Origin of the sequence: Wolbachia endosymbiont of Ctenocephalides felis wCfeT (assembly GCF_012277295.1) — a bacterium.
Lineage (GTDB): Bacteria > Pseudomonadota > Alphaproteobacteria > Rickettsiales > Anaplasmataceae > Wolbachia.
On the sequence record NZ_CP051156.1, the window covers coordinates 172419 to 230089 of the forward strand.

37 protein-coding genes, 1 tRNA gene and 6 pseudogenes (2 of these 44 cut by a window edge) are annotated in these 57671 nt (G+C 35.5%); 17 read left to right on the forward strand and 27 right to left on the reverse strand.

The features are described 5' to 3' along the window. The 5 genes and pseudogenes from lepB to tnpC (HF197_RS00935) form a co-directional block, all read left to right on the forward strand. Window positions 1–643, forward strand: the 3' portion of a protein-coding gene (gene lepB, locus HF197_RS00915) for a signal peptidase I (RefSeq protein WP_369800012.1). It extends 110 nt beyond the left edge of the window; only the last 643 of its 753 coding nucleotides appear in the window; its start codon lies beyond the left edge, outside the window; it ends in the stop codon at window positions 641–643. Between the two features lie 47 nt (window positions 644–690). Further along, on the forward strand, window positions 691–1332 hold the full coding sequence (locus HF197_RS00920) for a protocatechuate 3,4-dioxygenase (RefSeq protein WP_174855529.1): 642 nt from the start codon (window positions 691–693) through the stop codon (window positions 1330–1332). A 63-nt stretch (window positions 1333–1395) separates the two neighbouring features. Further along, window positions 1396–2859: a leucyl aminopeptidase gene (locus HF197_RS00925; RefSeq protein WP_168463913.1), complete on the forward strand. Its 1464-nt coding sequence runs from the start codon at window positions 1396–1398 to the stop codon at window positions 2857–2859. A gap of 78 nt (window positions 2860–2937) precedes the next feature. Next, on the forward strand, window positions 2938–4401 hold the full coding sequence (gatA, locus tag HF197_RS00930) for an Asp-tRNA(Asn)/Glu-tRNA(Gln) amidotransferase subunit GatA (protein ID WP_168463914.1): 1464 nt from the start codon (window positions 2938–2940) through the stop codon (window positions 4399–4401). Between the two features lie 166 nt (window positions 4402–4567). Then, window positions 4568–5928: pseudogene (gene tnpC / locus HF197_RS00935) on the forward strand (IS66 family transposase). Here the strand turns inward: tnpC (HF197_RS00935) and HF197_RS00940 are convergent. From HF197_RS00940 to htpG, 6 genes are all read right to left on the reverse strand, one after another. Then, window positions 5925–6737: an ankyrin repeat domain-containing protein gene (locus HF197_RS00940; protein WP_168463915.1), complete on the reverse strand. Its 813-nt coding sequence runs from the start codon at window positions 6735–6737 to the stop codon at window positions 5925–5927. The pseudogene tnpC (HF197_RS00935) and the gene HF197_RS00940 sit on opposite strands and share 4 nt — an antisense overlap. Window positions 6738–6907: 170 nt before the next feature. Then, window positions 6908–7783, reverse strand: coding sequence for an ankyrin repeat domain-containing protein (locus tag HF197_RS00945; protein ID WP_168463916.1), 876 nt, complete (start codon window positions 7781–7783; stop codon window positions 6908–6910). Between the two features lie 38 nt (window positions 7784–7821). After that, entirely contained in the window at window positions 7822–8094 is a 273-nt protein-coding gene (locus HF197_RS00950) for an ankyrin repeat domain-containing protein (protein WP_168463917.1), read from the reverse strand. A gap of 100 nt (window positions 8095–8194) precedes the next feature. Beyond that, window positions 8195–9415 (reverse strand): 5-aminolevulinate synthase, encoded by a 1221-nt coding sequence (gene hemA, locus HF197_RS00955; protein WP_168464856.1) that lies wholly within the window; start codon window positions 9413–9415, stop codon window positions 8195–8197. Window positions 9416–9476: 61 nt separating this feature from the next. Further along, on the reverse strand, window positions 9477–12281 hold the full coding sequence (locus tag HF197_RS00960) for a host RNA manipulator TomO (protein ID WP_168463918.1): 2805 nt from the start codon (window positions 12279–12281) through the stop codon (window positions 9477–9479). 73 nt (window positions 12282–12354) lie between these two features. Further along, window positions 12355–14259, reverse strand: a complete 1905-nt coding sequence (htpG, locus tag HF197_RS00965; protein ID WP_168463919.1) for a molecular chaperone HtpG — start codon at window positions 14257–14259, stop codon at window positions 12355–12357. A gap of 152 nt (window positions 14260–14411) precedes the next feature. Here htpG and HF197_RS00970 point away from each other — a divergent pair, with 152 nt between their 5' ends. From HF197_RS00970 to HF197_RS00980, 3 genes and pseudogenes are all read left to right on the forward strand, one after another. Beyond that, entirely contained in the window at window positions 14412–15137 is a 726-nt protein-coding gene (locus HF197_RS00970; RefSeq protein WP_168463920.1) for a hypothetical protein, read from the forward strand. Between the two features lie 80 nt (window positions 15138–15217). Beyond that, a pseudogene (gene tnpC, locus HF197_RS00975) lies at window positions 15218–16578 on the forward strand (IS66 family transposase). 13 nt (window positions 16579–16591) lie between these two features. After that, window positions 16592–17290 carry a hypothetical protein gene (locus HF197_RS00980; RefSeq protein ID WP_168463921.1) on the forward strand — a complete coding sequence of 233 codons (699 nt, stop codon included), beginning with the start codon at window positions 16592–16594 and terminating at the stop codon, window positions 17288–17290. 450 nt (window positions 17291–17740) lie between these two features. Here HF197_RS00980 and HF197_RS00985 read toward each other — a convergent pair whose 3' ends face one another. From HF197_RS00985 to HF197_RS01000, 4 genes are all read right to left on the reverse strand, one after another. Next, a complete protein-coding gene (locus tag HF197_RS00985; protein ID WP_168463922.1) occupies window positions 17741–18697 on the reverse strand; it encodes an IS5 family transposase in 957 nt (318 codons plus the stop codon). A 72-nt stretch (window positions 18698–18769) separates the two neighbouring features. After that, window positions 18770–19390, reverse strand: coding sequence for an ankyrin repeat domain-containing protein (locus HF197_RS00990; RefSeq protein ID WP_168463923.1), 621 nt, complete (start codon window positions 19388–19390; stop codon window positions 18770–18772). A 69-nt stretch (window positions 19391–19459) separates the two neighbouring features. Further along, complete coding sequence (gene rodA / locus HF197_RS00995; RefSeq protein WP_168464857.1) at window positions 19460–20548, reverse strand: rod shape-determining protein RodA; 1089 nt, start codon at window positions 20546–20548, stop codon at window positions 19460–19462. Window positions 20549–20564: 16 nt separating this feature from the next. Next, the gene (locus HF197_RS01000; protein WP_168463924.1) at window positions 20565–22094 is read right to left on the reverse strand and encodes a hypothetical protein; all 1530 of its coding nucleotides are present in this window, start codon (window positions 22092–22094) and stop codon (window positions 20565–20567) included. Between the two features lie 118 nt (window positions 22095–22212). Between HF197_RS01000 and tnpC (HF197_RS01005) the strand changes: the two are divergent. After that, window positions 22213–23573 (forward strand): annotated as a pseudogene (gene tnpC, locus HF197_RS01005) (IS66 family transposase). A 104-nt stretch (window positions 23574–23677) separates the two neighbouring features. Here tnpC (HF197_RS01005) and HF197_RS01010 read toward each other — a convergent pair. The 3 genes and pseudogenes from HF197_RS01010 to HF197_RS01020 form a co-directional block, all read right to left on the reverse strand. Next, window positions 23678–25093 (reverse strand): leucine-rich repeat domain-containing protein, encoded by a 1416-nt coding sequence (locus tag HF197_RS01010; RefSeq protein ID WP_168463925.1) that lies wholly within the window; start codon window positions 25091–25093, stop codon window positions 23678–23680. Between the two features lie 84 nt (window positions 25094–25177). After that, window positions 25178–26538: pseudogene (gene tnpC / locus HF197_RS01015) on the reverse strand (IS66 family transposase). Window positions 26539–26651: 113 nt separating this feature from the next. Beyond that, window positions 26652–30050 carry a UvrD-helicase domain-containing protein gene (locus tag HF197_RS01020; protein ID WP_168464858.1) on the reverse strand — a complete coding sequence of 1133 codons (3399 nt, stop codon included), beginning with the start codon at window positions 30048–30050 and terminating at the stop codon, window positions 26652–26654. An 84-nt stretch (window positions 30051–30134) separates the two neighbouring features. On the opposite strand from HF197_RS01020, the gene HF197_RS01025 reads away from it, so the two are divergent. Genes HF197_RS01025 through HF197_RS01035 form a run of 3 tightly spaced genes read left to right on the forward strand, consistent with a single transcriptional unit; the run spans window position 30135 to window position 32181 of the window. Continuing rightward, on the forward strand, window positions 30135–31001 hold the full coding sequence (locus tag HF197_RS01025) for a 4-(cytidine 5'-diphospho)-2-C-methyl-D-erythritol kinase (RefSeq protein ID WP_168463926.1): 867 nt from the start codon (window positions 30135–30137) through the stop codon (window positions 30999–31001). A gap of 3 nt (window positions 31002–31004) precedes the next feature. Further along, window positions 31005–31370, forward strand: coding sequence for an Mth938-like domain-containing protein (locus HF197_RS01030; protein ID WP_168463927.1), 366 nt, complete (start codon window positions 31005–31007; stop codon window positions 31368–31370). Window position 31371: 1 nt separating this feature from the next. Then, on the forward strand, window positions 31372–32181 hold the full coding sequence (locus HF197_RS01035; RefSeq protein WP_168463928.1) for a metal ABC transporter permease: 810 nt from the start codon (window positions 31372–31374) through the stop codon (window positions 32179–32181). 10 nt (window positions 32182–32191) lie between these two features. Here HF197_RS01035 and HF197_RS07620 read toward each other — a convergent pair whose 3' ends face one another. From HF197_RS07620 to HF197_RS01050, 3 genes and pseudogenes are all read right to left on the reverse strand, one after another. Then, window positions 32192–32413, reverse strand: a complete 222-nt coding sequence (locus HF197_RS07620; protein ID WP_369800013.1) for a type II toxin-antitoxin system RelE family toxin — start codon at window positions 32411–32413, stop codon at window positions 32192–32194. After that, window positions 32359–33719: pseudogene (gene tnpC / locus HF197_RS01045) on the reverse strand (IS66 family transposase). The gene HF197_RS07620 and the pseudogene tnpC (HF197_RS01045) overlap by 55 nt, the downstream one beginning before the upstream one ends. A gap of 181 nt (window positions 33720–33900) precedes the next feature. Then, entirely contained in the window at window positions 33901–34800 is a 900-nt protein-coding gene (locus HF197_RS01050) for a P44/Msp2 family outer membrane protein (protein ID WP_168463929.1), read from the reverse strand. A gap of 118 nt (window positions 34801–34918) precedes the next feature. On the opposite strand from HF197_RS01050, the gene HF197_RS01055 reads away from it, so the two are divergent. Continuing rightward, complete coding sequence (locus HF197_RS01055) at window positions 34919–36448, forward strand: acyl-CoA carboxylase subunit beta (protein ID WP_168463930.1); 1530 nt, start codon at window positions 34919–34921, stop codon at window positions 36446–36448. Between the two features lie 22 nt (window positions 36449–36470). Here the strand turns inward: HF197_RS01055 and HF197_RS01060 are convergent. Next, a tRNA-Thr gene (locus HF197_RS01060) sits at window positions 36471–36543 on the reverse strand. Window positions 36544–36663: 120 nt separating this feature from the next. On the opposite strand from HF197_RS01060, the gene mutM reads away from it, so the two are divergent. Beyond that, window positions 36664–37470 carry a bifunctional DNA-formamidopyrimidine glycosylase/DNA-(apurinic or apyrimidinic site) lyase gene (gene mutM, locus HF197_RS01065; protein WP_168463931.1) on the forward strand — a complete coding sequence of 269 codons (807 nt, stop codon included), beginning with the start codon at window positions 36664–36666 and terminating at the stop codon, window positions 37468–37470. 64 nt (window positions 37471–37534) lie between these two features. On the opposite strand, the pseudogene tnpC (HF197_RS01070) reads toward mutM, so the two are convergent. From tnpC (HF197_RS01070) to HF197_RS01110, 9 genes and pseudogenes are all read right to left on the reverse strand, one after another. After that, window positions 37535–38895 (reverse strand): annotated as a pseudogene (tnpC, locus tag HF197_RS01070) (IS66 family transposase). A 113-nt stretch (window positions 38896–39008) separates the two neighbouring features. Further along, window positions 39009–40358, reverse strand: a complete 1350-nt coding sequence (locus HF197_RS01075; RefSeq protein ID WP_168464853.1) for an IS110 family RNA-guided transposase — start codon at window positions 40356–40358, stop codon at window positions 39009–39011. A 279-nt stretch (window positions 40359–40637) separates the two neighbouring features. Next, entirely contained in the window at window positions 40638–41987 is a 1350-nt protein-coding gene (locus tag HF197_RS01080) for an IS110 family RNA-guided transposase (RefSeq protein WP_168464853.1), read from the reverse strand. Between the two features lie 322 nt (window positions 41988–42309). Next, entirely contained in the window at window positions 42310–43455 is a 1146-nt protein-coding gene (gene dnaN, locus HF197_RS01085) for a DNA polymerase III subunit beta (RefSeq protein ID WP_168463932.1), read from the reverse strand. Window positions 43456–43504: 49 nt separating this feature from the next. Further along, window positions 43505–45373, reverse strand: coding sequence for a tRNA uridine-5-carboxymethylaminomethyl(34) synthesis enzyme MnmG (mnmG, locus tag HF197_RS01090; RefSeq protein ID WP_168463933.1), 1869 nt, complete (start codon window positions 45371–45373; stop codon window positions 43505–43507). Window positions 45374–45527: 154 nt separating this feature from the next. Further along, the gene (gene prmC / locus HF197_RS01095; protein ID WP_168463934.1) at window positions 45528–46367 is read right to left on the reverse strand and encodes a peptide chain release factor N(5)-glutamine methyltransferase; all 840 of its coding nucleotides are present in this window, start codon (window positions 46365–46367) and stop codon (window positions 45528–45530) included. A gap of 104 nt (window positions 46368–46471) precedes the next feature. Beyond that, window positions 46472–47743 carry a phosphoribosylamine--glycine ligase gene (gene purD, locus HF197_RS01100; RefSeq protein ID WP_168463935.1) on the reverse strand — a complete coding sequence of 424 codons (1272 nt, stop codon included), beginning with the start codon at window positions 47741–47743 and terminating at the stop codon, window positions 46472–46474. Between the two features lie 30 nt (window positions 47744–47773). Continuing rightward, the gene (serS, locus tag HF197_RS01105; protein WP_168463936.1) at window positions 47774–49048 is read right to left on the reverse strand and encodes a serine--tRNA ligase; all 1275 of its coding nucleotides are present in this window, start codon (window positions 49046–49048) and stop codon (window positions 47774–47776) included. A 173-nt stretch (window positions 49049–49221) separates the two neighbouring features. Further along, the gene (locus HF197_RS01110; RefSeq protein WP_168463937.1) at window positions 49222–51099 is read right to left on the reverse strand and encodes an ankyrin repeat domain-containing protein; all 1878 of its coding nucleotides are present in this window, start codon (window positions 51097–51099) and stop codon (window positions 49222–49224) included. Between the two features lie 475 nt (window positions 51100–51574). Between HF197_RS01110 and HF197_RS01115 the strand changes: the two genes are divergently transcribed. Beyond that, window positions 51575–52264, forward strand: coding sequence for a DEAD/DEAH box helicase family protein (locus HF197_RS01115; protein WP_168463938.1), 690 nt, complete (start codon window positions 51575–51577; stop codon window positions 52262–52264). Continuing rightward, window positions 52261–54015, forward strand: coding sequence for a DEAD/DEAH box helicase family protein (locus tag HF197_RS01120; RefSeq protein ID WP_168463939.1), 1755 nt, complete (start codon window positions 52261–52263; stop codon window positions 54013–54015). The genes HF197_RS01115 and HF197_RS01120 overlap by 4 nt, the downstream gene beginning before the upstream one ends. On the opposite strand, the gene HF197_RS01125 is transcribed toward HF197_RS01120, so the two are convergent. Beyond that, window positions 54010–54966, reverse strand: coding sequence for an IS5 family transposase (locus tag HF197_RS01125; RefSeq protein ID WP_168463940.1), 957 nt, complete (start codon window positions 54964–54966; stop codon window positions 54010–54012). The genes HF197_RS01120 and HF197_RS01125 overlap by 6 nt on opposite strands. Before the next feature lie 314 nt (window positions 54967–55280). Between HF197_RS01125 and HF197_RS01130 the strand changes: the two genes are divergently transcribed. Beyond that, a protein-coding gene (locus HF197_RS01130) for a coiled-coil domain-containing protein (RefSeq protein WP_168463941.1) crosses the window boundary here: on the forward strand, window positions 55281–57671 show its 5' portion. Its footprint extends 459 nt past the window's final position; 2391 of the gene's 2850 nt are visible here — the first part of the coding sequence; its start codon is at window positions 55281–55283; its stop codon lies beyond the right edge, outside the window.

Sequence of the window (57671 nt, forward strand, 5' to 3'; positions counted from 1 at the left end):
TGAACCATTTCATATACCATCTGGTTCGATGAAAAGTACTCTACTTGAAGGTGATTACATTTTTGCCAACAAATATTCATACGGTTACAGCAAGCACTCCTTGCCATTTTCTCCAAATATTTTCATTGGTAGAATTTTTTATACTCCACCAAAAAGCGGTGACATAATAGTTTTCAAGCCCACAGGGAAAGACATTCGATTTGTAAAGCGAGTAATAGGTGTGCCAGGTGATAAGGTGCAGATGATAGATGGAGAATTATACCTAAACGATAAAAAGATAGAACGAAAGCTGATTAAGAACTTCTTTGATCATGACTCAAATCGCAAGATACCTCAGTACATGGAAACGCTTTCAAACGATAAAAAACATGAAATTTTAATAGATAATACTCCTAATAAATTTTCATATGACACTCCAGTTTATCACGTACCTGAAGACCATTTTTTCGTTATGGGAGATAACAGAAACAACTCCTTAGATAGCAGATTTCCTGAAATTGGTTTTATACCAATGGAAAACATTATTGGGCGTGTGGGTATGGTTGGGTTATCATTCAAACTTGAAAAGGTTGATTGGCTACCATTTAACTTTAGACTGCCCATTGCTTTAAGACTAGACAGAATACTGCACAAAGTTGTGTAAAGAAAAGAAAAAAGCTGCTATAACTTCAGAAAAATATCACAGATGAAATGAAGGTCTTATTAGCATTCCTAATGCAAATCGTGTTCAGTTTGTCATTGTTTGCAGCCGATCCTATTTTACTAAACTGCATCGAAACTCCAGAGATACAAGATCTTGATGCAAGGCCAAAAACTTTTAATCCATCAAATAATTTAAGAAGAAAATCCGGCTCTCCAGAAAGTGCTGCAGGAGAACTAATACACATAGTAGGCAGAATTACTGATGTAAATTGTTTACCCATACAACACGCAGTAGTTTCCATATGGCATGCAAATTCACGTGGTTTCAATCATCATGATGAAAATATTGGTAAAAATAAGTTTGATCCCAACTTTACTGGATCCGGGAGATTTGTAGTGAATAATCTTGGCTATTACAATTTTATAACAATAGCACCTGGCAGAAGTCATGATAGAGCGCCACATATTAATTTTTTAGTACAGCACCCAGATTTTCCAGAATTTACGACACAAATGTTTTTTTCTGATCATAATTGCAAAAATTGCACTGACCCTGCTCTTACAAATCTTATTGAAAGTGGATTTGCAAGCCTACTCATAGTGCCCTTTACTTATAATGATCAAGCTATAAAAACTTATACGTTTAATATTACCTTAGGTGGATATAATAAATTTTCTGGTAAGAAATAAGACTTGCATTTTTCTGGCCAATTTGGTAAACATTACCCTAAATAAAATACGGAGCTATAAATAATGAAGGTAATAATTTCTAAAATTTCATCAGATTTTAAAACAATTGTCACAGGCCTCTTTGAAGACGACAAATCTATAAGTGATTATGGAATTTTGCAAGGAAAGCAAGTTATAGACAACATAAAGCAATTCAGTAATTTCAATGGAAGCTTCGGTGAGTTTTTCTCTATCACTTCGCCAGAAGGAAAAAATATTATCGTCGTTGGACTGGGCAAAAAAGACGAGTGGAATGAAAATAAGGAATTAAATATTGGTGGTAAAATATATTGTGAGCTTAGCAGACTCAAAATCAAGAAAGCAGCAATTTTAATAGAGGGCAACTCAGCAAATATTGCATATGGCGCATTTTTACGTAGCTTTAAGTTTGATAAATATAAAACCAAAAAAGATGAAAAAATTGTAGAAGTAGAGGAAATCGCAGTACTGGCAAAGGATGAACAGTTGAGTGATGCAGAAAAATTATTTGAATGTTTAAGACAGGAAGGAGAGGGTATATTTTTTGCACGCTCCTTAATAACAGAACCACCTAATGTTTTGTACCCAGAATCTTATGCTGATCGCATTAAAGATGAACTAGCCAAGTTAGGATTGGAAATTGAAGTGCTAGATAAAAAGCAGATGGAAAAGGAAAACATGGGAGCACTGCTTGGAGTTGCCCAAGGTAGTAGTAAAGAGCCAAAACTAGTGATCATAAAGTGGGATGGCACAGAGAAAAAAGAGAAGCCGATTGCTTTTGTTGGTAAGGGTATAACGTTTGATACTGGCGGAATATCGCTCAAGCCTTCTCGCGGTATGGAGTCGATGAAGTATGATATGGCAGGTTCTGCTGCTGTAGTTGGTGTAATGCATGCTCTTGCAGGAAGAAAAGCAAAAGTGAACGCTATAGGTGTGGTTGCACTTGCAGAAAATGCAGTAGATGGAAATGCGCAAAGGCCAAGTGATGTAGTCACTTCAATGTCCGGACAGACAATAGAGGTATTAAACACTGATGCAGAAGGCAGATTAATACTCGCAGATGCTTTATGGTATACGCAAGATAGATTTTCGCCAAAATTCATAATAGACCTTGCCACTTTAACTGGTGCCATCGTTGTTGCACTTGGTAATAATGAATATGCTGGTCTTTTTTCAAACAATGATGAATTGGCAAACAATTTAATTGACGCAGGAATTGAAGTAAATGAAAAATTATGGCGTTTTCCTATGAATGAGGCTTATGATAAAATTATAGATTCGCCAATTGCTGATGTGCAAAATATTGCTCCTGCAGGCTCAGGTGGCGATAGCATAACGGCTGCACAATTTTTGCAGCGTTTTGTAAACAATGTTTGTTGGGCACATTTGGACATTGCTGGTTCCGCATGGCATGAAAAAGGCACTGACATTTCTCCAAAAGGAGCAGTAGGCTTTGGTATCAGACTGCTAAATAAGTTAGTTGAAAAATATTATGAGGTGAATAGCTAAAGCTTTCATTACAGATAAATGTATAGATCTTTTACTGTACTTCCGTTATAATAAGTGTCTTGCCAAAATTGAGTATTAATGAACGAATTAAGAAAGTTAAGTATTACACAAATGCATGATGGACTCAAAAAAAAGAGTTTTTCTGCAGTTGAATTAGTGAAAGCACATATTGATGCAGTTGAAAGTGAAAAATTAAATGCATTTATAACAAAAACTCCAGAGGTAGCAATAAAAGCTGCAAAAGTTGCAGATGAGTGTTTTTCAAAACAAACAGATAGAATCTCGCCACTCATGGGCATACCAGTTGGTGTTAAAGATTTATTTTGCACAAAAGGAATAAAGACAACTGCGTGTTCAAGAATGCTGGAAAATTTTGTTCCAACTTATGAATCCACAGTTTATGATTTGCTCCTAAAGAGTGGAGCAGCAATGCTCGGCAAGCTTAATATGGACGAGTTTGCTATGGGCTCTGCAAATACAAATAGTTATTTTGGCCCTGTTGAAAATGTTTGGACGCGTAAAAGCGATGGAGAAAAAGTTGTCCCTGGCGGTTCATCCGGCGGTTCTGCAGCATCAGTTGCTGGATTTTTGTGTGCAGGAGCACTTGGAAGTGACACTGGTGGATCTGTGCGTCAACCGGCAGCTTATTGTGGAGTGGTAGGAGTCAAACCAACTTATGGCAGGTGTTCACGCTATGGCATGATTGCATTTGCAAGTTCTCTTGATCAAGCGGGAGTTATTACACGTTCTGTTTCTGATTCAGCGCTAATTCTGGAAGCAATTTGTGGTTATGACAAAAAAGACTCAACATCCAGTGAAAGACCTGTACCTAAATTTTCTAATCTGATAAATGGTGATATTAAAGGCAAGCGTATTGGTATACCAAAAGAATACAGGATGGATGGCACTTCAGATGAAATCGTTCATCATTGGGAAAAAGTTACTTCCTATTTAAAAGAAAATGGAGCAGAAATTGTAGATATTACTCTGCCACACACTAAATATGCCATACCTGTTTATTACCTAATTTGCTCTGCTGAAACTTCGTCTAATCTTGCTCGTTATGATGGTGTACGTTATGGATTTAGAGTTGATGCTGATACTCTTGAGGAAATGTATTCACTGACAAGAGCAGAAGGTTTTGGAAGAGAAGTAAAGAGAAGAATTTTAATTGGCGCATATGCACTTTCTTCAGGCCATTACAATGAATACTATGAAAAAGCGCAATGTATTAGAGCGCTAATCAGGAATGATTTCGTAAAAGCATTCGAAAAAATAGATTATATACTTGTACCATCTGCTCCAACGGAAGCTTTTGGCTTGAACGAAAAACCAGATCCACTGATGATGTGCATTAATGATGTATTTACCGTACCAGCAAGTCTAGCAGGACTGCCTGCAATGTCCGTTCCTGTTGGACTTTCAAACGAAGGACTACCTCTTGCACTACAAGTTATTGGTAACTACTACGATGAGGCTGGAATATTAAATGTAGCAAGTGTGATAGAGCAGAACTGCGGTAGGGTAGTTGAGTCGCGATAGATTATAAGCTTGTATTTTCCTCAACTTATATTTATAATTAAGCTAAATTTACTAATAAACTATCAAATAATGCTAAGACTTTTATTTGTATCCATTCAGCCGGGCGGTAAAATAAAGAGTAGACAAGGAATGCTAAAAAGGTAAACTAGAGTGGCTATGAGGTAATATGGTTGATCTTTTAGAATTTTGCGAAAGTTTAAGCAGACTATAGAAAAGTTAGAAACAAAAATAGAAGAGCTTAAAGCAGAAAATAAAGCGCTAAGGATCGAAAACGCTGAGTTAAAAGAAAGGCTTGGCTTAAGTTCAAAAAATTCATCTATACCAAGCTCCAAAGAATTATATAAGATGAGGGAAAATAAGCCAAAAAGTGACAGGAAAGTAGGAGCACAGGTTGGACATAAAGGCAGTTACCGCCCTAAAATGGAGGCAGATGAGATGGTAAAAATAGAACTGCCCAATACGTGTGAGTGCAGAGGAGAAATTGCGGTATCAAAAGATCCGTATACTCATCAAAAGGTCGATTTGCCGGAAATCAAGCCGTATGTAGTTGAATATCAACTAGAGCATGGACGTTGCAAAAGATGTGGAAAAAGAAAAAGTAGCAAGCTACAAGAAGGAGTAACTGCGGACACATTTGGTCCAAGAGTTAAGTCAGTAATTGCAGCATTAAGTGGATTTTACAAGAATTCGAAAAAAGAAGTGGCAAATATTATAAAGGACATTTTCAACCTGGATATCAGCGTCGGTAGTGTATCAAATAGCGAGGCTAGAGTGGCAGAAAAATGCCAAGAAGCATATGAGCAAATTGAGGAAGAGGTAAGCAAGAGCAAAATTTTACATATCGATGAAACTAGCCATTACAACAAAGGTAAACAGGGCTGGTGCTGGATGTTTGCGAGCAAAATAGGAAGTGTGATCAAATTGACAGAGTCAAGAGGGATGAAAGTCCTGGAAAATAGTAAATTTGGAAAGAATAACAACCTAGTAGTGACCGACAGATATGCAGCTTACAACTACTTTTCCAGCAAGAAAAGGCAGGTCTGTTGGGCACATTTAGCAAGAGATTTTGAAAGGTTGTCTCATAGTTGGAATAGCGAAGTGAAAGTTTTGGGGTATTATTTAAGGAATGTTGCTACTGAATTATTTGCATTGAAAAAAGCTCTGTTAAAGGATGAAATAGACACATTAAGGTTCATAAGAAGAGCAAGAAAATTACGCAAGCGAACGAGATATTACTTAAAGAATATATCAAATTTACCCGAGGCAATTGGAGCGTCTCGAGTAGCAAAAAATATCATGAAATCGGATCTGATGATGTGGAAATTTTTGGACGATCCAGAAAATATTCCACTGACAAACAACTATGCTGAGCGACAGATTCGGCATTACGTTGTTTACCGAAAAGTTTCATATTTTACACAATCGAAACGGGGAAATATGTTTCTTGAGAGGATAATTTCATTGTACTTGACTTGGAGGCAAAAGAAGTTAAATCCTTTTCAAAACCTACTGGCTATTGCTTCTTAAGCCATACACCTGAATGGATACTCTAGCGCAGCAAAAATGGAAGAAGAAGGTCTGGATGCACCACTTGCTACAACATATTCTACCCCCATATCAATTTCTGATACAGTCCTGTCATAATAACGATAAGCAAGGTATTCAGCTGTTTTATTTCTTTTATTTTTAATGTCAACATCAGCACCATTACGGTATAGCAGCTTTATTACATCTGTACATCTGGATGCAATAGCCAAATGCATAGGAGTGTTACCCTCTTTATCTTGACCATTAATTTCTGCACCATATTTTATGAGAAGATCCACCATTGATACACTATCTCTTACAGCAGCAAAGTGTAATGGTTTATAGCCTTTTATGTTGAATCTCTTGCCATCAATATATGCATTTGGGTTAATGCCGTGTTTCAGTAGAATTTCTGCTTTTTCCGTACTATCGTAATATATAGCCAAACCCAAAAGGCTATAGCTATCATGCCCAAACGTACCACTAATATTAGCACCCTTGCTAGCCAGCAGTTCCACCATTTCTTTAGAGCCATCCCTAATTGCATAATATATAGGCGGTTTATAACGATAACCCTGTAAGTTAATGTTAGCACCATTCTCAATTAAAACTCTTGCTATCTCTACGTTTTCACCTTTGACTGCGTATACTAAAGGTGATCCCAGATCTCCATCTTTAACATCAATAACCCTGGAAAGAACACCTTGACTTTTTGCCTTTTCAATGCAGTCTTTAACCTCCTGAAGATCATTCCTTAGTACTGCGTCGCGTAGCTCCCACCATTTTATAGTTTCTCTAGTTTCTACCATAAAAGCCTCCATTATAGTAATCACCCGATTATACCATAATACATTAATACATACTAGTAAATTTTATGCAAAACATATGCGATTTACAGACTTTTAATACTTTGAAGATGAAAAGCAAGAAAATCCTGTGCTTAAGCTGATTGGGATTTTCCTCACTTTTCCATTCTTTGCTAATTCATAGTTACGGTATTATTTCTAGCTACTTTAGATATTGTTGTACTACTTAATGAGCTTTTAGGGCCAAACTTATCAATTGCTGCCTTGAATGTCCTCTCTATAGCATCAAGTTTTCTTTCTTGGATTTCTTTTTTAGTTAGAGGCAAGTTGTCTACTTGCCTTGAGTATTTTACTCCTGTAAAATATCCCACTACTAAGCTAGCAAATTGAACCATTCCGTTAAAGTTATCCTGTAGAGCACTGAACGTGCTTTCGCTTAAAGTAGTAAACTGCCGATTGAAAGGCAAAGCAGGAGTGTTTCGAAATAAGCTATTGAGTGCAGAAAAAGTTGAAGTTTTAACTGTACTTAAGATAGAAGAAGATCTAAATGAACAATTTGGTACAGCTTTTGTCTGTACAGAATGATCTGAACTAACATCTGCCCCTTCTGCAGCAATTTCCTTTACGGTTTTGCCATGATAGTAATCATGAGCAAGGTCTGCAGCTGTTTCCCCTTTGTTATTTTTAATATTATCAACATCGGCACCATTCTGGTATAGCAGTTTTATTATATCTGTATATTCGTATGTAACAGCATCATGTAGAGGAGTGTCACCCCATTCATTTTGAGCATTAACTTCTGCACCATATTTTATAAGAAGGTCCACCATCTGTGGATTCTTTTTTGCAACAGCAAAGTGTAATAATGTATCGTCTTTTCTGTTGTTATAAAAAATAATTTTTGAATTTGCAATAATCTTTGCATTTTGACTAGTACGGTGCTTAAGCAACACTTTTGCTTTTTCCGTATTACCGTCATTTACAGCCCACCCCAAAAGACTATAGTTATTATAACCATTTGTAAACTTACCAGTAATCTTTAGCACCATTGCTAACTAGCAGCTCTAACATTTCTTTAGAACCATTTCTAACTGCATAATATATAGGTGGATGGCGAAGATAATCCTTGAATATTAATGTCAGCACCATTTTCAATTAAAAATCTCGCTATTTCCAAATTTTCATTTTTAACAGCCCTTTCTAGAGGTGATTTATCATTTCTATCTTTAAAATTAATAATTCTAATAACCCCCTTACTTTTTGCTTTTATAATGCATTCTTTAACCTCTTGAAGGTTATTTTCTTTTATTGCGTTATATAGCTTATTGCTTAATTGCATAGTTTCTCTAGTCTCTACCATAACAACACCTCTATTATAGTTATTACATAATTCGATTTTACCATAACATGCCAACATATGCTAGTAAATTTTATGGAAAGTCGATGCGGTTTATAGAATTTTAATACTTGGAAGATGAAAAGCTTAAGCAAGCCAGCGGTATAGACAAATTTTTGAAAACTTTTACTAGAGATTCCGTTAAATGTTCTACCATTTCATCGGTATGATAAGGTGTAGGGGTAATGCGAAAACGCTCAGTTCCTCTTGGAACGGTTGGATAATTTATATGTTGAACATAAATTTCATATTCATCAAACAATAATTTTGACGCTTCTTTTGATAACTCTGGATCACCAATTATTATTGGAATTATGTGAGTTTCTGTTGCAATAAAATTAATTCCTGCGTTTTGTAGTGAGTTTTTTACCTTTTTTACCACTTGCTTTTGTTTCTCTCTTTCAGCATTGCTAGACTTTAAATGCTCAATGCTTGCTTTTGCTGCTGCTGCCAGGACGGGTGACATAGCGGTAGTAAAGATAAATCCCGGAGCTGAGCTTCTAATTACGTCCACCAAATTCTTTGAAGATGCTATATATCCACCCATCACCCCAAAAGCCTTTGACAACGTTCCTTGAATAATTGTTACTCTGTTCATTAAATTTTCTCTTTCTGCAATACCACCACCACGTGGGCCATACATACCAACTGCATGTACTTCATCCAAATAGGTAATTGCATTGTACTGATCTGCAAGATCGCATATTTCTTTAAGTGGTGCTACATCACCATCCATTGAATACACAGACTCAAGAGCTATTATTTTTGGTGTTTTTCTATCTACGGAGTTTAGTAGCTGCTCCAAGTGACTAACATCATTATGTTTAAATATATACTTTGGTCTTCTTCCTGCTTTGATACCTTCTATCATTGAGGAATGGTTTTTTTCATCAGAAAAAATGACTACATCAGGAATAACAGATGACAAAGTGCTAAGTGTAGTCTGATTAGCCAAATACCCACAAGGAAAGGTTAAAGCAGATTCTTTTTGATGAAGGTCTGCTAAAGATTTTTCGAGTTCAACGATTTCTTTTGTTGTGCCAGATATATTCCTTGTACCTCCTGCACCAACAGGCGCATTTTGAATAGCAGCAGTAACATTTTCATTCTGTGACATTCCCAGATAATTATTACTGCACCAAACGATGACTTCTCTATTTCTTTCATAGTCCATAATATAGGGAAGTCTGCCAGGTAATGAAGCAAAGTGCGTAAACTCACGATAACGCCCTTCGTTTTTTATATCTTTAATTTTATTTAAGAATATTTCTTCGTAACTTACCAAGGCTTTATCTGTCAATAATTGACATAATTATAACAAATTATTAAATGGTAAACTACAATATTTATCCTTTAGTACTAATAGCAACTTTAGGCACAACTTCTTCAACTTTATCGTCTTTAATTAAGGTTTTAGGCTTACAGCAATACACAGCTAAAGCCAAACAAAAGAGACCCACTCCTGCTGCTATTCCTGTTGCTAGTAAAGAAACTTCAAATACATATAGGCCCAATGCAAGTGCTACACAACCCGAGCCACCTACCAGAAGCGATAAAGAAGCTGCATTATAAAATTTAGTGCTTTGTGGTGCAGTATTATTTGGATCAATAGACTGGCCGACATTTGTTTGAGTATCATTTTTCCGGTCAGCTTCTTTGTTAACTGTTAAAGTCGTTGGTGCTGGCCCCGGCGCTTGACCCTCACTAATAGGTGATTGTGTAGTGACACCTCCAGCACAAGAATTATTATGCTGCTTAGTATTGACTTTTATTGCTGAATTTATAGGCTCTCCCGTATTCTCATCAATATCTTCAATAGCAGCCTCATCTCCATTAGGAAAATTAACAATGCGAACACCTAAATCACCATTGTTAACAGCGCCTGCATGTAGCACTTCTGATTCTTCATTATAAAGTGTACTTATTTGTATTGCTGCATGCTCAGCAGCTTGTTCATCATTAACAACATAATCAACCATATCACCCATAAGTTGAAGAACTTCTGGATCTATTGATTCACTCAATATAGCCTGATTATCGACTGGAGTTGACTGACCGCTTGTGCTTGTAGATGCTGAATCGTAACCAGAATCAGCAGTTTTAATATCCAACACTCTACCCTCACTACTATTATTACCTAGAGGTTCCTGAATTGGAACCTCTTTACCAATTATACTATTTTCACCATTTCCTACAAGCTCTTGTTGCTTACTATCAATACCCTTAGGTTTTAAATCCTGACTGTCACTACTAGCTGCTTGGCTTGAAGTATTAACTGTTGTAGTAGCTAATACTTCGTCTTTCCTTGCTAAATCAGATTTAATCTTACTTAAAGCACCTTCAAGATTTATAAGCTTATTAAAGTCTTCTTGAGAAATATAGCCACCTAAAATTTCCGTTACGTATTTTACCAGAGGATACAACTGTGGTGTAAAAAGCACAGTAGGGTAAGCATCACTACGCCCAAAAAATTCTTCACTCTCATGAAATTTAGTTAATATCTGTACCAATTCATTAACTTTTGATGCGCCTTCCTTAGGCGGTACACTAATTACAGCAGCTTGAACAATATTTATGTAAGTGCTTAAAGCCTTAACATCTTGAGCAATTGCTGCTTCTTCCACTAATCTTACTGCACTATCTAGCACGCTGAGTGCTGCCTGATCCTTAATCTCCTTACTTTCTAATGCACGGGTAATATCTTCACTATATTTCTTAAGCAAACATTCAATAACCGGAGAGCTTTTTGTGCTACTCAAAACAGTAGTTAGACTATTTTGAAAGAAAGCTTGTCTATTTTTATCACTTGCAAATTGAGGGTCACTTGTAGTGAGATCCAATACCCTTGTTATAAATTCTACATTTCCAATATACGCAGCAGCGTTTAAACATACATTATAAATGTTTTGTTTTTTTACTTTGCGCCCACCTTTTGCACTCTGGATACTTTGTACAACCTGTTTTCCAATTTGCTCGATTATTTTATCATTTGCTAACTCTTCTCCATAAATCTTCCGAATTTCTGGATTTTCATTTTCAGTACATTTTTTGCACAAATACTTAACAATGAGATCATGTTCCTGGCTTACTGCAGGTTCTAATAAAGTAACAAAACTTTTCTTTAATAACTCTTTTTTAGCCGGATCATTAATGCGTCTTTCAAATGCATCTAACATTACCGTAATAAATTTTTCATTTTGAACCAAAGATGCTGTTTCAAACACTCCATATAAAGAATCATTTATTTTTAATGCTTCCTCAAGATCGTTCAAAACAAGATCAATCTCTAATAAATCATATTCCTTTTTCGGTGCTATAACTGAACCTAATAGATCATATTCCTCTCTCAGTGCTATAACTGAAAAGAAGCCAATCTTGCTAAACTCGTCAAACCGTATAGACTGATTTTTTAATTTTTCATAAATCCCATCGATACTATGAAATTTTTCCATAAAAATCCCAATGCATTTTTTGCTGCCAACAAGCAAAGGTAAAAGACTTAAATTATTTTCAGCAAGAAGCACATTCTGGTATTTTTCTGTAAGCGTATCATTAGCTGCAATTGCTAAAAGCATAAGCTCTTTTACTGAGTAATCATGATTGAAACTATCTGTATTAAACTTACATCGAGAAAGTATATTTGAACATATATATTGATGGTCACTTCTTTTAAAATTGGATTGAAGATCATCTAATTCCCAATCGAATTGTTGTAAGCAGAAATTTTTGAAATTTTCAGCATCCAAATCAGTAACATAAGCATCTTCATAGTCTCGTAATTTTTCTATAATTTCATCAATTTCTTCATAATCTCCACCTTTTGCTTTGTTGAGAACATCGGTTATTTTATCAAAAGTGAGACCTTTAGGAGTAATAACAAATGAACCCTTAGCATTACTACCTTCTACAATAGCTGACTTTGGTTCATTTGTGAAGTATTCATACGATTGATCAACAGTAAATGAATCAGTCATAGCTTGACTGTCCGGCTGGCTTGTTAAATTTGGATCTAATGGAGAACTCAGTTTAGTTGCTGAATTGAGCTCTTCTTGTTGAGTTTCCTCGCTTAAATCGACAAAGCTATCTACTGAACTAGCCATAGCTTGATTGTCCGGCTGGTCTGTTAAATTTTGATCTAAAGAATTATTCATGTATTACCTCGCTCATAAATGGCGTTAATTTAGTATATCTCTAAACAAGAATGCTGTCAAGTAAAATGCAATATTAGATTGTGATATTGCTAAGTAAATTGTTTAACCTTTTAGCAAATAAGCTAGCATCATCCATCTCTTCACCTTCGGTAATACAAGCTTGATAGAACAATAGGTGCACCATATCCTCCAGCGTGGAGCTTTCACCACTTTCAGCATGTGAATTCATTATGGTTTTTATTATAGGATGCTTAGTGTTAATTTCCAGAACTTTCGGAGTGCGATAATTTAGTTGCTTTTGCTCACGCAAGAAACGTTCCATACGGAGGTCCATAGCACCTTCCTCAACTGCCAAACATACTGGACTGTCAGTCAATTTTTTAGAAATTTTTACGCTTTTTACTAAATTTCCTAATACGTTAGTGAAATATTGTATTATAGAGTCTGTATCTTCTTTAGATTCCTCTGTGTCGGACTGACTTTCTTCGTCTTTTTTGTCGTCATTAGAGGAGAATTTTTCTAAATCAACATCTGCGCGCGTGACAGACTTAATTTTCTTGTCTTTGTATTCATTGATAACACTGGTCCAGAAATCATCAACTGGATCAATAAACAATAACACTTCTAACCCCTTACTAATGAACCCTTCAAGTTGCGGACTATTTTTCACTGACTCAAGGCTGTTACCAGTAAGATAATAGATGTGTTCCTGCTCAGGCTTCATTCTGCTTATATAATCGTCAATGCTGACTAACTTATCACCGTTTGTGCTGTGGAATCTGCAAGCGGCAAGCAATGCTTCTCTCTCGTCAGTTGGCATAGCTTCACACAGACCCTCTTTTAAAACTGCACCAAAATTAGTCCAGAATTTTGTATATTCCTCCAAATCCTCTTTTGCTTTTTTATTCAGTTCTAATACCACGCGTTTAGTGAGAGATTTTCTGATTTGCTCAACAACACGGTTATTCTGCAAAGTTTCTCTGCTAATATTCAAAGGTAGGTCCGGTGAATCAACAACTCCTTTTAAAAAGCGCAAATATTGCGGTATAATTTGTACATTATCTTCAGTAATAAAAACTTTATTCACATACAGTTTAACAGAGCAGCGTCTATCTGGATGAAATAAATCAAAAGGTTTAATAGAAGGAACGTAAAGCAAGTTTGTATATTCTATTGCACCTTCATTTTTGTTATGTAATATCATACAAGGCTCACCACCAACGTGTGCAACACCACGGAAAAAGTCATTATGTTCTTCTTGGGTCACTTCATTTTTAGGTTTTGTCCAAATTGCAGCCTTGCTATTTAATTTTTCATTCTCTCCTTTTTCATTTACAAATTCAACAGGAAAATTGATATGATCAGAGTATGTAGTAACGATGTTCTCAACGCGAAATTTATCTAAAAATTCATTTTCTTCAGGGCGCATAATCAACGTAATTTTCGTTCCTCGAAGAATTTGATCATCCAGTGCACTAATTGAATACTCACCATCTCCTTTTGACTTCCATACCCAAGATTCTTCTTCCCCTGCTTTTCGTGACTCAACTATAACTTCTGAAGCAACCATAAAGCTTGAGTAAAAACCAACGCCAAATTTGCCAATCAGTTCTACAGCTTGGCTTGAATCTTTATTATTCTTTATTGCATCCAAAAATTTCTGTGTGCCAGAGCTTGCAATTGTACCAAGATTGTCTATTAAATCCTGCCTATTCATTCCAATGCCATTGTCGGTAATATATAGTGCGTTTTTATCTTTATCAGAACTAATGGTAATTTTTAATTCATCACTTGAGTCAATAAGGTTTGGATTCAATTGAGATTCATAACGCAACTTGTCGCACGCATCTGATGCATTTGATATTAACTCACGTAAAAAAATATCTTTATTGGTATATAAAGAGTGAATAACTATATTTAATACCTTACCTACTTCAGCATCAAATTTTAAATTCTCAGTTTTTTGTACGTCGTGCATTTTGAACTCCGTTATTTATTTTGTAACCATAGTAGATTTAAGCATTGGCATGAGAATTTTCAAGATCGCACTGTAAATGATAGCTAATGATAATTAACTGTTAATAACGATTTGTTATAATGTAAATCCGTTTTATTAAAGGAGCAATAACTATGCAACAAGGCTATCTTACTGCAGAAAATATTAAAAAGTATGATTTTTCAGATATTTCAGCTATTAATCCATATAAAGCCAAATTTGGGTTTGAGCTGAGCAATGGTGCAAAATGTGATTTAGATGGAGATATATTAAGTTGCACATATAGTGCTAAAAGTAATAACCCGTTCCACCGGCCAGCTGGTAATTCAGATGAAGATTATAGATTTATGGACGAAATTCGGTTGGAAGGGATCAAATTGAAAAAAGCACCACAAATTAACTGTCCTGCAAATGACCCAGAAAAGTGTTTATTGAATAAATTAAAGTTTACGTTTAATGGTAAAGTGGAATATAAGGCTCTGTATCCAACTTATTCAAATACTATAGGTGAGGTAAGCACAACTACCAATGCCAATGGAATCTCCACTGTATACGTAAAAAATTTTTCTGAAAAAACTAATACTAAGGAGATTGATGAAACCAACAAAGGTATTTTTAGCTTCGTTGATGTTGAAAAAGGTGGAACACAAGCAATAATAAAATTCGAGGAAGATACTTTTCGTGTGCAAAATCAAGGATTTGGCAATCTAGGTAGTAGGTTTATTATCGAAAGTGTAGAGCAACCTGTAAAGAAAATTACTGAAAAAGATGCAACACTGGAATATGAAGACACATATCAGGTGGTGTACCAAATAGAACCAGACTCTCCTCAACATAACTTGGAGATTAGCGTGATATAACGTATCCATTCAGCCGGGCGGTAAAATAAAGAGTAGACAAGGAATGCTAAAAAGGTAAACTAGAGTGGCTGTGAGGTAATATGGTTGATCTTTTAGAATTTTGCGAAAGTTTAAGCAGACTATAGAAAAGTTAGAAACAAAAATAGAAGAGCTTAAAGCAGAAAATAAAGCGCTAAGGATCGAAAACGCTGAGTTAAAAGAAAGGCTTGGCTTAAATTCAAAAAATTCATCTATACCAAGCTCCAAAGAATTATATAAGATGAGGGAAAATAAGCCAAAAAGTGACAGGAAAGTAGGAGCACAGGTTGGACATAAAGGCAGTTACCGCCCTAAAATGGAGGCAGATGAGATGGTAAAAATAGAACTGCCCAATACGTGTGAGTGCGGAGGAGAAATTGCGGTATCAAAAGATCCGTATACTCATCAAAAGGTCGATTTGCCGGAAATCAAGCCGTATGTAGTTGAATATCAACTAGAGCATGGACGTTGCAAAAGATGTGGAAAAAGAAAAAGTAGCAAGCTACAAGAAGGAGTAACTGCGGACACATTTGGTCCAAGAGTTAAGTCAGTAATTGCAGCATTAAGTGGATTTTACAAGAATTCGAAAAAAGAAGTGGCAAATATTATAAAGGACATTTTCAACCTGGATATCAGCGTCGGTAGTGTATCAAATAGCGAGGCTAGAGTGGCAGAAAAATGCCAAGAAGCATATGAGCAAATTGAGGAAGAGGTAAGCAAGAGCAAAATTTTACATATCGATGAAACTAGCCATTACAACAAAGGTAAACAGGGCTGGTGCTGGATGTTTGCGAGCAAAATAGGAAGTGTGATCAAATTGACAGAGTCAAGAGGGATGAAAGTCCTGGAAAATAGTAAATTTGGAAAGAATAACAACCTAGTAGTGACCGACAGATATGCAGCTTACAACTACTTTTCCAGCAAGAAAAGGCAGGTCTGTTGGGCACATTTAGCAAGAGATTTTGAAAGGTTGTCTCATAGTTGGAATAGCGAAGTGAAAGTTTTGGGGTATTATTTAAGGAATGTTGCTACTGAATTATTTGCATTGAAAAAAGCTCTGTTAAAGGATGAAATAGACACATTAAGGTTCATAAGAAGAGCAAGAAAATTACGCAAGCGAACGAGATATTACTTAAAGAATATATCAAATTTACCCGAGGCAATTGGAGCGTCTCGAGTAGCAAAAAATATCATGAAATCGGATCTGATGATGTGGAAATTTTTGGACGATCCAGAAAATATTCCACTGACAAACAACTATGCTGAGCGACAGATTCGGCATTACGTTGTTTACCGAAAAGTTTCATATTTTACACAATCGAAACGGGGAAATATGTTTCTTGAGAGGATAATTTCATTGTACTTGACTTGGAGGCAAAAGAAGTTAAATCCTTTTCAAAACCTACTGGCTATTGCTTCTTAAGCCATACACCTGAATGGATACGATTATCATTAATACATTATCAGAAATTAAAGAAATGCAAGAGTTTGCAAATGAAATGGCAGGTTTTACACAGACAAAAAATGAAGAGAAAACACAACAGACAGAAATTCCTCCTATAAACTCTACTACAGATAGAAAAAATTCGCATGTTCAAAACCATGGTAGTACTGCTACACAGTCCTGTAAGGAAGGTTCTGACGATAGCACTAAAGAGCACAAAGCACTAAGTGATGATCCGCAAACATCTGAAGAATCATTAAATTCTGTTAATGTACATAATGATAAGAGCAATCAAAATTGTACAGCACCAATTATGCAGTCAACAAACGAATTAGCACAAGAACAATCTACCAGTAGCGTTACTGATGATGATTCATTACATGAAACAGGATCTATAAATTATTTCATTCCTAATATAAGCGGTAAAAATGATAATAACAGTAGCAGTCTTTTTACTCCACAAAACAGCAAAAGAAAATACTATGTTGCTTGTGCAGTAGCTGGCTTGTTAGTAGGTGTAGGCACAGGTTTCTTAATAGGCGGCCCACAAGGAGCTGTCATTGGTGCTATTATCGTATTGTTGTGTATAGCTGCTTATTATGGCATTGCAAAATCTTGTTGCTCAACCACATTTAATGATACACATGTCACTCAGCAAGGATCTCAGCCAGGGCTTAGTAAATCACCTTAAGTTGTAGGGCGGGACAAAAACCTACCGCCCAATGTCACCCGGCTTTGTTGCATCGTTCAGGTAAAAAGAACTGGCAGTGACTGACGGATTCAACTTTTTTTGACCCTGGATACTATGACTTGATCCATAAGTGTACGAACATCGCATTTTAGGCCAGTTACCCACAAAAGGGTATCATACCAGTGCTCACCCTTTGTTACCCCAGTGCTCGACACTGAGGTCCAGTAAAAAGGATATCATTTTTTAATTACTACTAATAATTGAATTTTTATGTATATTTTTTCTCATCTATGCCTACAAGAATGTTTACGTTACATTAACATTTTTGTCAACGAATTACTTGACCTTTACAAGGATAACAAGAAAGACTGCATAGGTGTCATTCTAGCGCTTGACGCTAGAATAGCTTTATTGCATCGCTCTTTGGATAGGAGGCAATGCATAATAAATTCATGAAGCTATCTCAAATTTAGCCATGCCTATTTCAGTAAATTTGTTCAGCAAATAACACTTGAGTAGCATTTCTTTCTCACGGTTAATCTCAGATTTGTTCCTAAAACTAAACCCAAATGTTTGCTTCAGTCGCGAGAAAAAACTTTCTATATAAGATCTCTTCCCATAATTTATCTCTTTTTTCCACTTCTTCATACCATCTTCACCATATGACTTTATGAGCTTGATTGTAGAATTTCTCTCAGCCATATAATCCAGCTTTGGATGCTCCACTGCATTGTTTTGCAGAGGAATTTTTGTCTTTATGCCAAGCTCATTGCACAATTTGTATAACTTCTTTCGATTATATGCTCTGTCTGCATATAGTGTGCTTATATTGTATTTAGCATTAGCCCTTGCAATAAGATCACAGGCTCCATAGTGGTCAGAATAAACTCCACTACTGTATTTTGCAGCTATGACTTTTTTGCTACCTATCTCCAGCATTACATGCAATTTTCTTGTTTGCTTATAGCCACGGTACTTTCTATCTGTACCGTTTGCCTTACTATGGCCTGGAATATTATTGTAGATGCTTATTCCAGTGCTATCTATGGCGATCTCAATATTTTCCATACTGTTTTTATCATGTCTTCGATCATTAATTTTTAAGTTAAGCTTTTTGAATCTTCTGGAAGCCTGGGAATAGCTGATAACTTGCAAATTTTTTCCTATTTGCTCAAGGTATCCCGCTATAAACCCCACCGTTTGTCTTAGGCCTATTCTAAACAAATAAGTTATTATGTGAATTAGAATTACGACTTTATCACTATAAATATTGTTGCCACCGGCCATTTTGGGACTTTTTTCGTACCAATTTTCTATGGCATCGTTGACGTAATAAAAAATATTTCCTCTTTCTTGGAGAAATTTGTTATATTCGTAGCAGTTACTGACTTTCATTTTGACTGGCATATTTTTCCTTTGTCGGTTAAATGCCTGTTTATAATGAATTTCATCAGTAACTGCCAGTTCTTTTTACTTTAGCTATGCAACAAAGCCATTGCCTCCACACTTTATTACACCTCTTACGTATGAAAGGATTTGTCTTTTACCCAACTCACTTGTTGACCTAAGATAGCGCCCAGTTAGCACAGTTAAAGGGCTTTTTTTATACATTGCACTTGCTGTACTATCGCTAGAAACACCATTTGGATCCGCTCCCGCTTTTACTAATTCTATTATTCTCCTTATATTGATAGAGTTTTCAGAACACGATGATACTAATATGTTAGTAATTCTACCATCAAACCTTTGCTCTCCAGCTACTCTTTCCTTCTTACTATTTGCCAGATACTTTACAATCATTGATAATAGTTCTATATTGCAACTTCTTTCAGCAATGGTAAACATACTATCACCATTTTTGTCTTCCAAAAGTGGATCTGCACCTTTATGTAACAAATAGCTAATGGTATCTGCATCATCACAGTTTCCATTAACATAATTTCTGACTACTATGGTTAATATACTTTTACCGTTAATCCTGTTCGTTCCATTGATATCTGCACCATTGTCCAAACTACGCGCGATAGAATCTTTGGTTAATGTACAAAATCCAAAAGTTAAAAAGTCAGTTTCTACTACTTTATCATTATTAATTAGCATAATTATCCTCACAGCCTAAAACGCTTCTTATACTATAAATAATGCTTTATGTAAAATACTAATTCTTGATTATGTGAAATATTTATCTGCTTTTATCGTCAGCAATAAACCTATGCATATTAAGCTCGCAGCAGTTGTGCTACCCCCATAAGAAAGAAAGGGTAGAGGATCACCTATTACCGGTAAAAGTCCTATTGTCATTCCGAGATTGATTAGAAAATGAGCACTAAAAAAAGCAAAAACTCCAATGGATACCAGCTTAGAAAAATGATTTTTTGATTGATAAGCAATGGAAAGTATTATAGAAAGCAACGTAGTATATAGTAAAATCAAAGTCATACTACCCAAAAATCCCCACTCTTCGCTCAGCACTGCAAAAGCAAAATCTGTATGCCTCTCTGGCAAAAATCCAAGCTGCGTTTGGCTTCCATTTACAAAACCTTTACCCAACATTCCTCCAGAACCTATAGCTATTTGAGATTGTTGTGCGTTATAGCCTATACCAAGTGGATCAACTGAGTTATCTAGAAATGATAATATTCTTTGTTTATGATAAGGGCGTAAAAAAGGCCAGATAGCCGGCACCGTAAGGCTACCTAGTGTCCCACAAATTACAACATGGGATCTTTTGATTATTACTGTCAATATAATTGATCCCCCTATAAATAGCATTATTACAGCCGTACCTAAGTTAGGCTGCTTTAACACTAAAAGTACAGGTAAGAAAATTATTACGAACGCCTTAAGCAGGGTTCGAAATTCCATTGCTTTATAAATACTTTTACCCTCAAAGTAACGAGCAAGTGCAAGTATCAAGCCCACTTTTGCAAATTCTGATGGTTGTAAACTAACTGATCCTATTCTAATCCATCTTGTTGCACCCATCACATTGGATCCAAGAAAATTTACCACTAATAATGAAATTACGGCTGCTATATAAAAGAAATAAGCGTACTTCAGATAAAAATCCAGATTAATAAATGACATGATTACAGCCAATAAAAAAAAAGCTGAAAACATGATTATCTGGTGAATTGCAAATGGCGCCCATTTTCCACCAGCAGAAGAATATTGCACAACTATGCCAATGGAAAATAGAGCAATAACATTGACTACCAATAGCCAGAATATCGTTTTCAATTTTGTTACAGTTAATATTTTTTATTATATAGTTTTACTGGCTAGAGTGAATAGAAGAAATGTTTCTCGTACTTGAAAGTTTTCGTAATCGCAATAATGTTTGTGGCCCAACTTTCTTGCTTTCTTTTTTATAGCTCGCTCCCTGAGAGAATGATCTTATTCTAAAACTACCTTCTTTCTCTCTTTCTTCTTTTAATCCAAAATCAACTTCTTTCTCTACGCGTATAAGTATTGGAACAGATGCTGTATAAACTAAAGATCTCTTATTCACATGAGAATTTTTCAATTGCAGATTCAAAGACGATCCGCTTTCTGTTTTATGATTATGATTTTGCAGATCCGTTTCTAATTTTGCGATTCTTTCCTTGTACTCAATGTCTTTCAATATGCTTCTTAGCCTTTCCGCTTCTACTTCATTTTGCTTCCTATCGTTATCCAGCTGACAACACTTTTTATTATGAGAAGATGAACTATGATGCAGTGCCATTGCTGTAAGCAAAAAACCCGCGGGGTAAGGTACTATAGCTAAAGCCTTAATCACATGTGAGAAATGCAATGCATGGCGAGCAATATTGTATTCATATAATGCATTAGAACACTCAGATACTATAGCAGACCCTACTGCAATTTTGCTGTACTTTTTGGATTGATTCTCTCTAACTTGCGCTTTTTTACTAAGTCTTTTAAACTGCTCATCCAGGTATTTCTTTTGCTTCTTATTATGCTGAATAAGTGAATAAATTAATTTTTTATCCTTAAATCCTTCAACTTTCTTGATATAGTCATATATACTTTCACCGTCATTATCTTTGATTTCAGTGTCTGCACTTTTAGCAGTCAATAGTTTCTTTGTAATATCGTAGTCATAAGCATTTTGAGATGGCTTTTCCTGATTCATTACATGTAAAACAGCTATATGTAGAGGTGTGTTTCCTTCATCATCCTGCACATTAACGAGTTTATTTAAGTACTTATCAGGGAAAGCTTCGACAGATTTTATATGTCTCTTCTTAATATCGTCAAAACTTTCATCTGTGATACCCTTTTTGTGCTTTTCTTCAATATCTTTACGGTCATCCGTTACGCCTACCAGATGTTTGTTTTCAACGGCTAAGTGTAATAGTGTTTTACCCTGTGCATTTTTATCCAATATATTTCGTACTTTAATACTTGAATTGCCTATGTCATACGCAATTACCCTTGATAAGGATATTTGCATAATATCATAATGAGCAAACTCGGCAGCTATGTGTACGAGTGTGTTGCAATCTTTACCTATATGGTTAAGAAAAGAAATATCACAATCCTGAAAAAATTCTTTTACTTTTTCGTGCTCACCTTTGGATAAATATTTCTGCGCAAGGATTTTACGAAGATGCCTAACTATTTCTTCAGCTTCTCCGTAAGATAAGCGTTGTCTCGTGCGAATTCTATTACGCAAAGTACCCATTTCTCTGCCTCCTACAATCCCCAAATCCGCCAAGTAGTCCATTGAAGTACTTTTACCGACTATAGGATATTCCTCTGCTACATTAGCACTTGTGCTCGCACCATAATTCAACATAACCCCACCTCACTTTACATAATATATTATAAGAAATATGTATCCATTCAGCCGGGCGGTAAAATAAAGAGTAGACAAGGAATGCTAAAAAGGTAAACTAGAGTGGCTGTGAGGTAATATGGTTGATCTTTTAGAATTTTGCGAAAGTTTAAGCAGACTATAGAAAAGTTAGAAACAAAAATAGAAGAGCTTAAAGCAGAAAATAAAGCGCTAAGGATCGAAAACGCTGAGTTAAAAGAAAGGCTTGGCTTAAATTCAAAAAATTCATCTATACCAAGCTCCAAAGAATTATATAAGATGAGGGAAAATAAGCCAAAAAGTGACAGGAAAGTAGGAGCACAGGTTGGACATAAAGGCAGTTACCGCCCTAAAATGGAGGCAGATGAGATGGTAAAAATAGAACTGCCCAATACGTGTGAGTGCGGAGGAGAAATTGCGGTATCAAAAGATCCGTATACTCATCAAAAGGTCGATTTGCCGGAAATCAAGCCGTATGTAGTTGAATATCAACTAGAGCATGGACGTTGCAAAAGATGTGGAAAAAGAAAAAGTAGCAAGCTACAAGAAGGAGTAACTGCGGACACATTTGGTCCAAGAGTTAAGTCAGTAATTACAGCATTAAGTGGATTTTACAAGAATTCGAAAAAAGAAGTGGCAAATATTATAAAGGACATTTTCAACCTGGATATCAGCGTCGGTAGTGTATCAAATAGCGAGGCTAGAGTGGCAGAAAAATGCCAAGAAGCATATGAGCAAATTGAGGAAGAGGTAAGCAAGAGCAAAATTTTACATATCGATGAAACTAGCCATTACAACAAAGGTAAACAGGGCTGGTGCTGGATGTTTGCGAGCAAAATAGGAAGTGTGATCAAATTGACAGAGTCAAGAGGGATGAAAGTCCTGGAAAATAGTAAATTTGGAAAGAATAACAACCTAGTAGTGACCGACAGATATGCAGCTTACAACTACTTTTCCAGCAAGAAAAGGCAGGTCTGTTGGGCACATTTAGCAAGAGATTTTGAAAGGTTGTCTCATAGTTGGAATAGCGAAGTGAAAGTTTTGGGGTATTATTTAAGGAATGTTGCTACTGAATTATTTGCATTGAAAAAAGCTCTGTTAAAGGATGAAATAGACACATTAAGGTTCATAAGAAGAGCAAGAAAATTACGCAAGCGAACGAGATATTACTTAAAGAATATATCAAATTTACCCGAGGCAATTGGAGCGTCTCGAGTAGCAAAAAATATCATGAAATCGGATCTGATGATGTGGAAATTTTTGGACGATCCAGAAAATATTCCACTGACAAACAACTATGCTGAGCGACAGATTCGGCATTACGTTGTTTACCGAAAAGTTTCATATTTTACACAATCGAAACGGGGAAATATGTTTCTTGAGAGGATAATTTCATTGTACTTGACTTGGAGGCAAAAGAAGTTAAATCCTTTTCAAAACCTACTGGCTATTGCTTCTTAAGCCATATACCTGAATGGATACAGAAATATTATATAAAAGTGAAAAATGTATTAAAGATATTGTGAAAAAATCTACAGGGTGGTTATTTAATTATTAATCAAATACTATTCTATACTGGGCCCTTGGTTAGAGCATGGAATAGTATTTGTACTACCAAGTACAGCTGAGCTTTTTTTGCTTGATTTACAGCATTCTACAATTCCAAGCACTAATATCGCAACCATAACAACTGCCATAAATACTCCTCCAATAATAGGATTACCTGTAACAAAACATGCTATTCCTGCTCCTGCTATCAGCAAAATAACCGCCATACCGCCGCCAATATAGTATTTTCTACTGCTGTTGTGTGGAGTAGAAGGATGATTGTACCCATTAGTACTTATATCTGGTTGTGCTGGTGTAGTATGATTCTGATTATTCACATTACCATGCGTGTCAGCTGGTGCAGTATGATTCTGATTATCTACATTACTATGCGTGTCAGTAGAGTCTTGTAATGCTATACCATCTGTACTTTCTACAGTAGGTTCTTCTTTCTTATTAGTTTGATCAGGGACTGAGGGTCCAAACGTTCCATGATCAGTATACATTGTACAATTTGGAAGTTTTTTGTGCAATTCTTCTATGTCTTTAAGACTGATCCGACCACACGACGACAAGCCAAGCTCCTTAAGTTCGGTAAGCGCAGTTAATGCTTTTGCACCCCTGTTTCCAAAAAAATTACCACTTAGGTCAAGATCTTGAAGATGGGAAACTTCTTTTAGGTCTGCAATTATCACTTCTATATCCTTACTACCGTGCTCACGACTACCATTATTACAGATGTTGTTTCCATTTAAATCAAGGATGCGAAGTTTAGGCATTTCTTTTAAGGTTGCAGTTATGGCTGCCGTACCTGTATTTCTAAGGTTACTCTCGCTTAAATAAAGTTCCTGAAGATTAGAAGCTTCTTTTAAGTGTTCAGCCATGGCCTTTGCACCTTCCACTTTAAAATTGTTCCTGCTTAAACTCAAGACACGAAGATTAGGGATTTCCCCCAAGTTTACAGCTATTGCTTTCACTTTTGCCACTTCTTCCACATCTTCCTCTCCTTTCATATTTTTACAACTGATGTTGTTTCCACTTAAATCAAGGGTGTGAAGCTTAAGCATTTTTTTTAACTTTACAGTTATAACCACTGTACCGTAATTTCCAATATTGTTTCCACTTAGATCAAGAACCTGCAAATGAGGAACTTCTTTTAAGTGCGTAGCTATATCTTCTGCACCTTCATATTCAATGTTATTTCCACTTAGATTAAGGACTTGTAAATGAGGAACTTCTTTTAAGCGTTTAGCTACGATTTTTGCACCTTCATTTCCAAGATTGCTGGATGTTAAATGAAGTTTTGTAATGTCAGGTCTATCTTTTAAAAAATCAAATAATGCTTCTAAAAAATTTAATAATGCTTTTTCATCCAAATCAAGCACACTACGTATATTTAAAATATAACCTTCAACGTATTGATTAAAATCCACTTTATTCCCCTACAAGAATACTATTACTAATATATAAATATTACTTAATATTTTAATTTTTGTGTATCCATTCAGGTGTATGGCTTAAGAAGCAATAGCCAGTAGGTTTTGAAAAGGATTTAACTTCTTTTGCCTCCAAGTCAAGTACAATGAAATTATCCTCTCAAGAAACATATTTCCCCGTTTCGATTGTGTAAAATATGAAACTTTTCGGTAAACAACGTAATGCCGAATCTGTCGCTCAGCATAGTTGTTTGTCAGTGGAATATTTTCTGGATCGTCCAAAAATTTCCACATCATCAGATCCGATTTCATGATATTTTTTGCTACTCGAGACGCTCCAATTGCCTCGGGTAAATTTGATATATTCTTTAAGTAATATCTCGTTCGCTTGCGTAATTTTCTTGCTCTTCTTATGAACCTTAATGTGTCTATTTCATCCTTTAACAGAGCTTTTTTCAATGCAAATAATTCAGTAGCAACATTCCTTAAATAATACCCCAAAACTTTCACTTCGCTATTCCAACTATGAGACAACCTTTCAAAATCTCTTGCTAAATGTGCCCAACAGACCTGCCTTTTCTTGCTGGAAAAGTAGTTGTAAGCTGCATATCTGTCGGTCACTACTAGGTTGTTATTCTTTCCAAATTTACTATTTTCCAGGACTTTCATCCCTCTTGACTCTGTCAATTTGATCACACTTCCTATTTTGCTCGCAAACATCCAGCACCAGCCCTGTTTACCTTTGTTGTAATGGCTAGTTTCATCGATATGTAAAATTTTGCTCTTGCTTACCTCTTCCTCAATTTGCTCATATGCTTCTTGGCATTTTTCTGCCACTCTAGCCTCGCTATTTGATACACTACCGACGCTGATATCCAGGTTGAAAATGTCCTTTATAATATTTGCCACTTCTTTTTTCGAATTCTTGTAAAATCCACTTAATGCTGTAATTACTGACTTAACTCTTGGACCAAATGTGTCTGCAGTTACTCCTTCTTGTAGCTTGCTACTTTTTCTTTTTCCACATCTTTTGCAACGTCCATGCTCTAGTTGATATTCAACTACATACGGCTTGATTTCCGGCAAATCGACCTTTTGATGAGTATACGGATCTTTTGATACCGCAATTTCTCCTCCGCACTCACACGTATTGGGCAGTTCTATTTTTACCATCTCATCTGCCTCCATTTTAGGGCGGTAACTGCCTTTATGTCCAACCTGTGCTCCTACTTTCCTGTCACTTTTTGGCTTATTTTCCCTCATCTTATATAATTCTTTGGAGCTTGGTATAGATGAATTTTTTGAATTTAAGCCAAGCCTTTCTTTTAACTCAGCGTTTTCGATCCTTAGCGCTTTATTTTCTGCTTTAAGCTCTTCTATTTTTGTTTCTAACTTTTCTATAGTCTGCTTAAACTTTCGCAAAATTCTAAAAGATCAACCATATTACCTCACAGCCACTCTAGTCTACCTTTTTAGCATTCCTTGTCTACTCTTTATTTTACCGCCCGGCTGAATGGATACAATTTTTGTCAAGATTTTAAGGTTAGCAACCAGGCTATACAAACAACGTCATCGTTAAATCCTCTATCCAAATGACCATGCACTCTATTTGTTTATCTGGATACAATTCTTGCACTAGGGTTTTGTAGGTAAGCATTTGCTTTTCTATTTCATTTAATAAAGAAGCGTGAACATTGCGATGGGATTTATAGTCAATTATAATTGCCTTATCTTCCGTTATGCAAAGCCTATCCAGTCGCACTAGCACTGGTTCATCATCTATAATACCGCTGAGTGACACCTCTGACTTGCCCTCTAAATCAAACAGATAGTCGTACTTTTCACTAAAGGCTAGTATTTTATCGTAGATTTCATTCTTATCTTCTCTGGTATTTAGACTCTCCAAGTATTTTTTTACCCAATTCTTTCTTCTTTCTTTTTTTACTTTAGGTATATATTGCAATACGCTGTGAATTATTAGACCCCTTGCGTAGCTGTCTTTCATTTCAGTGCTACTTCTTGTCGCTATAATATCCTTATTTGTCATCCCAGTACTAGATTCTATGTCATTCCAGCGCGTGACGCTGGAATCCACGTTCTGGATCCCAGTATCAAGTACTGGGATGACAGAGTTAGGTATTGCTATAGATAAACGCTGAAACAACTCTAATAAGTTAGGAGGAATTAAAGTCACAGGAGTGTCAAAATAGTCACGCTTCTTATAAATGTCAGGGTAGTGTGCATTGATGCACAACACTTCGGCTTTCTCTTTGAATATTGGCTGTAAATCTTTATATTGTTTTTTATATGGTTCACCATATTGAGTGATTAAATCATACCAAGAGCCTTTTTGCACCGGTTCTTTACTCAAAATATATAGCTCATCCTCAGCACGCGTGAGAGCCACATAGAGTAAACGTAAATATTCATTATAATCCTCAATTTTTTTCTCTCTTTTTACTTGATCACAATATGCATTGCTATTTTTTCCACACCAAAATGGCATTTCTGCTGCATCAAAGATAATGCTCTCATTGCTTCGTGGCACCGTATTTGTATCAACTAGAAACACTATAGGAGCTTGCAGACCTTTTGATTTATGAATCGTCATTATCCTCACTGCATTGCGCTCTGATTGCATGTCATTTTTAACTTCTGGGTTATTTTCTTTAATCCACTGAACGAATACTTGCAAAGATGGATTTTCAAACTGCAGCACAAGGTGCATAAATTCATCTAAAATTTCAAAGCATTCAAGACCAAGCCTTGCAGCGAATTTCTTCTTACCAGTTCGCAGTATATGCGAAAATAATACAAGAGGGGATTCTCTACTGGACAGGTCAATGAGGTTGTTCAACTCGCTGTAAATGCCTTCAGAATAATGTTCTAGCCTATTCCACAGTGATTGCTCTTTGCGATCATATGCAATATTAAACAAATCATCTTCAGTAAAATTAAATAGCGGTGACTTTAAGACATTTGCAAGAGCTAAGTCATTTGCTGGCAGGAGTAAAAACTCAGCCAATGCGATTAAATCCTGAACAGCTATATAGTCCATAATTTTAAAATAATCCCGCCCTACAACTGGAACATTGGCTTTTTTGAGCTCACTTATTATGTAATCAATCAGCACATTTCTCTGTCGCACAAGAATCATGATGTCTTTTGGCTCTATATGGCGATCTTTAGCAACTAAAATGCGTCCTTCACTCAACCAATTGTGAATTTTTCCTGCTATTGCCTGAGCAAGTAACCGATCCGCTACGAAATGGCCTTCTCTGCATGTAAGGTGAGTCTTTAAAGCTTGCTGCACCTCTTCATTCTGCTTTGGTAATGCTGGCCAAATTTCAACGTAACCTTGATCACTCTCTCTGTGCGGTATATGTTTTATTTCATTATCGTTAAAGGATATTTCCTCACGGAAGTTGCAAAGTATTCTATCTACCAACATTAAAATCTCAGGAGCTGAGCGAAAGGATTTTTCGAGCTGGCACGATATCAATTCAGTTTTTGTATAAAAATATTCTTGTATATAATTAAACAAGTAAGGATTTGCTCCCTGAAATCTGTAAATAGATTGCTTGACATCGCCAACTACAAACAAGGTGCGTTTTTCCTCGCCACCAGCAAAAAATTCATCGCAGAGGTGGGTGATAATTTTCCATTGATTTATGCTATTGTCCTGTGCCTCATCAACTAAAATATGGTCTATTTTTTGATCTAAATTGAATAATACCCAATCTTTATAGTCTTGATTGCCTAAGAGGCCCATTGCTAAATCAATTATGTCGTTATAATCAAGTAGAGCATTTTTTGCTTTTTCATCACTATAAAGCCTGAAGTATACTTTGAATATCTTGAGTAAATTGCTAGCTCTCTTGAATATTTGATAAGAATTTGTATCTCTTATGTAGGTAAAAACCACATTCTGAATACTATTGATTATTTGTTCTGCATCAGGAAATTTTTCCAATGTACCCTTCGTTATAATGGATGATATGCTCTTTTTTTCGTTTGATTCTAGTTTAAGAAAGACTTTGGCTAAGTTCTCTATCTTGATGTCATTCGAATAGCTGACATCGGAATCCATAAGTATTTTACCATAACTTTGATCTCTTTTACTGCCCCTATTTAGTATTTCAGCAAATCTTTTAACTTGCTCAAATACTTCCTCTGGCAGATCACGCACTTCATCTGGAGCATTGAGCTTCTCTTTTATGTATTCCAAATCGCTTACTGGTCTTTTTGCGCATAATGTATAAAGCAAATCACGTAATTTATTTTCGTCAATTTCAGTGGCAACAGAGTTGATATCATCCTGTATATCCTCATCATGTAACACTTTATCAAATACAAGTGAATGCAACTCTCTACATTCATTCAGCGTACAATTTGGAGCAATTCCAGCTTCTACAGGAAAGCTTGAGATTAATTTATAACAAAAAGCATGGATTGTCTGAATAGTTAAACCAAGGTTTTCCAGCTCAGAGAAAAGCCTTCTTGCTTTGTCTTCAATCTTACTGGATCCCAGCGTCATGCACTGGGATGACATAGTGTGGTGTTGGGGTGACGGGGTAAAGTGTTGAGATGGCAGGGCAGGGTATTGAGATGATAGAGTTGGACGTTGAGATGACGGAGTAGGGTACGTAGTATGCTGAGGCAATAGGGTAGGGCGCAGAGAAGTTTGTTGGGATGAGAGAATAGTGGAGAGGCCCAACTGTTCTAAAGATGCAATTAACTCATTATCAGAGCATACCGCCCATTTGCTTAAAGTATTGTGAATTCTACTCTCCATTTCATTTGCTGCAGCATTGGTAAATGTTAAGCAAAGTATATTTTTTCTACCCTCTAGTAAAAGTCTTAATACTCTATCTATTAAAATCTTTGTCTTACCTGTACCAGCAGATGCACTTACCCATGCAGAAAAATTTGGATTTATGGCTCTTACTCTCATTAAAAAAAGTAGAAAAACAGTATAAAAGTTGACCAAAATGACATTATAAATATAATGTAAAAGTAATTTCAGTGAAAATATACAATGAAAAGTTTTTGTGTGAAAGCACCAGCAAAAATTAATCTTTTTTTGCACGTTGTAGATAAAAAAGAAACGGGATATCATGTAATAGAAGGTTTATTTGTATTTGCCAATCTTGCTAATTTTTTAGAGATAAAAGTAGGAGAAAAGGAGTCCAAGTATGACAATTCTATGGTTGAGTTTGTAAATTCTGAATCTAAGATAGATAGACAATATAATACTATAACAAAAGCAGTGAATCTACTGCTTCGATACGCTCCACAGCGCACTAAAGTTTCCATAAAGGTAGTAAAAAATATACCAACTGCTGCAGGCTTAGGTAGCGGATCCTCTGATGCTGGAGCTGTTATACGTACACTTGGAAAATTTTGGGGAGTTGATATGCCAGCTTTAAATGAAATAGCTTTAAGTGTTGGCTCTGATGTTCCAGCAAGCGTAGAAAGTAAGCCGGCTTTTGTTACTGGTATTGGTGATGAACTATACCACATCAAAAATTTTTCCTTGCCAACTAATATAGTGCTCATAAAGCCGAAGAAGAAGTTTTTAAGTACACCAGAAGTATTTTCCAAGCATGATGGAAATTTTTCCCAATCAATTAAATGGAATACTGAAGCTGAGAAAAACTTATCAAAATTTATTAAAGAAGTAAAAAATGATCTCCAAGAAATAGCAATAAGTCTTGTCCCTGAAGTAAAAGATGTGATATCATCACTGGAGTCACAAAAGGGCTGCATACTTTCTCGTATGTCAGGCAGTGGTACAACATGCTTTGGCATGTTTGATAATAAAGAAAATGCAAAAGCTGCTGCAGTTCGAATAAGAGAGCAGCAGCCAGAATGGTGGGTGTGCGACACTCAGTTAATAGTTTAATTTATGAATATAACCCCTTCAATTCTAGAAAATAAAAATCTTATCAATAGTTATAAAGAAGGAAAATTTCTAGTGAATGATAAAGAGTATTGTAGCTGTATTATAGTTTTTCCCGAGAAGGTGATTGAATTAAAAAAAGTTGACATTGATAATCAAAAACATTTTGAGTCTTTTTTAACAAAAGAAGTAGAAATTTTGTTAATAGGCACAGGTAAAACGCGAAATACGCCAAACCCATCAGTCAAAGCTTATTTAATGGAACGAAAAGGTCTGAATTTTGAATTTATGACAACAGACGCTGCATGCAGAACTCATAACGTTTTAATATTAGAAGATAGGTTTGTAGTGAGTTACCTGGTAGCCTTATAGTATGTTTGAGATATTTACCCAGGATTTTTTCATCAATAGCCTTATTGCGGTAGTTATAATCAGCTTAGTAACTGGTGCTTTAGGATCTTTCATGATATGGCAAAGATTGTCATATTTAGGTGATAGCTTATCACATTCTTCGTTACTTGGTATTGCATTAGCTTTAATTTTAAAAATTAGTCCATCAATCAGCATAATGCTAATAGCAATCATGTTTGCGTTGCTGCTTTCTCTGAATTTTAACAGGCTATATTCTGCTGACACGATATTAAATATCGTTACCAATGTAGTTTTGTCATCCAGCTTGATAATTATGTCCTTTTTACCATCTGGCAATGGTGGCATTATTAACTCATTATTTGGTGATATATTAACGCTGGAAAAGAGCGATATATTATTGATTTTATTAGCTTCAGTAGCAGCTGCTCTGACGTTAATACTTAGATGGCGTTATTGGCTCATGATTTCAATCAATCAAGATTTAGCAACAGTAGAGAAAATTAACGTGAATCTAGTCAGATTAGAATTCCTTATCACCCTTGCTATATTCATAGCAGTTGCTGCTCAACTAATAGGAATATTGCTCATTGCTGCATTTTTGTTGATACCTGCTGCATCTGCAAGACTGATCTCAAAAACACCAATGCAAATGATTATCGTTGCCACAGTCTTTTCAGTGATTTCTGGCGTATCAGGACTAATATTATCTGCAAATTTTGATCTGCTCACAGGACCAGCAATTATACTAACCTCAGCTCTTTATTTAATCGTTGCTTATTTTATAAGGTTGGCGTTGAGTAAGCTTGCTTGACTTGCATTAATTACACAAATACTTCTGTTTGTTTTACGACATGTTTGTAAATGTTTTTTCTATGTCCTACTTTAGTAATAAGTACTTTACGTTCCAAATGATCTATAGAATAAATGATACGGTAGTTGCTAACTCTTATTCTATACTGTCCTTTAAGTATCCATTCAGGTGTATGGCTTAAGAAGCAATAGCCAGTAGGTTTTGAAAAGGATTTAACTTCTTTTGCCTCCAAGTCAAGTACAATGAAATTATCCTCTCAAGAAACATATTTCCCCGTTTCGATTGTGTAAAATATGAAACTTTTCGGTAAACAACGTAATGCCGAATCTGTCGCTCAGCATAGTTGTTTGTCAGTGGAATATTTTCTGGATCGTCCAAAAATTTCCACATCATCAGATCCGATTTCATGATATTTTTTGCTACTCGAGACGCTCCAATTGCCTCGGGTAAATTTGATATATTCTTTAAGTAATATCTCGTTCGCTTGCGTAATTTTCTTGCTCTTCTTATGAACCTTAATGTGTCTATTTCATCCTTTAACAGAGCTTTTTTCAATGCAAATAATTCAGTAGCAACATTCCTTAAATAATACCCCAAAACTTTCACTTCGCTATTCCAACTATGAGACAACCTTTCAAAATCTCTTGCTAAATGTGCCCAACAGACCTGCCTTTTCTTGCTGGAAAAGTAGTTGTAAGCTGCATATCTGTCGGTCACTACTAGGTTGTTATTCTTTCCAAATTTACTATTTTCCAGGACTTTCATCCCTCTTGACTCTGTCAATTTGATCACACTTCCTATTTTGCTCGCAAACATCCAGCACCAGCCCTGTTTACCTTTGTTGTAATGGCTAGTTTCATCGATATGTAAAATTTTGCTCTTGCTTACCTCTTCCTCAATTTGCTCATATGCTTCTTGGCATTTTTCTGCCACTCTAGCCTCGCTATTTGATACACTACCGACGCTGATATCCAGGTTGAAAATGTCCTTTATAATATTTGCCACTTCTTTTTTCGAATTCTTGTAAAATCCACTTAATGCTGCAATTACTGACTTAACTCTTGGACCAAATGTGTCCGCAGTTACTCCTTCTTGTAGCTTGCTACTTTTTCTTTTTCCACATCTTTTGCAACGTCCATGCTCTAGTTGATATTCAACTACATACGGCTTGATTTCCGGCAAATCGACCTTTTGATGAGTATACGGATCTTTTGATACCGCAATTTCTCCTCCGCACTCACACGTATTGGGCAGTTCTATTTTTACCATCTCATCTGCCTCCATTTTAGGGCGGTAACTGCCTTTATGTCCAACCTGTGCTCCTACTTTCCTGTCACTTTTTGGCTTATTTTCCCTCATCTTATATAATTCTTTGGAGCTTGGTATAGATGAATTTTTTGAACTTAAGCCAAGCCTTTCTTTTAACTCAGCGTTTTCGATCCTTAGCGCTTTATTTTCTGCTTTAAGCTCTTCTATTTTTGTTTCTAACTTTTCTATAGTCTGCTTAAACTTTCGCAAAATTCTAAAAGATCAACCATATTACCTCACAGCCACTCTAGTTTACCTTTTAGCATTCCTTGTCTACTCTTTATTTTACCGCCCGGCTGAATGGATACATTTCATTGTACTTGACTTGGAGGCAAAAGAAGTTAAATCCTTTTCAAAACCTACTGGCTATTGCTTCTTAAGCCATACCCCTGAATGGATACTATCTATCAGTTAAAAGCGATAAGCCAACCCAACTTCTAAACCATATATACCAAATCTATTTGTAATGGTTGCAGTAGTGGACTCAACGCGTGTGGTTTCATCAACTTCGCTGCCTCCTTGAGGAGGGGTGTATTTTTCACCTGCTGGTATCTTGATTGTAGGTACAACCCCTTCAAATTCATCATCGAGAATACCGAAATAGCGCAAGCCAGCGAATGCTTGAGTTTGTTCTGTAAGCAGATAATTAACACCAAGTTTTGCTTGATAAGCAGGTGCATATTTTGTTTTGCCTAAAAACTTAATTTTAGACAACCCTACACCAATTCCAACATATGGAACAAGCTGCATTCCTTCTTTATTAAAGTCATGATATACATTAACCATTCCAGCTAAGTTATTAAAGCCTTCATTCTTCATTTTAAATGCAGCCCTAAACTTTGCTCCAACTTCACAGTTTTCATTAATGGTAAGGTCAACTTTTCCACTTCTCCAGGGTGAGTCGCATTTTGCCCCAGTAGAAGTAGCCTTATCGCGGCGAAGCTCAATGTATGTCGCTTTATTTTTGTTCGAATATTCTTCATCGTATAAATTAGTTTGAGAATGCAAATATTCAAGCTCAACTCTAGTGTTTCCAAAAGAACGCCCTATTGCAGCACTGCCTGCAAATCCAGGAACATATTTAGGGTTATATCCTTCTTCCATTTTTTCAGTTTTATTGAAGCTAAATATTCCTTCTGTTATATCTTGATATACATCTTCATTTCCATCAAAAGGTCCTATTGCGTTAAATAGCGCTCCAAAATAATTGGCTTTGACATAAAAGTTTTGTGAATTATTTATCTCTCTCGATGAACAGTTAAGTGATAAGGTAAGCGAAGCTACCAATAAACATACAAATTTCTTACTCATAGTTACAATCCTCATATTAAGCTATTTACATATATATGTGAATTTTTTAACCATCAAGAACTTTTTACACTTGCAAAAAGTAGTGTATACTTTAAATTGAAAAATTACTTTTTTTGATATGCAGGATTTTAAAATACTAGAAAGCCTTAAAATTAGGGCACAAGAAGCTGAAATGGGGGGTGGTGAAGGTAGGATTAGCAAGCAGCATGAGAAAGGGAAATTAACTGCTAGAGAAAGGCTCAGTATATTGCTTGATGAAGATTCATTTGAGGAATATGACAAGTTTGTAAAACACCATGAAACTGACTTTGGCATGCAAAATGCCAATTTTTTAGGTGATGGAGTTGTCATTGGACATGGAACCATTTATGGCAAAAAAGTTTTTGTTTACTCGCAGGATTTTACCGTTTTTGGTGGATCGCTTGGTGCAGCACATGCAAAAAAAATATGTAAAATTATGGATATGGCAATCAATGCCAGAGTTCCAATCATTGGACTGAATGACTCTGGTGGGGCTAGAATTCAGGAAGGAGTGAATTCTCTTGCTGGTTATGGAGAGATTTTCCAAAGGAATGTGAATGCTTCAGGTTTAATACCACAAATCTCCTTAATTATGGGACCATGTGCAGGAGGTGCGGTCTATTCTCCAGCATTAACTGATTTTACCTTCATGGTAAAAAATAGTTCATATATGTTTATAACTGGACCTGATGTAGTAAAAAAAGTTACATATGAAGATGTAACTCATGAGGATTTGGGTGGAGCAAAAATTCATACAAGTAAAACTGGAGTGGCAGACTTTGCATTCAGTAATGATGTTGAAATGTTAAGAGAAATACGTGAATTCTTTACTTTTTTACCAGCAAATAATCAAGAATCACCAAAAACTGTGCCACTTTATAACTACGTTGATGATGTTGATGAATCTTTGAACACTCTGATTCCCAATAATCCTAATACTCCTTACGATATGTATGAACTCATTGAGAAAATCTGTGATGATAAGAGATTCTTTGAATTAAAACCAGATTTCGCTCGTAACATTATTACTGGTTTTGGTAGAATTGGAGGTAGCACTGTTGGTATTGTTGCAAATCAACCTTTGCACCTTGCGGGGTGTTTAGATATTGACTCTTCAAGAAAAGCTGCAAGATTTGTAAGGTTCTGCGATGCATTCAATATCCCTCTCATCACATTGATTGATGTTCCGGGGTTTTTGCCAGGTACAGATCAGGAATATAACAATGTGATACAACACGGGGCAAAATTGCTTTATGCTTACGCTGAGGCAACTGTGCCGAAGATTAGCTTAATTACCAGGAAGGCATACGGTGGTGCGTATATCGTCATGAATTCAAAACATTTAAAGGGTGATATAAATTATGCATGGCCAACTGCTGAAATAGCTGTTATGGGTCCTGAAAGTGCAGTTGAAATTATATTCCGCAATGAAAAAGATCAACAACAAGCACTGATTAAAGAGTATAAAGAAAAATTTGCCAATCCATTTTTTGCTGCATCGCACGGGTTTATTGACGATATTATAGTGCCAAGTAAAACTAGATATCACTTTCATAAAGCATTAGAACTGCTCAAGAATAAGAAAGTAGAAAAATTGTGGAAGAAACATGATAATCTGCCTTTGTGATTTTATGTTAGTTTATGAAGTGTGCCGTTACCAAGACTCGAACTTGGGACCTCGTCATTACCAATGACGTACTCTACCACCTGAGCTACAACGGCAAGTTATGATAATGGATAATACACAAAAGAGTAAAAAAAAGGAAGAGGAGAAGAAAAGGTTGGCAAAAGCTCTAAAGCAAAATATTCTCAAGAGAAAAAAGCAACAACAGAGTAGAAAAAATGCCAGAGTTACCGGAAGTGGAAGTAATTGCTAGCTTTCTGCTTAATAAGATCAAGAACAAACAAATACGTAATGTCATAGTTAATAATTGGAATTTACGCATACCAGTGACAAAAAATATTGACAGTATGCTGAAGGGTAGGGCGATAAACGATATTGAGCGTCGAGGTAAGTATATGATCTGGGATATAGGCGATATAGCGGTAATTATACACCTTGGCATGAGTGGAAAGCTTATATATACTGAGCGTGCGCAGAGTAAGCATGATCACGTAGTATTTTTGTTTTCTGATGATACTTCAGTAATATTTAATGATCCAAGAAGGTTTGGATTAGTTATTGTTTTAAATAAAGAAGAGCAGGTAAAATTTTTTGATAATTTTGGTATAGAACCCCTCTCAAATGAATTTAATGGGGACTATTTGCAGAGAGTATTAAGAAATAAAAAGATGAATATAAAATCAGCGCTAATGGATAATAAGTTAATAGTTGGCATAGGCAATATATACTCTTCTGAAAGTTTGTTTAGGGCGTGTATATCTCCACTTAGGCCAGCACAAGATTTAACTTCTGGAGAATGCGCAAAACTTGCTGCTGAAATAAAAAATACTCTAAATGATGCAATTATTGCCGGTGGCTCAACGCTTAAAGATTATGCACAACCATCTGGATCTACTGGATATTTTCAAAATAGCTTTTGCGTATATGGCAAAGCTCAAAAACCTTGCAAAATTTGCAATAATACCATAACGCTTTTACGCCAAAATGGCCGCAGTACTTATTTTTGTGGCGTATGTCAGATTTGATACATAATCTTTTATATTGGAATTAATATATTATTAAAAACCCGTATCCATTCAGGTATATGGCTTAAGAAGCAATAGCCAGTAGGTTTTGAAAAGGATTTAACTTCTTTTGCCTCCAAGTCAAGTACAATGAAATTATCCTCTCAAGAAACATATTTCCCCGTTTCGATTGTGTAAAATATGAAACTTTTCGGTAAACAACGTAATGCCGAATCTGTCGCTCAGCATAGTTGTTTGTCAGTGGAATATTTTCTGGATCGTCCAAAAATTTCCACATCATCAGATCCGATTTCATGATATTTTTTGCTACTCGAGACGCTCCAATTGCCTCGGGTAAATTTGATATATTCTTTAAGTAATATCTCGTTCGCTTGCGTAATTTTCTTGCTCTTCTTATGAACCTTAATGTGTCTATTTCATCCTTTAACAGAGCTTTTTTCAATGCAAATAATTCAGTAGCAACATTCCTTAAATAATACCCCAAAACTTTCACTTCGCTATTCCAACTATGAGACAACCTTTCAAAATCTCTTGCTAAATGTGCCCAACAGACCTGCCTTTTCTTGCTGGAAAAGTAGTTGTAAGCTGCATATCTGTCGGTCACTACTAGGTTGTTATTCTTTCCAAATTTACTATTTTCCAGGACTTTCATCCCTCTTGACTCTGTCAATTTGATCACACTTCCTATTTTGCTCGCAAACATCCAGCACCAGCCCTGTTTACCTTTGTTGTAATGGCTAGTTTCATCGATATGTAAAATTTTGCTCTTGCTTACCTCTTCCTCAATTTGCTCATATGCTTCTTGGCATTTTTCTGCCACTCTAGCCTCGCTATTTGATACACTACCGACGCTGATATCCAGGTTGAAAATGTCCTTTATAATATTTGCCACTTCTTTTTTCGAATTCTTGTAAAATCCACTTAATGCTGTAATTACTGACTTAACTCTTGGACCAAATGTGTCCGCAGTTACTCCTTCTTGTAGCTTGCTACTTTTTCTTTTTCCACATCTTTTGCAACGTCCATGCTCTAGTTGATATTCAACTACATACGGCTTGATTTCCGGCAAATCGACCTTTTGATGAGTATACGGATCTTTTGATACCGCAATTTCTCCTCCGCACTCACACGTATTGGGCAGTTCTATTTTTACCATCTCATCTGCCTCCATTTTAGGGCGGTAACTGCCTTTATGTCCAACCTGTGCTCCTACTTTCCTGTCACTTTTTGGCTTATTTTCCCTCATCTTATATAATTCTTTGGAGCTTGGTATAGATGAATTTTTTGAATTTAAGCCAAGCCTTTCTTTTAACTCAGCGTTTTCGATCCTTAGCGCTTTATTTTCTGCTTTAAGCTCTTCTATTTTTGTTTCTAACTTTTCTATAGTCTGCTTAAACTTTCGCAAAATTCTAAAAGATCAACCATATTACCTCACAGCCACTCTAGTTTACCTTTTTAGCATTCCTTGTCTACTCTTTATTTTACCGCCCGGCTGAATGGATACGAGTGTGTGCCCATAAACGGCTACTAACTCTCTCCTAAGAAACTCCCTCAATTAGTTCTTCTTGTTGAATCAAGATATAACCAAGTTCCCGTGCCTTCTTGACCAAGTTTTTTACAACTCTCTCTTTATAACATGTTTCATAATATTCCATCCCTTTTTCCACATACTCCTGCCCGTATTTCAACATTTGATAAAAGATACATGCTAATTTTCTTGCCGTCGCAGTAATTGCTTTTATTGGTCCTAGTCGTTTTTTTAATTTCCTACAATACGCACCTAATGCACTCTTACTACCTCCCACAGAATAAGCAGCCATTCTAAAAGCATTTGTAGCGCGGTTAATAACTTTACGAGTTTTTGTTCCTAATACTTTTTCCCCTGTAATCTTATTACCAGGGCTGAGTCCCAACCATGAGGTAAAATGCTTTTCTGATCGCCATTTACTATGATCAATACCAACCTCTGAAATAATAGTTTGCACAGTTAACACATCAAATCCAGGAATTTTGGTAAAATCTGTACCAGTTACCCGATACAATTCTTCACGCAAAGTGAAGTTTGGTCTGCCTCTTCTAGACTTATTTTTTTCCCTACCTAACTCTTTACTTTCATCAGACTTCGTTTCCAATGTTTTATAATAATTTTCTATACTTTTATCACATTCAATTATTTTCTCTTGAAAAAAATTATATGTTTCATATTCTTGCTTTAATACAAACAAATGTTCTTCTCTATAATCGCCTGTTAATGCTTTTGCTATAGTAGCCTTATCATTCTTCATATTCACACTTCTAAATTCAGCTAATTTTTCAGGATTCCTTTCACCTTCTACTATTGCTTTAATAATTTGCATTCCTGTAACACCAGTAATATCGCTTATAACTTTATGTAATTGGATATTCATTTGTATTAATGCCTTTTGCATACGATTGATATGTGTAGATGCATTTTCAATTAGGTTTTTACGTTGCCGAACATAACCACGTAATACACACATTTGATCATCTGGCCTAAATGATCCTTGAATCAATCCATAACTATGTAGCTGTTGAAGCCATTGGCAATCCTGGACATCTGACTTTCTTCCTGGCACATTTTTTACATGTCTTGCATTTGCCAGCTTTACCTCAAGTCCATATGTTTCAAGTACTTGGAACAAAGGAATCCAGTACACTCCTGTTGATTCCATAGCTATTGTAGTAACTTTGCACTTCTTTAACCACTTTGCTATATTATGAAGGTCTTCTGTAAAGCAGCTAAATTTTTGTATACGTTGCTCATCTCTTCCCTCTGGCACACATACATAATGTACAGCTGAACCAATGTCTATTCCTGCTGCGTTAGGGTTCATTACTTCTAATTTACTTTTTTTTGCTTTTTTCATGGCTTTTTTCATGATAGCTCCTATAATTTATAATAAGTAAAGCGCTTCAGCTTGGGGCGGTTGATAATACAATCTCCTAACCGAGGTAGTCTAAAAGACTCCATCAATGATCTGACCGTTCCTCCAAAACCACGCTAAACGACGGGCACTTATGGCACCAGTGAAGATTACGGTTATAACTGCAGAAGCGCTTCCTATAATTATACTTAAAAACTACTAAAAACTTAAATTGGGAGTTTTTTCCTGATTTGACAGATTTTTCTGTTCGGTGCTAAACTCCTAAGAAACTCCCTCAATTAGTTCTTCTTGTTGAATCAAGATATAACCAAGTTCCCGTGCCTTCTTGACCAAGTTTTTTACAACTCTCTCTTTATAACATGTTTCATAATATTCCATCCCTTTTTCCACATACTCCTGCCCGTATTTCAACATTTGATAAAAGATACATGCTAATTTTCTTGCCGTCGCAGTAATTGCTTTTATTGGTCCTAGTCGTTTTTTTAATTTCCTACAATACGCACCTAATGCACTCTTACTACCTCCCACAGAATAAGCAGCCATTCTAAAAGCATTTGTAGCGCGGTTAATAACTTTACGAGTTTTTGTTCCTAATACTTTTTCCCCTGTAATCTTATTACCAGGGCTGAGTCCCAACCATGAGGTAAAATGCTTTTCTGATCGCCATTTACTATGATCAATACCAACCTCTGAAATAATAGTTTGCACAGTTAACACATCAAATCCAGGAATTTTGGTAAAATCTGTACCAGTTACCCGATACAATTCTTCACGCAAAGTGAAGTTTGGTCTGCCTCTTCTAGACTTATTTTTTTCCCTACCTAACTCTTTACTTTCATCAGACTTCGTTTCCAATGTTTTATAATAATTTTCTATACTTTTATCACATTCAATTATTTTCTCTTGAAAAAAATTATATGTTTCATATTCTTGCTTTAATACAAACAAATGTTCTTCTCTATAATCGCCTGTTAATGCTTTTGCTATAGTAGCCTTATCATTCTTCATATTCACACTTCTAAATTCAGCTAATTTTTCAGGATTCCTTTCACCTTCTACTATTGCTTTAATAATTTGCATTCCTGTAACACCAGTAATATCGCTTATAACTTTATGTAATTGGATATTCATTTGTATTAATGCCTTTTGCATACGATTGATATGTGTAGATGCATTTTCAATTAGGTTTTTACGTTGCCGAACATAACCACGTAATACACACATTTGATCATCTGGCCTAAATGATCCTTGAATCAATCCATAACTATGTAGCTGTTGAAGCCATTGGCAATCCTGGACATCTGACTTTCTTCCTGGCACATTTTTTACATGTCTTGCATTTGCCAGCTTTACCTCAAGTCCATATGTTTCAAGTACTTGGAACAAAGGAATCCAGTACACTCCTGTTGATTCCATAGCTATTGTAGTAACTTTGCACTTCTTTAACCACTTTGCTATATTATGAAGGTCTTCTGTAAAGCAGCTAAATTTTTGTATACGTTGCTCATCTCTTCCCTCTGGCACACATACATAATGTACAGCTGAACCAATGTCTATTCCTGCTGCGTTAGGGTTCATTACTTCTAATTTACTTTTTTTTGCTTTTTTCATGGCTTTTTTCATGATAGCTCCTATAATTTATAATAAGTAAAGCGCTTCAGCTTGGGGCGGTTGATAATACAATCTCCTAACCGAGGTAGTCTAAAAGACTCCATCAATGATCTGACCGTTCCTCCAAAACCACGCTAAACGACGGGCACTTATGGCACCAGTGAAGATTACGGTTATAACTGCAGAAGCGCTTCCTATAATTATACTTAAAAACTACTAAAAACTTAAATTGGGAGTTTTTTCCTGATTTGACAGATTTTTCTGTTCGGTGCTAAACTCCATCTGTAAGCCTTTCATCTTAATACACTGTTTTCAACAGGTTTTAAGTTCTCATTGGCATTACTATATATAGCGCACTAGGGTCATCTTCATCAGTAATAACTGCAGCACTATTGCTATCTGAAAGGTCAAGCTTACATTTACTTTTAATGCAAGATAAGGCATCTAGTAAATAACGTGCATTAAACCCTACATCTATAGGGGCATTATCATAATCCACCTCTATAGACTCGGTTGCATCACTGCACTCTTGGGAATTTGAATGCAGAGTTAGTTGATTTTTTTGTAGAGAGAGCTTTATGGATTTAACTTTGTCAGATACTACAACTGAAACTCTATCTATAACGTCCGAAAGTTTTTTGCTTTCAATGATTATATGCTTGTCTTGGAGTGCTGGAATAACGGCTTTATAATCTGGAAAAGTTCCGTCTATTAATTTTGATATGAGAATGTACTCACCACACGTAAATTTAATTTTCCTATCTGAAAGCTTTATATTCACTTCACTGCAATCATCCAGTACTTTTAGCAATTCCATAACGGTTTTACGCGGAATTATTACACCAAACTCGCCTTCAACGTTAGCGGATTTAAGTTTCTTTATACATGAAAGGCGATGACCATCTGTTGCAACACAATATAAAAATTCTTCATCTGTGTGCATGTATATACCATTCAGGTTATACCTCGTGTCATCCAACGATACGGCAAACTTTGTTTTAGTGAGCAAGCTTATTAGATCTGTATTTAGTAAAGTGAAATCGGATTTATAATCATCTTCTTCCAGAGCAGGAAAATTGTTTGAAATAACATTTGGCAAGGAAAAATTTGCATTTCCACAGGATATTAGTAACCTTCCCTGATTATTCACTTCAAAATTGACATCCAAATCAGTTGGTAATTTTTTTACTATATCATGCAGAGTATGCGCTGAAACCTTTACTTCCCCAACTGCTGACACATTTGCAGCAAGTGAGGCAAATATTGAAATATCAAGATCAGTAGCAATCAATCTTATACTGTCCGCTTGTACTTTAATATTTATGCATGCTAGCACATCTATTGCGTTACGCCTTTCAACTACCCCACTTACTTTGGACAATATATTTAAAAGACTTGCACGACTTACGCTAAAGCGCATTTTTTCACTTACAATATCTTTGATTTCTATACCTGCAACTTCTGACATCAACTTGGGCCCTAAAAAAACAACATCTTAAATGATATCTATGTCATGCTTAAAGTAAAGTTTTATTAGACTTCTTCATATATACTAATATATTCACTATTGCAGCTGGGGTAATGCCTTGTATCTGCTTCGCAATGCCAATGGTTGTCGGCTTCACTGCTTGCAATTTTTCGACAACTTCACTTGATAATCCTTTGATTTGTGAATAATTAAAATTGAGCGGAATTTTAGTCTCACTTTCCTCTTGCAGAAACTTCATATCTGCTTCTTGCCTTGCCAAATAAGGTTTATACTTTGCTTCGATTTCAATGATCTGACACGCTTCACTTCTAATTTCATTTAATTCTGGCCATATTTCTCTTAATTTACTCCAATCAATGTTTGGATAGCTTAACAAGTCTAACGCTGTTTTCCTTATACCATCATAAGATACCTTAACGCCGTAGGAAGTAAGTTGTTCTGGAGTAATGGCAAAACTCTCTAGTTTTTCCTCAAGTTGTTTGGTGGATTGAAGTTTGCTCTGCAAGGCAGAATACCTATTACCAGATACCAGGGAAATATCATAACCTTTTTGTGTTAATCTTCTATCTGCGTTGTCTGACCTAATTGTTAGCCTATATTCTGCTCGTGAGGTAAATAACCTGTAAGGTTCAATCACCCCTTTAGTCACTAAATCATCTATCATCACACCAATATATGAATCTGTGCGGTGAAGAACGAAGCTTCTGCCCGAAAAAGATAAAGCTGCATTAATTCCTGCAACAATTCCTTGCCCGGCTGCTTCTTCATATCCTGTGGTGCCGTTAATTTGTCCTGCAAAATATAGACCTTTAATTTTCTTTGTTTCAAGAGTATGAAGCAACTCTCTTGGATCTATATAGTTATACTCTACTGTATACCCAGGTCTTAGTATCTCTGCATTCTCAAGCCCTTTGATACTCCTTATCATTTCAAGTTGAACATCAATAGGTAGTGAATTTGAGATTCCATTTGGGTATATAGTATTGTTATCCAGCCCTTCTGGTTCCAAAAATATTTGATGACTATTTTTTTCTGCAAACTTATTAACTTTCGTTTCAATGGATGGACAATATCTTGGCGCAGTAACACCATCTAAATATGAAGAAGCAGACCTATGAAGGTTTTCTCTGATTATTCTATGTGTATTTTCATTAGTGTGAGTAATGAAGCATGGAACCTGAGTTTGGTTAATTTTTTCTGTTAAATAAGAAAATGGTATAGGTGGATTATCTCCTACTTGCTCCTGCAACATTGACCAATTTATAGTGTTACGATCAAGCCTTGGTGGAGTTCCAGTACGCAGCCTACCAAGTTTAAAATCATACTTTCTTAGTGTATTTGCAAGTTCTATTGCAGGCTTATCTCCCATTCTCCCTGAATGGGTTGTCTGTTCTCCAATATGGATCACACCATGTAAAAAAGTTCCAGTGGTTAAAATAACTTTTTTTGTAAGTATTCGTTCACCTGAGCTTGTTACCACAGCTTTTATATGAGCTTCACCGTTTTCATTATTCTCTATATGGAAATCATCAACAGATTCTTCTTTTACTGTTAGGTTTGTGTAACATAAAATCACTTCCTGTATTGATTTTTTGTATAACTTCCTATCCGCCTGCGCACGTGGCCCCCATACGGCTGCGCCCTTACTGCTATTTAGAACAACTGAGTGGATGCTTGCATTATCAATTGCTCTACCCATTAGTCCATCCAACGCATCCACTTCTCTCACTACAACACCTTTAGCAATTCCTCCAATTGCTGGATTGCAGGACATCTCCCCAATAGTCGAAATTTTATGAGTTATGAGAAACGTATTGGCACCAAGGCGAGCTGAAGCTGCAGCCGCTTCGCACCCTGCATGGCCACCGCCTACCACCACTACATCATATTTTTGCATACTTTAAAGCAATTACTTACCTTCTAATATTCTCATGATCAGCAGTTAGTGTCAAATAAAGGTAGCTATGCTCCCTATAAGACTTAATGCAGGCAAAGATTCCAGTTTTCTTCCCTCCAAAGCTAATCTTATTTCTTCTTACTCTCACTCTTTACTAGAGATGTTTAACAACAACACATCTTTTCATTCCCGCTAAATCATATACATATTCCTGAAAGGATAGCTCGTACGATGGTATGATTTCATCAATATTGTCTTGATCTTCACCTATCTCCAATATTGCAAACCCATTTTTTTTTAGGCACTGTTTCAATATTGGAAAAATACTCAAGTAGCAGCTCAGGCCATCAATACCACCTTCAAGTGCAATTCTTGGCTCATTTTGTACTTCAGCTTGTAAGTCTTTTAGCTTACTTGTTTTAATGTATGGAGGATTGCTAATTATCAAATCAAATGAACCTTCACACTCTGTCCACGATTTTGGAAATACTTTAGCTCTATCAAGTAGATCGTGTCTCTCTACATTCTGGCATGCAACTTTGTATGCTTCAAAGCTCTTTTCAAAACCGATACCACAGGCATACTTATACTCATTTAGTATAGATATTAACAAACAACCTGTACCTGTACCAAAATCTGCAACTTTTAGTTTTTGCCCTTTATCTGGGTAATATTTGAGTGTTGTTGATATTAATGTTTCACTGTCTTGCCTTGGATCTAAAACATGTTGATTAACAATAAAACAACTGTTCCAAAATTCGCGTTTACCTACTATTTGTGACACTGGATGCTTTGCTGCTCTTTTTCTTATTAAATCCCAAAACAGTGATTCTTCTTCTGCTGATATTTGATTAGCATGATTCATAATTATGAATGATCTTTCCACATCAAGCACATGCTGCATAATAACCTCACAGTCAAGATATGGAGTATCAACTTCATGCAACAACAATATCTCTGACCCCTCTCTAATTAATGTACTGATTGTTTTCAATATATAAGGCCTATCAATAAAATAAGATTATACCATAATTACAGTGGGTTTTATAGGAAATGTGAGAGTTGAATAAACATAAAACCCTCCCTTACATATATTGACTAGCTACCAATATCATACCTGAAAAAACCACCAGGCCACTCTAGGAAGTTTAATGCTGAATATGCTTTACTCTTGGCTTCCTCTATTGTATTTCCCTCTGCTACTATGTTTAATACTCTTCCACCATCGGAAATCCAATTACCGCTTGCATCCAATTGAGTACCAGCATGAAATACTAGTACATCTGGCATGGCTTCAATTTTATCTAACCCCTTTATTACTTCGCCCTTTTTGTAATCACCTGGATAACCTTTGCTGGCTACAACAATACAAACCGCAGACTTATCGCTTAATTCTATCTTCTTGGTATCTAAATTTCCTTCTGCAACTGATAATATCAATTTTAGCAAGTCACAATTGGAATCAAGCCTGATTAATATAGATTGTGCCTCTGGATCGCCAAATCTAACATTATACTCAAGAAGTTTTGGGCCATCTTTACAAATCATTAACCCAGCAAATAATATTCCTCTATAAGGTGTGCCCATATTAGCTAGCGCCTGAATCGTAGGATGTATTATTCTCTGAATAATTTTCTGCTCCATATCTTTGCTAATAATAGAAGGTGATGAGTATGACCCCATGCCTCCAGTATTTTGACCTTCATTATTTTCATCAGATCTCTTGTAGTCTTTTGCATACCCAAATGTTGCTACTTTCAATCCATCAATAAGCGCAAAAAAGCTTACTTCTTCTCCTACTAAAAATTCTTCTATAATTATTTCTTCACCTGATTCACCAAATTTCTTTTCTACCAGCATCGTGTCTATTGCTGAAAAGGCCTCATCTTCTGTGTTGCATATTATCACACCCTTGCCTGCTGCAATACCATTTGCCTTAACCACAAGAGGAAATTTCATTCTATTACTTTTTACGAAATTTTTTGCTAACGTTTCGTCGATAAAACGCTCATACTTAGCGGTTGGTATGCCATATTGCTTACATAATTCTTTAGTAAAAGATTTTGATGCTTCAAGCTTTGCAGCCGCCTGATTCGGGGCAAAAACATTTATTCCTTCTGCAGCTAAATCATCAGCAAGTCCATTGATTATTGGCTGCTCTGGACCGATGATCACTAATTCTATGTCTTCTCTTTTGCAGAATTGTATAATATCCATTGAATTGTGAATATTGATATCAACAAGAATTCCAAGATTTTTCATAGCTGGACGACCAGGAGTGATATATAACTCAGTCAACATAGGAGATTTTTTTAAAGCCCAAAGCAGAGCATGTTCGCGTCCACCAGAACCTATAATCAAAACCTTCATCTTTATTTCCTCAATTTTTTAATATGTTATTTAATTTGTAATATTAACATTGCCCATGTATTTTTGCAATACGTTTGGTATTGAAATTGATCCATCAGAGTTCTGGTAATTCTCTATTATAGCAATTATAGTTCTTCCTATAGCCAATGCTGAACCATTCAAAGTGTGAACATATTGCTTAATTTTCTTATTAGCGCTTAAAGAGTATTTAGTACCCATTCTTCTTGCTTGGAATGCACCACAATTTGAACAACTTGATATCTCCCTATATTTGTCTTGCCCAGGTAGCCAAACCTCTAAATCATAAGTTTTTTGTGCAGCAAAACCCATATCGCCGCTGCAGAGCAACATTACCCTATACGGCAGCTCTAATTTTTTTAGTACCTCTTCAGCAGCGTTTGTCATACGCTCATGTTCGTCGTGCGATTGATCCTCAGTTGTGATGCTCACTAATTCAACTTTACCAAATTGATGTTGTCTGATCATGCCTCTGGTATCTTTTCCTGCACTTCCAGCTTCTTTACGGAAACATTCTGAATATGCAGTAAAACGGATAGGTAATTCTTTCTCCTCTATTATTTTATCAGCAATCAAATTTGTCAAGACTACTTCACTTGTTGGAATGAGTCTTAATCCATCAGTAGTCAAATACGAATCATCAGAAAATTTTGGTAGTTGGCCAACATTGTACATTGATTCATCTTTTACCAAAATTGGATGATATACCTCAGTATAGCCAAATTCATTGACATGAGTATCAAGCATAAAACTTGTTAGTGCTCTTCCAAGTTTAGCTAATTGTCCTTCTAGCATTGAAAACCTTGATCCGGAAATTTTTGCTGCTCGTTCAAAATCCATCAGACCTAATGCTTCTCCAATCTCATAATGCAGCTTGGGTGCAAAGTCAAATTGTCTTTTCTCTCCATTTTTCCTCACTTCTACATTATCGTTCTCGTCTGCTCCGATTGGCACATCTTGTGCAGGAATATTTGGCAAATTAGATAAAATATTAACTAATTTATCCTTTTCTACTTGCTCTTTTAAGCTGATTGATTCTATTTCATTTGTGATGCTCTTTGACGTCTCTATTTGCCCTTCGCATGGGCTTTTGTTCATCTTGAGCTTCTTTATTTCCTCCGTGATTTCATTGCGCTTTCCATTCAAGCTTTGCAATTTAGTAGTTAATAGCCTCTTCTTGTTATCAACATCCAGTATATCTTGTGCAGTAAACTCTTTCATTCCTCTGCTTTCCATTGCTTTTTTAAATTCTTCAGAGTTTTTATGTATATATTCTATATCGTGCATTATTATTTCAGATGATGACTGCTCAACTGTACTTTAAAAACTCCTAATACTCAACATTTTCTCGCTAATATGCTTATATAACCAGCCCGTAGTTCTTGACAATTATTAATATATAAGATATTATTATATATACTAATAATATTAAATAGGTAGGAAAATGCCAGCAGAATAAGTTACAGCAAATTTAATGGAGCCAGCGTTAAAGGCACCTGGGAAGTCAATATTAAAGAAATCAAAAGCATCTGTAAAAAAGAAAGTACAATTTGCTGACCCTGATTTAGAACAGTAACAGCAAAGCAACTCAGACAGAAATGTCGAGCAAATCTCATAAGATCAGCTTTTTTATCATCAACAAGGTATGTAACTACATCCAAGTTACCAGAATAAGCAGCCCTGTGTAAAGGAGTCCAGCCATAATTGTTCTCAACATTAAAATCAACAAAATCAACCTTTTTTTCATCAATAAGGTACTTTACTACATCCAAGTTACCCCAATAAGCAGCCGCATGTAAAGGAGTCTGGCCATAATTGTCCTTAACATTAAAGTCAGCCTTTTTCTCATCAATGAGGCATTTAACTACATCCAATTTCCCTTTTTCAGCAGCACAGTGCAAAGGAGTCCAACCATCATCGTTCTTAACATTAAAATCAGCCTTTTTCTCATCAATGAGGTATTTAACAACATCCAATCTCCCTTCTCCAGTAGCTAGGTGTAAAGGTGTGTTGCCATTATTGTCCTTAGCATTCAAATCAACCTCTTTAACTTCAATTAGGTACTTAACTACATCTAAATTACCTTCTTTAGCGGCCAAGTGTACAGGAGTGTTGCCATCATTGTCAGAAGAGTTAATATCAGCTCCTTTCTCTATGAGATCTTTAACCCTATCAAGGTTACCCTTTCTTACAGTATCAAATAGTTCATTGTTTAGGTGTTCAATAGATGAAAGAAACTCAACAATTTGTGCATAACCTTTTGTCCTTGCAATATCTAATGGCATCTTATCGTCTTTATCTCTAGCATTCATATCAGCACCTCGATTGACGAGAAATTTTACTACATCAAGATGTCCAAAACAGGCAGCCCAGTGTAGAGGTGTACGCCTCCAGCTATATTGCTTATTGCCTTCAAGTTCATTGACACTTATTCCTTGCCTCATAAGGAACTCTACAATATCTCTATGACCTTCTTCAGCAGCCCGATGTATAGGCTTCTTACCAAAATTATCCTCAGCATTAATATTAGCACCTCTCTCTACAAGTAACCTTGCAGCATCAAGACTTCCCTTAGCAGCATAATGCAAAGGTGTCCAACCATTATTATCAACTTCATTAGGATTTGCTTCTTTATCCAGATTGAACATTACAGCATCTACATCATTATCTTCAGCTGCGAAATGAATAGCCTTTGCACCATTACCGTAAGCATTCCATTTTTTCTCTAAGTACTCAATAACATTAGAACGTTCCCACCTTCTAGCAATATCTAAGGAGGTCTTATCATCTTTGTCTCTAGTTCTTATATCAGCACCTCTCTTTACAAGGTACTTCACTATATCCAAATTACCATCTTCAGCAGCCAAATGTAGAGGATTATTGTCAGTAGCCTTAAAATCCGCTCCTTTTTCTATTAGTAGTTTTACTACATCTAATTTACCCTCATTAGCAGCAAAATGCAGAGGAGTTCTGCCATCTTTATCTACTACATTAACATCAGCTCTTTTTTCTATAAATAACTCAACAATCTTTTGCTCTCCTTTACGTACAGCAATATGTAACGCTGTATCACCACTGGCATCTTGAAAATCAAGGTTTGGCTTTATTTCTCTCTCAAAAAGCCTTCTTACACTTTCTAATTTTTCTTCTTCTGAGTCATTGCTTTTTATAGCATTAATTAGCTCTTCTTCAGGTGTGATCTTGTCATCATAATCAAGAGAGTCAGATCTGCGATAACGTTTAAGCTGAAGAAGCCTCTGAGCTTGTCCTGCTTCTACTTGCTCATTAACTTGTTCTTCTTTTTTCAAATAATCTGCTGGATGCTCTGTCTTTAGCATAAGAACCCTCTATATCAATTTGAACATATTCAATACCAAAAATATTTTTTAATGCAACAACAATTTAGTAAGCAGTGTTATGGAAAAATTATTTATTTACTTTTGACAACAACTTTCCTAAAATTGAAAGAACTTTTATTGCGCATTCTCTATTGTAGAGGGTATTTTTCAACTTTTTATGTAAAGAAAAGTACAAGGAATTATGGTACTTTCAAGTACCTTTCGTGAAAATTTATAGAACGAGTTCGTGGAGTAACCTAACCACCACACTAAAAAGTTAGAAGTTCTCTATATTCTAGCTATATTATGGGTTTCAATCTGCCACAATAGCTCACTTTTACATTATTACCACTTACAATATATTAGCTATGCAACATATGTTATAGATAGTTGATTTTATTAAGAATGCTAATATTAATATTGACAAATTAACTATTTTGTAATATCATTATTATTATATAGTTTAGCACTAATTATGAATCAAGTAATAGATCAAATAATAAATCCAAAATCTTTATTACACCATCATGTTGAATTTATTCATGACATGAAAGAAAAAAGAGATTATGTAAAAGGTTTGGAAGATGAAATAAAAAAAGGAATAGAAAGTATAAAGGACAACTCGCCAGGTATATTCGAGCATGAAGAGATAAGGTTTAAAGTTACACCTTCAAATGGTGAATATTTTATTGAATTTGAAGATACAGATAGAAGGAGCAAAGAGTTTGAAACTCTAAAAGGCATTACACTCATTGCAAAAAAAGAAGGTGATGTTTATAAATTTGGAGCTGAATTTGGAGAAGGAGATAGAAAATTTCGTATAGGTGAGTCTAATCCTAAGTTTCCTTTTAGATCGCAAGTTAGCGCTCTTGAAGAATTTCAGAAAAATTTAATATTAATTGCAACAGCAACAGGATCTGGAAAAACCATAACAAAGTTGATGTTTGCTCTTGTGGCAAAATTGTATGGTATAAAGGTTGTATCGGTAAATCCAAGACCAGACTTAGTAGGGCAAGAGTATGAAGACCAACGAACAGCAGTTGATAAGTTATCAGATGTCTCTTATCACAATCAGTATAATGGGACTGGTCATACTATCTTAAGCTTTGATAAGTTTTTTGGGAGTTCAAAGGATATAGAGACCTTTCAAAATTTGCAGAATTGATCAAGAAACATGAAGCTCAAAATGAAGGATTTAAGGTAGATTTAGACAATAAAAGGGTAGTTGTAGGTAATATCGAAATTTATCAAGACCATTATAAAGTTAATGGAAAAGAGGAAAAAGGTAGTTTGTTTGAAGAGCAAAAGTTGCTTGTAATACTCGATGAAGTACAAGATATGGTAAATCAGGGAGAGGCATACTATTCTTATATCAGACTTCTCTTGCTACTTGCATACTGGGGAAAGATTAAATTAGTTATTACAACTGCTACTCCACCTATATGGATTAAAGAGCTTTTAGAAGAAGCACAGAAATATGGAATAGGAGAGATTAAAGCTCAGACATTAAAGGAAAAGATCGCGGATGGAGTAGGTGGCAGGATTGATATTACTGTTCATGCTAATAAGAGGGATAAGGATTTCATAAAAACTTATGAAAGAGATTTAACATCTGAGGTATTGGAAAGGACAGAAGCAGAAAAAACATGGTATAAAATAAGCGAAGAAAGTGATGTAAAAAAGAAAATAAAAGAGCACATTGTATATAATTTACAAAGTCCGAAGAACAGAATGGCTCTATTTTGTTCTGATTCTAGAGAATCCAAGGAAGCATTTAAAGAGAAAATAGAAAGCCCAGAAAAACAGCTTATTAGTGGCAAAAGTATTTCTTTAACTAAAAATGAAAGTACATTGTACGATAAGATAAAAGAAAAATTAATTGAAAAATTTGGAGATGATAAAAAGGAAGATATTGATTCTGTTTTAAATGAGTTTGATCTTACAAGCAGCATGGCAGAAAGTGGTATTTTTGCAGTTGCCCATGGATTCATTGACAATGTTATATCCTGCATTACTGGTATTCCGCTGGATGAATTAAACAAAAAGAGGTTTTCAGGTTTAGATGGGCTAATACAGCGAGTTAAAGATGAAGTAAGTAACTGCGAGGAAAGTAAAATCACAGAGTATGTTAATAACTTAGATCTTGATGATAGTGATAATAGAGTACAAGTTATACAAGGGATGAAAGTAGTTCTAAAGCTTTTTCAAAGGACTAAAGATAATAATGAAAATGAAAAACTGGAAGAATTAGTAAGTAATCATAACCTCAGTAACACTATACACAAAATGTTGTTTCCTGATTTTCGTGAATTATCACAATATAGATGCGGATTAATAAGTGATGCATGCTTATTTTCCAAGGATATACATAAACAAAAAGAATATGTTATAGGTTCTTACAATAACATATCACACAGTGGCATTTTTGATTACCTAAAATCATACGGCATGGAGGTCGAAAGTGAAAAACAAAAAGAGCTTGAAGATCTATACGAAAAATCAGATAAAGCGCTAGAAGCAGCGCTGCTCGCAAGGAAGAGACTGGATCCACAAATATCGGAAATAGATAGTGAAATGCGCAAGGTCGCTTTATGTCTTAAAAATGATAGAACGGAAAATAATATAAGTGAAGAAGAACGTCAGGAGAAGATGAGGATTCTAAGGGATCTGAAAAGAAAGCGTGAAGGTTACGAAAAAGAGTGGGAAGAGGAAGAGAATAAGTTTAAGAAATGCAAAGAAGAATTTTTAAATGAATTAAAATTTATAACAGAATATGAACCAGATGCTGATAAATATCCTCTGTATGAGTTAAGAAAAATCTGTAACCCATTTGCAATTCGTGAAGAAGAATCTGAGGAAGTTTGGGCTTTGTTGCATCGCTCTTTGGATAGGAGGCAATGCATAATAAATTCATGAAGCTATCTCAAATTTAGCCATGCCTATTTCAGTAAATTTGTTCAGCAAATAACACTTGAGTAGCATTTCTTTCTCACGGTTAATCTCAGATTTGTTCCTAAAACTAAACCCAAATGTTTGCTTCAGTCGCGAGAAAAAACTTTCTATATAAGATCTCTTCCCATAATTTATCTCTTTTTTCCACTTCTTCATACCATCTTCACCATATGACTTTATGAGCTTGATTGTAGAATTTCTCTCAGCCATATAATCCAGCTTTGGATGCTCCACTGCATTGTTTTGCAGAGGAATTTTTATCTTTATGCCAAGCTCATTGCACAATTTGTATAACTTCTTTCGATTATATGCTCTGTCTGCATATAGTGTGCTTATATTGTATTTAGCATTAGCCCTTGCAATAAGATCACAGGCTCCATAGTGGTCAGAATAAACTCCACTACTGTATTTTGCAGCTATGACTTTTTTGCTACCTATCTCCAGCATTACATGCAATTTTCTTGTTTGCTTATAGCCACGGTACTTTCTATCTGTACCGTTTGCCTTACTATGGCCTGGAATATTATTGTAGATGCTTATTCCAGTGCTATCTATGGCGATCTCAATATTTTCCATACTGTTTTTATCATGTCTTCGATCATTAATTTTTAAGTTAAGCTTTTTGAATCTTCTGGAAGCCTGGGAATAGCTGATAACTTGCAAATTTTTTCCTATTTGCTCAAGGTATCCCGCTATAAACCCCACCGTTTGTCTTAGGCCTATTCTAAACAAATAAGTTATTATGTGAATTAGAATTACGACTTTATCACTATAAATATTGTTGCCACCGGTCATTTTGGGACTTTTTTCGTACCAATTTTCTATGGCATCGTTGACGTAATAAAAAATATTTCCTCTTTCTTGGAGAAATTTGTTATATTCGTAGCAGTTACTGACTTTCATTTTGACTGGCATATTTTTCCTTTGTCGGTTAAATGCCTGTTTATAATGAATTTCGTCAGTAACTCCCAGTTCTTTTTACTTTAGCTATGCAACAAAGCCATTCTAGCGCCACGCGCTGGAATGACACCTTTTGGAACAACGTTCGTACAGATGTAAATATAAGCTCAGTAATTTTTTTTATTCAAGAAATAGGATAGTTATGGAAAAAAAGTACTTGCATAACTTTGAACACCTACTTATTATGCAAAGCAATATTGTAGTTTAAACAGTTGACTATTGTTTAAAAGCATATTAGATATGGTATAAGTGTGATAAGGGGGTATATTATGGCAATAACAAATCCTACAAATTCTTCAATTTTTTCAGGAACTGCTTCTTATATAAGCAGTTCAAAACCTGTTACTTTTATAAAAAACAGTTTGTTTCCTAAAAAAAGCAATAAAGGAGGAAAAGTAAGTAATAAATTAACAACAGAAGATAAAAATATTATTGCAGATGTTATTTCTGCAATGGAAAGTTTATTGCAGAGAAATTCTGCTGATAAAGAAAAGTTTGATAGGGAGAAGTTGAAAAAGCTCGCATCTCTTAGAAGTAGGATAGAAAGCTCTCTTACTAAGGATAGAGCAATAATGAAATTTTGTCATTCCATTATAGAAAATGAAGATTTATGTAAAGCATTCAATGATCTTTCTGAAAAGAATAATGATAAGGAGTTTTCTGCTAAATTAGATGAGATCATTGAAGAGTTTGGCATACACCAACTGCAAAGAAAAATGCTGCTCCTTAAGAAGATTCAGGGAAAAAGTGACTTCAATTCTATAAAAAATAGTTATGGTGACTGGGGTTTTTATAATCTGTTAAGAGATTTGACGCGTGATGAAAATTTTAAGAAAGAGTATCTTGATAAAGCATTCAGTGAAAGAAGTAAGTCTTTTATGGATGATGTGAATAAGTATATAGAACTAGCATATATAGGAAGGGGAGTTGCAAATAAATATTTTAGCGCAAAATTAGATATTCAAGCTTATTATTCGGTAACGGGTGATAATAACAGAGTTTTGAATATAAATCTTGTTGATCACGGTAACAATGAGCCAATAGAAGTTAGTGATATTTTAAAGAAGGAACAAGATACTGATGCATTGAATATCTATCACAATGGAAAGCTTGAGGTTTATGGTCGTCAAGATAAAGAGAAGAAAAGATATTACACATTTGAAGGAAATGCATCTTACGAGATGACAAGCACTTGGCCTGTAAGCTGTAAAATGGTTATGCATGTGAATAAGGATGGTATAGCTAAAGTGTTGAGCTTTGATGATGGTACAGATTCTAAGTTGACACAAGAAAAGTGGTTTGAGTTATTGAAACAAAACCAAGAGTTGTACATTCAAGGCCTGCCTTTACATGAAGCTGTAGCAAAATACTTGGGACTAAGATCTGGAGAAACATTACAAGCAACAACAAAGGCTGAGAAGCAGCTACCTGACGTTATACCTACTTCTCAAAAAAGTAAGGAAATTGCTAAAAGTTCCAGTTGTGAAGGACCTACGAAGAAAGGTCCAGGTGGGAACCCAAAAGATTCTGATAAAGATAAAGATCCAGGTCCAGATAGTGGAGCTAGTCCTGCAGCTAGTTCTCCTAGTACACCGGATAGTCAACCAGAGACTGTTTCTCAACCTGGTAAGGTTACAACACAGAACTCTACAACCAATGTCACGCAACAAGCTGAAGCTCATACTGAAACAAAAGGAGTTAACTCGCAATCAATTGTAACTCAAGCAGAAACTACTTTACAAGATGAGTTAAATGGCAAGATAGTAGAGCTATCTGGAAAAAATAGTGGTTTGCAAAGTAAGCTTAAAGTACAAGAACAAAAATTTATAGAAAAAGAAGAGTATGAGGAGTTAGTGAAGTTGCTTTTTAAGGAAAGTGAAGAATTAAAAAGAGAGTTAGATGACACTGAAGAAAAGAAAGAAAAGCTAAATAGGAAGTTTGAGCAGGTTATTCAAACAAATGAAGAGTTAACAGGTGAGGTAAAAAGATTATTTGGAAAAAATAGCGATTTGGAAAATGAGCTTAAAGTACAAGAAACAGGTAAAGAAGAATATAGAGAGTTAGTGAACAAGCTTATTGAGGCAAGGAGTAAATTAGAAAAAGACTTAAATACTGCTACAAAAGAGAAGAATGAGTTTGAAGGCAAGGTAGAAGAGTTATCTGGAAAAAATAGTGATTTACAAGCCGAGCTTGAAGCACAAGAGCAAGGATTAAAAGCAGAGAGAATAAAAGGACATGAAGAATTAATGAAAGTTAATACAGAACGAAAAAAGCAAGTGCATGGTCTTGTTGAGGCAACATGGAAATTAAGAAAAGCTTTAAGTAACGCTATAAAAGAAAGGAATGCGTTCGAAGATGAATCAAAGAAGTTAAAGATAAAACTAAAAGAAGACGAAGAAGAATTAGATCTTATACTAGATAAACACTCTAATACTGTAGACAAATTAAATTCTCAGCTATGTGAAAAAGATGATGAGATTAAAGATTTAGAGGAAAGGGTAAAAGAACAGCAGTTGAAACTGCTGGAAAAAGGTGATGAGCTTAATAAGCTAGTTGAAAGTTATAAGGAAATAATAAAAGAAAAATTTCAGCTTCTGCAGCAGGAAAAAGATAACAAAATTGAAGATTTAGAGTCTCAGCTGCAGGGAAAAGATAATGAA

Excerpts from the sequence above, each read along its gene's own strand:
- HF197_RS01000 (WP_168463924.1), bottom strand. The coding sequence starts at position 22,094 with ATGTTGAATTATGGTGCGAGCACAAGTGCTAATGTAGCAGAGGAATAT.
- HF197_RS01110 (WP_168463937.1), bottom strand. The coding sequence starts at position 51,099 with ATGCTAAAGACAGAGCATCCAGCAGATTATTTGAAAAAAGAAGAACAA.
- HF197_RS01055 (WP_168463930.1), top strand. The coding sequence starts at position 34,919 with ATGCAGGATTTTAAAATACTAGAAAGCCTTAAAATTAGGGCACAAGAA.
- HF197_RS01050 (WP_168463929.1), bottom strand. The coding sequence starts at position 34,800 with ATGAGTAAGAAATTTGTATGTTTATTGGTAGCTTCGCTTACCTTATCA.
- HF197_RS00950 (WP_168463917.1), bottom strand. The coding sequence starts at position 8,094 with ATGGTAGAGACTAGAGAAACTATGCAATTAAGCAATAAGCTATATAAC.
- HF197_RS00925 (WP_168463913.1), top strand. The coding sequence starts at position 1,396 with ATGAAGGTAATAATTTCTAAAATTTCATCAGATTTTAAAACAATTGTC.
- dnaN (WP_168463932.1), bottom strand. The coding sequence starts at position 43,455 with ATGTCAGAAGTTGCAGGTATAGAAATCAAAGATATTGTAAGTGAAAAA.
- HF197_RS00970 (WP_168463920.1), top strand. The coding sequence starts at position 14,412 with ATGCAACAAGGCTATCTTACTGCAGAAAATATTAAAAAGTATGATTTT.
- HF197_RS01115 (WP_168463938.1), top strand. The coding sequence starts at position 51,575 with ATGAATCAAGTAATAGATCAAATAATAAATCCAAAATCTTTATTACAC.
- HF197_RS00920 (WP_174855529.1), top strand. The coding sequence starts at position 691 with ATGAAGGTCTTATTAGCATTCCTAATGCAAATCGTGTTCAGTTTGTCA.
- HF197_RS01025 (WP_168463926.1), top strand. The coding sequence starts at position 30,135 with ATGAAAAGTTTTTGTGTGAAAGCACCAGCAAAAATTAATCTTTTTTTG.
- mutM (WP_168463931.1), top strand. The coding sequence starts at position 36,664 with ATGCCAGAGTTACCGGAAGTGGAAGTAATTGCTAGCTTTCTGCTTAAT.
- HF197_RS01030 (WP_168463927.1), top strand. The coding sequence starts at position 31,005 with ATGAATATAACCCCTTCAATTCTAGAAAATAAAAATCTTATCAATAGT.
- HF197_RS00985 (WP_168463922.1), bottom strand. The coding sequence starts at position 18,697 with ATGCCAGTCAAAATGAAAGTCAGTAACTGCTACGAATATAACAAATTT.
- htpG (WP_168463919.1), bottom strand. The coding sequence starts at position 14,259 with ATGCACGACGTACAAAAAACTGAGAATTTAAAATTTGATGCTGAAGTA.
- HF197_RS01035 (WP_168463928.1), top strand. The coding sequence starts at position 31,372 with ATGTTTGAGATATTTACCCAGGATTTTTTCATCAATAGCCTTATTGCG.
- HF197_RS00945 (WP_168463916.1), bottom strand. The coding sequence starts at position 7,783 with ATGGTGCTAAAGATTACTGGTAAGTTTACAAATGGTTATAATAACTAT.
- HF197_RS00990 (WP_168463923.1), bottom strand. The coding sequence starts at position 19,390 with ATGCTAATTAATAATGATAAAGTAGTAGAAACTGACTTTTTAACTTTT.
- HF197_RS00960 (WP_168463918.1), bottom strand. The coding sequence starts at position 12,281 with ATGAATAATTCTTTAGATCAAAATTTAACAGACCAGCCGGACAATCAA.
- gatA (WP_168463914.1), top strand. The coding sequence starts at position 2,938 with ATGAACGAATTAAGAAAGTTAAGTATTACACAAATGCATGATGGACTC.
- serS (WP_168463936.1), bottom strand. The coding sequence starts at position 49,048 with ATGCACGATATAGAATATATACATAAAAACTCTGAAGAATTTAAAAAA.
- HF197_RS00940 (WP_168463915.1), bottom strand. The coding sequence starts at position 6,737 with ATGGTAGAAACTAGAGAAACTATAAAATGGTGGGAGCTACGCGACGCA.
- HF197_RS01075 (WP_168464853.1), bottom strand. The coding sequence starts at position 40,358 with ATGAAAAAAGCAAAAAAAAGTAAATTAGAAGTAATGAACCCTAACGCA.
- purD (WP_168463935.1), bottom strand. The coding sequence starts at position 47,743 with ATGAAGGTTTTGATTATAGGTTCTGGTGGACGCGAACATGCTCTGCTT.
- HF197_RS01125 (WP_168463940.1), bottom strand. The coding sequence starts at position 54,966 with ATGCCAGTCAAAATGAAAGTCAGTAACTGCTACGAATATAACAAATTT.
- HF197_RS00980 (WP_168463921.1), top strand. The coding sequence starts at position 16,592 with ATGGATACGATTATCATTAATACATTATCAGAAATTAAAGAAATGCAA.
- mnmG (WP_168463933.1), bottom strand. The coding sequence starts at position 45,373 with ATGCAAAAATATGATGTAGTGGTGGTAGGCGGTGGCCATGCAGGGTGC.
- HF197_RS01020 (WP_168464858.1), bottom strand. The coding sequence starts at position 30,050 with ATGAGAGTAAGAGCCATAAATCCAAATTTTTCTGCATGGGTAAGTGCA.
- HF197_RS01080 (WP_168464853.1), bottom strand. The coding sequence starts at position 41,987 with ATGAAAAAAGCAAAAAAAAGTAAATTAGAAGTAATGAACCCTAACGCA.